The 57,671-nt window shown below is 67.7% G+C and carries 49 protein-coding genes and 1 tRNA gene (1 of these 50 running past the window's edge); 35 read left to right on the top strand and 15 right to left on the bottom strand.

Going from position 1 to position 57,671, the window contains the following annotated elements:
- Positions 1-4,494, bottom strand: partial view of a DEAD/DEAH box helicase gene (locus tag ACTXPP_RS09265; RefSeq protein WP_443341888.1) — the 5' portion only. 804 nt of this gene lie to the left of the window's left edge; the window shows 4,494 of its 5,298 coding nt (coding positions 1-4,494); it begins with the start codon at positions 4,492-4,494; the stop codon falls past the left edge of the window.
- 166 nt (positions 4,495-4,660) lie between these two features.
- Here ACTXPP_RS09265 and ACTXPP_RS09260 point away from each other — a divergent pair, with 166 nt between their 5' ends.
- The 12 genes from ACTXPP_RS09260 (at position 4,661) to ACTXPP_RS09205 (ending at position 15,915) form a co-directional block, all read left to right on the top strand.
- The gene (locus ACTXPP_RS09260; protein WP_301497963.1) at positions 4,661-5,425 is read left to right on the top strand and encodes a 3'(2'),5'-bisphosphate nucleotidase CysQ; all 765 of its coding nucleotides are present in this window, start codon (positions 4,661-4,663) and stop codon (positions 5,423-5,425) included.
- A 649-nt stretch (positions 5,426-6,074) separates the two neighbouring features.
- The gene (locus tag ACTXPP_RS09255; RefSeq protein ID WP_301497961.1) at positions 6,075-6,923 is read left to right on the top strand and encodes a thymidylate synthase; all 849 of its coding nucleotides are present in this window, start codon (positions 6,075-6,077) and stop codon (positions 6,921-6,923) included.
- Positions 6,923-7,555, top strand: coding sequence for a dihydrofolate reductase (locus tag ACTXPP_RS09250; protein ID WP_301497959.1), 633 nt, complete (start codon positions 6,923-6,925; stop codon positions 7,553-7,555). The genes ACTXPP_RS09255 and ACTXPP_RS09250 overlap by 1 nt, the downstream gene beginning before the upstream one ends.
- A gap of 44 nt (positions 7,556-7,599) precedes the next feature.
- Positions 7,600-7,860, top strand: coding sequence for a mycoredoxin (locus ACTXPP_RS09245; RefSeq protein ID WP_301497957.1), 261 nt, complete (start codon positions 7,600-7,602; stop codon positions 7,858-7,860).
- Between the two features lie 439 nt (positions 7,861-8,299).
- Positions 8,300-8,668: a DUF485 domain-containing protein gene (locus ACTXPP_RS09240; RefSeq protein WP_301498528.1), complete on the top strand. Its 369-nt coding sequence runs from the start codon at positions 8,300-8,302 to the stop codon at positions 8,666-8,668.
- A gap of 28 nt (positions 8,669-8,696) precedes the next feature.
- Positions 8,697-10,328 carry a monocarboxylic acid transporter gene (locus ACTXPP_RS09235; RefSeq protein WP_443341886.1) on the top strand — a complete coding sequence of 544 codons (1,632 nt, stop codon included), beginning with the start codon at positions 8,697-8,699 and terminating at the stop codon, positions 10,326-10,328.
- A gap of 112 nt (positions 10,329-10,440) precedes the next feature.
- Entirely contained in the window at positions 10,441-11,691 is a 1,251-nt protein-coding gene (locus ACTXPP_RS09230; RefSeq protein WP_301498524.1) for a cation:proton antiporter, read from the top strand.
- 54 nt (positions 11,692-11,745) lie between these two features.
- Positions 11,746-11,818 (top strand) — tRNA-Arg (locus ACTXPP_RS09225).
- 230 nt (positions 11,819-12,048) lie between these two features.
- Positions 12,049-12,666 carry a TetR/AcrR family transcriptional regulator gene (locus ACTXPP_RS09220; protein ID WP_443341905.1) on the top strand — a complete coding sequence of 206 codons (618 nt, stop codon included), beginning with the start codon at positions 12,049-12,051 and terminating at the stop codon, positions 12,664-12,666.
- On the top strand, positions 12,663-13,025 hold the full coding sequence (locus ACTXPP_RS09215) for a PH domain-containing protein (RefSeq protein ID WP_443341884.1): 363 nt from the start codon (positions 12,663-12,665) through the stop codon (positions 13,023-13,025). Before ACTXPP_RS09220 ends, ACTXPP_RS09215 begins: the two co-directional genes overlap by 4 nt.
- Complete coding sequence (locus ACTXPP_RS09210; RefSeq protein ID WP_443341882.1) at positions 13,007-13,147, top strand: PH domain-containing protein; 141 nt, start codon at positions 13,007-13,009, stop codon at positions 13,145-13,147. Before ACTXPP_RS09215 ends, ACTXPP_RS09210 begins: the two co-directional genes overlap by 19 nt.
- On the top strand, positions 13,144-15,915 hold the full coding sequence (locus tag ACTXPP_RS09205; protein WP_443341880.1) for a PH domain-containing protein: 2,772 nt from the start codon (positions 13,144-13,146) through the stop codon (positions 15,913-15,915). Before ACTXPP_RS09210 ends, ACTXPP_RS09205 begins: the two co-directional genes overlap by 4 nt.
- 54 nt (positions 15,916-15,969) lie before the next feature.
- On the opposite strand, the gene ACTXPP_RS09200 is transcribed toward ACTXPP_RS09205, so the two are convergent.
- From ACTXPP_RS09200 to ACTXPP_RS09180, 5 genes are all read right to left on the bottom strand, one after another.
- The gene (locus ACTXPP_RS09200) at positions 15,970-16,653 is read right to left on the bottom strand and encodes a CE1759 family FMN reductase (protein ID WP_301496270.1); all 684 of its coding nucleotides are present in this window, start codon (positions 16,651-16,653) and stop codon (positions 15,970-15,972) included.
- Positions 16,653-17,762, bottom strand: coding sequence for a CE1758 family FMN-dependent luciferase-like monooxygenase (locus ACTXPP_RS09195; RefSeq protein ID WP_301496272.1), 1,110 nt, complete (start codon positions 17,760-17,762; stop codon positions 16,653-16,655). The genes ACTXPP_RS09200 and ACTXPP_RS09195 overlap by 1 nt, the downstream gene beginning before the upstream one ends.
- 151 nt (positions 17,763-17,913) lie before the next feature.
- Positions 17,914-20,376 carry an HAD-IC family P-type ATPase gene (locus ACTXPP_RS09190; RefSeq protein ID WP_443341878.1) on the bottom strand — a complete coding sequence of 821 codons (2,463 nt, stop codon included), beginning with the start codon at positions 20,374-20,376 and terminating at the stop codon, positions 17,914-17,916.
- A gap of 13 nt (positions 20,377-20,389) precedes the next feature.
- Positions 20,390-21,217, bottom strand: a complete 828-nt coding sequence (locus ACTXPP_RS09185; protein WP_443341876.1) for an enoyl-CoA hydratase — start codon at positions 21,215-21,217, stop codon at positions 20,390-20,392.
- 104 nt (positions 21,218-21,321) lie between these two features.
- Positions 21,322-22,197, bottom strand: a complete 876-nt coding sequence (locus ACTXPP_RS09180; RefSeq protein WP_301496277.1) for an aldo/keto reductase — start codon at positions 22,195-22,197, stop codon at positions 21,322-21,324.
- Positions 22,198-22,328: 131 nt separating this feature from the next.
- On the opposite strand from ACTXPP_RS09180, the gene ACTXPP_RS09175 reads away from it, so the two are divergent.
- The 4 genes from ACTXPP_RS09175 to ACTXPP_RS09160 are packed head-to-tail and all read left to right on the top strand — an operon-like array spanning position 22,329 to position 25,426.
- The gene (locus ACTXPP_RS09175) at positions 22,329-22,607 is read left to right on the top strand and encodes a helix-turn-helix transcriptional regulator (protein WP_301496279.1); all 279 of its coding nucleotides are present in this window, start codon (positions 22,329-22,331) and stop codon (positions 22,605-22,607) included.
- Complete coding sequence (locus tag ACTXPP_RS09170; protein WP_443341874.1) at positions 22,604-23,293, top strand: hypothetical protein; 690 nt, start codon at positions 22,604-22,606, stop codon at positions 23,291-23,293. The genes ACTXPP_RS09175 and ACTXPP_RS09170 overlap by 4 nt, the downstream gene beginning before the upstream one ends.
- Entirely contained in the window at positions 23,274-24,173 is a 900-nt protein-coding gene (locus ACTXPP_RS09165; RefSeq protein WP_443341872.1) for an ABC transporter ATP-binding protein, read from the top strand. The genes ACTXPP_RS09170 and ACTXPP_RS09165 overlap by 20 nt, the downstream gene beginning before the upstream one ends.
- Positions 24,170-25,426: an ABC transporter permease gene (locus ACTXPP_RS09160; RefSeq protein ID WP_301524652.1), complete on the top strand. Its 1,257-nt coding sequence runs from the start codon at positions 24,170-24,172 to the stop codon at positions 25,424-25,426. The genes ACTXPP_RS09165 and ACTXPP_RS09160 overlap by 4 nt, the downstream gene beginning before the upstream one ends.
- Before the next feature lie 63 nt (positions 25,427-25,489).
- Here ACTXPP_RS09160 and ACTXPP_RS09155 read toward each other — a convergent pair whose 3' ends face one another.
- Together ACTXPP_RS09155 and ACTXPP_RS09150 are read right to left on the bottom strand one after the other, a co-directional pair.
- Positions 25,490-25,849 (bottom strand): FKBP-type peptidyl-prolyl cis-trans isomerase, encoded by a 360-nt coding sequence (locus ACTXPP_RS09155; protein ID WP_119005582.1) that lies wholly within the window; start codon positions 25,847-25,849, stop codon positions 25,490-25,492.
- 174 nt (positions 25,850-26,023) lie between these two features.
- Positions 26,024-27,319, bottom strand: a complete 1,296-nt coding sequence (locus ACTXPP_RS09150) for a citrate synthase (protein WP_301497427.1) — start codon at positions 27,317-27,319, stop codon at positions 26,024-26,026.
- A gap of 390 nt (positions 27,320-27,709) precedes the next feature.
- On the opposite strand from ACTXPP_RS09150, the gene serC reads away from it, so the two are divergent.
- The 3 genes from serC (at position 27,710) to ACTXPP_RS09135 (ending at position 31,282) form a co-directional block, all read left to right on the top strand.
- Positions 27,710-28,843 carry a phosphoserine transaminase gene (serC, locus tag ACTXPP_RS09145; RefSeq protein WP_301497425.1) on the top strand — a complete coding sequence of 378 codons (1,134 nt, stop codon included), beginning with the start codon at positions 27,710-27,712 and terminating at the stop codon, positions 28,841-28,843.
- A gap of 276 nt (positions 28,844-29,119) precedes the next feature.
- On the top strand, positions 29,120-30,349 hold the full coding sequence (gene sepH / locus ACTXPP_RS09140) for a septation protein SepH (protein ID WP_443341870.1): 1,230 nt from the start codon (positions 29,120-29,122) through the stop codon (positions 30,347-30,349).
- A 3-nt stretch (positions 30,350-30,352) separates the two neighbouring features.
- Positions 30,353-31,282, top strand: coding sequence for a DUF6928 family protein (locus tag ACTXPP_RS09135; RefSeq protein ID WP_443341869.1), 930 nt, complete (start codon positions 30,353-30,355; stop codon positions 31,280-31,282).
- A 9-nt stretch (positions 31,283-31,291) separates the two neighbouring features.
- On the opposite strand, the gene ACTXPP_RS09130 is transcribed toward ACTXPP_RS09135, so the two are convergent.
- Together ACTXPP_RS09130 and ACTXPP_RS09125 are read right to left on the bottom strand one after the other, a co-directional pair.
- A complete protein-coding gene (locus ACTXPP_RS09130) occupies positions 31,292-32,143 on the bottom strand; it encodes a TrmH family RNA methyltransferase (RefSeq protein ID WP_443341867.1) in 852 nt (283 codons plus the stop codon).
- 23 nt (positions 32,144-32,166) lie between these two features.
- A complete protein-coding gene (locus ACTXPP_RS09125) occupies positions 32,167-33,654 on the bottom strand; it encodes an NCS2 family permease (RefSeq protein ID WP_443341865.1) in 1,488 nt (495 codons plus the stop codon).
- Between the two features lie 68 nt (positions 33,655-33,722).
- Between ACTXPP_RS09125 and ACTXPP_RS09120 the strand changes: the two genes are divergently transcribed.
- Genes ACTXPP_RS09120 through ACTXPP_RS09110 form a run of 3 tightly spaced genes read left to right on the top strand, consistent with a single transcriptional unit; the run spans position 33,723 to position 36,723 of the window.
- Positions 33,723-34,535: a glutaminyl-peptide cyclotransferase gene (locus ACTXPP_RS09120; RefSeq protein ID WP_301497713.1), complete on the top strand. Its 813-nt coding sequence runs from the start codon at positions 33,723-33,725 to the stop codon at positions 34,533-34,535.
- Complete coding sequence (locus tag ACTXPP_RS09115; protein ID WP_443341863.1) at positions 34,522-36,030, top strand: MFS transporter; 1,509 nt, start codon at positions 34,522-34,524, stop codon at positions 36,028-36,030. The genes ACTXPP_RS09120 and ACTXPP_RS09115 overlap by 14 nt, the downstream gene beginning before the upstream one ends.
- Positions 36,031-36,087: 57 nt before the next feature.
- Entirely contained in the window at positions 36,088-36,723 is a 636-nt protein-coding gene (locus ACTXPP_RS09110; protein ID WP_301524910.1) for a DUF2771 domain-containing protein, read from the top strand.
- A gap of 69 nt (positions 36,724-36,792) precedes the next feature.
- On the opposite strand, the gene ACTXPP_RS09105 is transcribed toward ACTXPP_RS09110, so the two are convergent.
- A complete protein-coding gene (locus ACTXPP_RS09105; protein ID WP_301497717.1) occupies positions 36,793-37,257 on the bottom strand; it encodes a cold-shock protein in 465 nt (154 codons plus the stop codon).
- Between the two features lie 495 nt (positions 37,258-37,752).
- Between ACTXPP_RS09105 and ACTXPP_RS09100 the strand changes: the two genes are divergently transcribed.
- The gene (locus ACTXPP_RS09100) at positions 37,753-38,406 is read left to right on the top strand and encodes a resuscitation-promoting factor Rpf1 domain-containing protein (protein WP_301520823.1); all 654 of its coding nucleotides are present in this window, start codon (positions 37,753-37,755) and stop codon (positions 38,404-38,406) included.
- A gap of 412 nt (positions 38,407-38,818) precedes the next feature.
- Here ACTXPP_RS09100 and ACTXPP_RS09095 read toward each other — a convergent pair whose 3' ends face one another.
- Positions 38,819-39,004, bottom strand: a complete 186-nt coding sequence (locus ACTXPP_RS09095) for a hypothetical protein (RefSeq protein WP_301520822.1) — start codon at positions 39,002-39,004, stop codon at positions 38,819-38,821.
- A 97-nt stretch (positions 39,005-39,101) separates the two neighbouring features.
- Between ACTXPP_RS09095 and ACTXPP_RS09090 the strand changes: the two genes are divergently transcribed.
- From ACTXPP_RS09090 to ACTXPP_RS09080, 3 genes are all read left to right on the top strand, one after another.
- Positions 39,102-41,618 (top strand): helicase-associated domain-containing protein, encoded by a 2,517-nt coding sequence (locus tag ACTXPP_RS09090; RefSeq protein WP_443341860.1) that lies wholly within the window; start codon positions 39,102-39,104, stop codon positions 41,616-41,618.
- Positions 41,619-41,683: 65 nt separating this feature from the next.
- Complete coding sequence (locus tag ACTXPP_RS09085; protein WP_301498326.1) at positions 41,684-43,330, top strand: DNA repair helicase XPB; 1,647 nt, start codon at positions 41,684-41,686, stop codon at positions 43,328-43,330.
- 87 nt (positions 43,331-43,417) lie between these two features.
- Positions 43,418-44,065, top strand: coding sequence for a DUF3239 domain-containing protein (locus ACTXPP_RS09080; protein WP_301498327.1), 648 nt, complete (start codon positions 43,418-43,420; stop codon positions 44,063-44,065).
- A gap of 118 nt (positions 44,066-44,183) precedes the next feature.
- On the opposite strand, the gene ACTXPP_RS09075 is transcribed toward ACTXPP_RS09080, so the two are convergent.
- The gene (locus tag ACTXPP_RS09075; protein WP_443341859.1) at positions 44,184-44,387 is read right to left on the bottom strand and encodes a mycothiol transferase; all 204 of its coding nucleotides are present in this window, start codon (positions 44,385-44,387) and stop codon (positions 44,184-44,186) included.
- A gap of 99 nt (positions 44,388-44,486) precedes the next feature.
- Here ACTXPP_RS09075 and ACTXPP_RS09070 point away from each other — a divergent pair, with 99 nt between their 5' ends.
- Genes ACTXPP_RS09070 through ACTXPP_RS09055 form a run of 4 tightly spaced genes read left to right on the top strand, consistent with a single transcriptional unit; the run spans position 44,487 to position 49,538 of the window.
- Positions 44,487-45,245, top strand: a complete 759-nt coding sequence (locus ACTXPP_RS09070) for a LamB/YcsF family protein (protein ID WP_301525368.1) — start codon at positions 44,487-44,489, stop codon at positions 45,243-45,245.
- The gene (locus ACTXPP_RS09065) at positions 45,242-46,921 is read left to right on the top strand and encodes a 5-oxoprolinase subunit B/C family protein (RefSeq protein ID WP_443341857.1); all 1,680 of its coding nucleotides are present in this window, start codon (positions 45,242-45,244) and stop codon (positions 46,919-46,921) included. The genes ACTXPP_RS09070 and ACTXPP_RS09065 overlap by 4 nt, the downstream gene beginning before the upstream one ends.
- A complete protein-coding gene (locus ACTXPP_RS09060) occupies positions 46,918-48,873 on the top strand; it encodes an acetyl/propionyl/methylcrotonyl-CoA carboxylase subunit alpha (RefSeq protein ID WP_301497754.1) in 1,956 nt (651 codons plus the stop codon). The genes ACTXPP_RS09065 and ACTXPP_RS09060 overlap by 4 nt, the downstream gene beginning before the upstream one ends.
- Before the next feature lie 23 nt (positions 48,874-48,896).
- Positions 48,897-49,538, top strand: a complete 642-nt coding sequence (locus ACTXPP_RS09055) for a GntR family transcriptional regulator (protein WP_443341856.1) — start codon at positions 48,897-48,899, stop codon at positions 49,536-49,538.
- Between the two features lie 142 nt (positions 49,539-49,680).
- Here the strand turns inward: ACTXPP_RS09055 and ACTXPP_RS09050 are convergent, their stop codons facing one another.
- A complete protein-coding gene (locus ACTXPP_RS09050) occupies positions 49,681-50,811 on the bottom strand; it encodes a PLP-dependent cysteine synthase family protein (RefSeq protein ID WP_443341854.1) in 1,131 nt (376 codons plus the stop codon).
- A gap of 151 nt (positions 50,812-50,962) precedes the next feature.
- On the opposite strand from ACTXPP_RS09050, the gene ACTXPP_RS09045 reads away from it, so the two are divergent.
- Entirely contained in the window at positions 50,963-52,303 is a 1,341-nt protein-coding gene (locus tag ACTXPP_RS09045) for a hypothetical protein (protein WP_443341852.1), read from the top strand.
- A gap of 11 nt (positions 52,304-52,314) precedes the next feature.
- Here the strand turns inward: ACTXPP_RS09045 and ACTXPP_RS09040 are convergent, their stop codons facing one another.
- Positions 52,315-53,328 carry an alpha/beta hydrolase family protein gene (locus tag ACTXPP_RS09040; RefSeq protein ID WP_443341851.1) on the bottom strand — a complete coding sequence of 338 codons (1,014 nt, stop codon included), beginning with the start codon at positions 53,326-53,328 and terminating at the stop codon, positions 52,315-52,317.
- A gap of 19 nt (positions 53,329-53,347) precedes the next feature.
- On the opposite strand from ACTXPP_RS09040, the gene ACTXPP_RS09035 reads away from it, so the two are divergent.
- The 4 genes from ACTXPP_RS09035 (at position 53,348) to ACTXPP_RS09020 (ending at position 57,614) form a co-directional block, all read left to right on the top strand.
- Positions 53,348-54,616, top strand: coding sequence for an aminotransferase class I/II-fold pyridoxal phosphate-dependent enzyme (locus tag ACTXPP_RS09035; protein ID WP_301498482.1), 1,269 nt, complete (start codon positions 53,348-53,350; stop codon positions 54,614-54,616).
- Positions 54,617-54,718: 102 nt separating this feature from the next.
- Positions 54,719-55,930, top strand: coding sequence for a cobalamin-independent methionine synthase II family protein (locus ACTXPP_RS09030; protein WP_301498481.1), 1,212 nt, complete (start codon positions 54,719-54,721; stop codon positions 55,928-55,930).
- A gap of 50 nt (positions 55,931-55,980) precedes the next feature.
- Positions 55,981-57,192 (top strand): cobalamin-independent methionine synthase II family protein, encoded by a 1,212-nt coding sequence (locus ACTXPP_RS09025; protein ID WP_301498480.1) that lies wholly within the window; start codon positions 55,981-55,983, stop codon positions 57,190-57,192.
- A gap of 53 nt (positions 57,193-57,245) precedes the next feature.
- Positions 57,246-57,614 carry a sensor histidine kinase gene (locus tag ACTXPP_RS09020; protein ID WP_443341849.1) on the top strand — a complete coding sequence of 123 codons (369 nt, stop codon included), beginning with the start codon at positions 57,246-57,248 and terminating at the stop codon, positions 57,612-57,614.
- Positions 57,615-57,671 lie beyond the last annotated feature (57 nt).

The raw sequence follows: 57,671 nt of genomic DNA, 5'->3' as shown, positions 1-57,671 counted from the left end.
TCGTCGGGTGGAGCCGCGACCGGCGTTGCGTCGCGGTGCCTTGTGCGCGCCCCGGTTACCCGCCGCGCTTCCGGACGCACCGCTTCCGGACGCACCGCCGGCACCCGTAGTTCCTCGCCCGTCACCGCGGCCGGCGCCAGCAGGACGGTCAGTGAAGCCGGTACCGGCGAGCCGGGCACGGATCGGGGCGAAGGAGTCCGGCATGAGTTGACCGGCGTCGAAGAGTTCCCAGATTGCGGAATCCACCGCATCGTGGGAGGGCCTGGTTGCCGCACCCGAAGTCGAGTCACCAGCTGCACCGGCGGCTGTACCCGCAGCTGTGCCGGAAGGATCGGCCTCACCCAGGGTCCGTTCGATCTCGGCGGCGAGGAAGGCTCCTCCCCCGCTCACCTTGTCGCGGATGACCTGGGCGACGGGACCGAGTGCCACCGGCGCGGTCAGGTTTCCTGCTGCCCCGTCCTCTGCCTCGAGATCCTCCACCAGCAGCGGCGCAAGGTCCGCGGGCAGCAGCATGATCCGTGGGTCGGTGGCCCCACCGGCACCACCGCCGACTCCGGCTCCGACAACCACGATCTCCCCACTGGCCATCAGGTCATCCAGGTCAGTGGACTGGTAGCCGGGGATGCGGGAGGGCAGCACCACGGTCTCCCAGGCACTCGCCGGCAGCGCGACCCCGGCGAGCTGTTCGATGACAGCCGGCAGGTCCTCCCGTTCGCCGATGCCGAGGGCATGCCATTCCTGCAGGAAGGACGCATAGGTCTGCGGGCTCACCGGTTCCAGTGATCCGCGGGCCTTCGCCAACGTCGCCGCCCGCAACCGTCGCAGGACACCGGCATCGACGTAGTAGTCCGCGCTGCCACTGGTTGCGCCGGCAGTGTCGGCAGTGTCGGCAGTGTCGGCAGTGTCGGCAGTGTCGGCAGCGATGGTGCCGGATGTATGTGCCTCCAGCCGCCGCGCCGACACCCACCGCTTCGCCAGAGCATCCGCCGTCGCCACGCCGAGGCCGAACTCGGTGGCGATGTCGGATGCCTCGAACGGCCCGTGGGTCCGGGCCCACCGTAGGACGAGCTGGTCGACGGCATCGACCACCCGGTCCTGCGAGGCGGCGACCCCGGGCGGTACCGGGATGCCGAGGCCGTCGCGCAGCAGGGCCGCGTCCTCCACGACCGCCCAGCGCAGCGTCCCACCGACCTTGACCTCACAGACCCGGCGCGGAATCACCGCGCGTACCTCGGCAAGGATCGCGTCCGGACCACTGCCGCGAATTCCATGCGAGGCCGCTGTTGCTATCGAGGACCCCGAAGCTGCCGGGGTCGCCGGGGTCGCCGGCGGATCGATCCGTCGTGCCACCTCCTCGGGCGTCAACGGGCCCAGGGCGCGCAGCATGTCCACGACCTGTTCCGCCGAGCGAGCCTGTCGCCCGGAGGCCAGCCACTGCAGGGAGGCGACGATCTCCTCGACCACGGCCGGGTCCAGCTCCAGACCCTCACCTCGTTGGCCTAGTACGGCGGCCAGCAGGGCGGGGTCCACAGACAAAGCAGCGGCCCGCTCTGCGGAGTCACCCTCGTAGAGGAAGGCTCCGGTGTAGCTGAACAGCAGGGACTCGGCGAACGCGGAGGGTGCGTCGGTGGTGATCTCGGCGACGCGCATCCGCCGGGACCCCACCGCACCGACGACCTTCTCCAAGGCAGGCAGGTCGTAGACGTCGCGCAGGCATTCGCGCATGGTCTCCACCATCACCGGGAACTCCGGGTGCGGCCGGGCGATGTCCAGCAGTTGGGAGGCACGCTGTCGCTGCTGCCACAGGGGTTGGCGTTTGCCGGGGTTACGCCGCGGCAGCAGCAGGGACCGGGCGGCACACTCGCGGAACCGTCCGGCGAACAGTGCGGAGGAGCCCACCGCATCGGTGACCTCGTTGACCACCGGGGCGGTGTCCACGGAGCCGCCGCTGCCTGTGTCCTGAACACCGCCGGCACCACCGGTGAGCAGTTCCACACCCGGCGGGTCCTCGGTGTACGGCAGGCGCAGGACGATACCGTCGTCCCCGGCCACCGCCATCGCGTCGATACCGGAGTGCCGCGACAGGGTCGCCCCGATCGCCAACGCCCACGGTGCATTGACCGAGCGTCCCCACGGGGTGTGCACGACCACCCGCCAGTCGCCGACCTCGTCGTGGAAACGTTCGATGAGGATGGTGCGCTCATCGGGCACGACCTGGGTGGCCTCCCGTTGTTCGGCGTAGAAGGTGTCGAGGTTGGTTCGCGTGTTGTCGTCGAGGAAGGACGCGGTCCGTACGTCGTCCTCACCGCCCTTGCCCCAGCCGCGACGGGCCGCGCCGATGACGGGGGCTAGTTCTGTGGGGCGTCCTTCGGCATCGCCGACCCAGAACGGCAGACGTCCGGTATGGCCGGCCGCCGGGGTGACGATCACCTGGTCGCGGGTGATCTCGGTGATGCGCCAGGACGATGCCCCGAGGGTGAAGACATCACCGACGCGGGACTCGTAGACCATCTCCTCGTCAAGCTCCCCGACCCTCCTTCCGCCAGCGCCCGCGCCGCTCTCCGCGCCGTCGGCGGGCAGGAACACCCCGAACAGACCCCGGTCGGGGATCGTCCCGCCGCTGGTCACCGCGGTTCGTTGGGCACCGGGACGTGCTTCGAGGGTTCCGGCGACCGGATCATAGATGACCTTGGGGCGCAGATCGGAGAAGTCGGTGGAGGGATAACGCCCACTGACCAGCTCAATCACCCCGTCGAAGGCTTCCCGCGGCAGGGCGGCATACGGGTGGGCCCGCCGGACGGTGCGGAACCACTCCTCGACCTCGACCATCCCAGGGTGCGGAGTATTCCGGCTGTCACCGGAGTCCGCAGCGTCCCCAGAGCCTGCAGCCTCCCCAGTACCACCGGAGCCCTGGCCAACCCGGTGGGTGGCCTGCGCCGTCATCGCCACGGTCTGCTGCGCCAGCACGTCCAACGCATTGGTCACCACCTGCAACGGCTCCAGGTCCCCGGCCAACATCCGGTCGACGATCACCGCCGCCACCTCGGCATCCGCCCGGTGCAGCGGGTACACCGTGCCGCGGGAGACCGCGCCGACGGTGTGGCCGGCGCGTCCGAAACGCTGCACCGCCGAGGACACGCTCGGCGGTGCACCGACCTGCACCACATGGTCCACCAGGCCCATGTCGATGCCGAGTTCCAGGGAGGACGTGGCCACCACGCAGCGCAGCGAGCCATCCTTCAGTGCGGTCTCGATGTCTGCGCGTTCGTCCTTCGACACCGACCCATGGTGGGCCCGGGCGATGACCTGCGGGGCGGCGGCGACCGATCCGGACTGCGCCATGAGCTGTGCCGGATCCCGCCGGGTCGGGGCGGCCAGCGACCCCGGGTCGTGTTCTTCGGCCCACATCTCGTTGAGCGCCCCGGTGAGTCGCTCGGCGGTGCGTCGGGAGTTGACGAACACCAGGGTGGAGCGGTTGTCCATGATCTGTTCGTAGATCGCCCGCTGCACATGCGGCCACACCGACTTCTGCTGCGGCAGGGCGGATTCCTTGTCCACCCCGGAGGCCACACGACGCCCGGAGCCGACGTCGGTGATGCCGCCGACACCCTCGCCGATGAGGGAGGGACCGAGCAACGCCTCGTCGATGGGATCGGCACCGCCGGCACCGTCCGTATCGTCCGGCAGCGCATCGTCCAGCACCGGCGGGTCGCGGAAGTCCTCGACCACGCTGCGCACCTTCACGTCCCACAGCTTCTGCGTGGGTGGGTTGACCACGGTGACCGGACGGTCGCCACCGAGGAAGGACGCCACGGTGTCCACCGGGTTCACCGTCGCCGACAAACCGATACGCTGCACATTCTGCTCGGTGAGCTGGTCAAGGCGTTCCAGGCTCAACGCCAGGTGTGTGCCCCGCTTCGTGCCGGCGACGGCGTGGACCTCGTCGACGATGACGGTGTCGACGTTGCGCAACGTCCCGCACGCCTTCGAGGTCAGCATGAGGTACAGCGATTCCGGGGTGGTGATGAGGATGTCCGGCGGGGTTCGCAACAACTTAGCCCGCTCGGCCTGCGGGGTGTCACCGGAACGCACACCGATGCTCACCGGAGCGATGTCGGCGTGGGTGGGGTCGTCGGACGCCGCGGCGGTGCGGGCGATACCCGCCAGCGGCACCTGCAGGTTGCGCTCGACATCCACACCGAGGGCCTTCAGTGGGGAGATGTAGAGGACCCGGGTGCCGGAGGTGCGGTTGGCGTCCTGCCCCGTCCCCCGCATCAACCCCTGCGAGGTCAACCGTGACAGCGCCCAGAGAAAGGCAGCGAGCGTCTTACCCGAACCGGTGGGAGCGACGACCAGGGCGTGGTCGCCGCGGCTGATCGCGTCCCACGCCTGCGACTGCACGACCGTGGGTTCGATGAACACGTCACGGAACCAGGACGCCACCGGCGCGAAGAAGCGGTCCAGCGGGTCGGTGGTGTCCGGCGTTCGGTTCATGCTCCCCAGTCAACCACGCGCCCCGGACACGAACTGTCACACCGGACTGCATGACGGATCAGGGCAGGCCCGATGCAGGGCGTTTACACCTGATGTCTGCCCCATCTCTCGTGATCTGCCCGTCCGGTGGGCCGAACTGTGGTCCAGGCGACTAGACTAGGCTGCCATGACGTCCTACATCGACGACGAGACCCTCGCCCGCCGCCTCGCCCTGGGGACCGGCGAGATCCTCAAGGGGGTCCGCAACGTGGGCCTGCTGAGCGGTGGGGAGCTCGGTGCGGCTGGCGACACCATCGCCCAGGACTGGATATCGCGCGCCCTGGCACGGCACCGGCCGGACGATGCCGTGCTCTCCGAGGAGGCCACCGACGACCTGGTGCGACTGGACTGCGAGCGCGTCTGGGTCATCGACCCGTTGGACGGCACCCGCGAGTACGCCGGCGTGCGTCAGGACTGGGCCGTGCACATCGCACTGGTGGTCAACGGCACGGTCGACACCGCCGCCGTCGGCATGCCCGACCTCGGCCAGGTGTTCACCTCCGGGGAGTCCCGTGCGGTCCCGGGGCGTCCGACGAACCGTCTGGTGATCTCCCGAAACTCCACCCCGGCCGTCGCCACCCACGTCGCCGAGGCGACCGGGATGGAAATGACCACCATGGGGTCCTGCGGCGCCAAGGGCATCAGCGTGCTGCTCGGCGACAACGACGCCTACGTGCACGCCGGTGGCCAGTACGAGTGGGACAATGCCGCGCCGGTGGGCGTGTGCCTCGCCGCCGGGCTGCACTGCAGCCGACTGGACGGCTCCCCGCTGGTCTACAACAACGAGGACACCTACCTTCCGGACCTGCTGATCTGCCGCCCCGAGGTGGCCGAGCCGATCCTCGCCGCCGCCGCGGCATTTCACGCCGAGCAAGGCAGCTACACCCTGTAGGGACAGTCTTCTGAGCGGTCATGCATGGCTGCCGCATGCCACACACATGTTCCGTGCCCCAGGAACTCCAACCATCACCTGCTGCACTTATGCTGCATTATGATGCTGTTGTAGTTATTATAATTTTCTCTCGCTTCCGCGGCCGCGCGAGCAACTTCTCACACACAGGGATGCTCAGGAGAGAAATTTTTCCTCTCTCAAAACTACTCGCGCTGACCTGTCAGATTACCGCGACCTGCAGCCCCCTGAGACCAAAAAGTAGCGGCAGAGACAAACCAAGAATCCTTTACCCACACCTTGCCAACTCATAAAATCTTAGACAGCCTCCGGAGACCCCTCCGGGTACACATAACCTGCAAGGATTCATCATGCTCGGTGGACTTCTCTTTGGCCTCGGTGCCACCCTCGGCAGCCTCGTCTTCGGCCTGCTCGCCCTGGTCGGCGGCACCGTCGGCACCGTCGGCACCGTCGGCTCCATCCTCTAGGACAATTCTCCAATAGTCTCCCCTTCCGAAACGCGGGGGAGTTCCGGACGCCACAGGTGCCCGACACTTGCCGACCGACCAGTCAGCTCCGACCGGTCGGTTTCTTGATGCCACTGTCGCCCCACTGATGCACGGCAGGGTCCTGCGGAACTATCCTGGGATCCATGCACGATGCCCCCTCCTCCCCAGACAACGCCTCCGAACGTCCCGCTGGCAGCGTCCCCACCCCGTACGAGGACCTCCTCCGCGAGATCCTGGCCGACGGCGTCCACAAGGACGACCGCACCGGCACCGGTACCCGGAGCCTGTTCGCACGCCAGATCCGCTTCGACCTGGCCGACGGCTTCCCGCTGATCACCACCAAGAAGGTGCACCTGCGGTCCATCGTCGGTGAGTTGCTGTGGTTCCTGAAGGGCGACTCCAACATCGGTTGGCTGCACGAGAACAAGGTCACCATCTGGGACGAGTGGGCCGACGAGAACGGCGACCTCGGCCCGGTGTACGGCGTCCAGTGGCGCAGCTGGCCCACCCCGGACGGCCGCCACGTCGACCAGATCTCCGCCGCACTGGAGACGCTGACGTCCAACCCGGACTCCCGGCGCAACATCGTCTCCGCCTGGAACGTCTCCGAGCTGGAGAACATGGCTCTCCCGCCGTGCCACCTGCTGTTCCAGCTCTACGTCGCCGACGGCAAGCTGTCCTGCCAGCTGTACCAGCGCAGCGCGGACATGTTCCTCGGCGTGCCCTTCAACATCGCGTCCTACGCCATCCTCACGCACATGTTCGCCCAGCAGGCGGGCCTGGAGGTCGGCGAGTTCATCTGGACCGGCGGCGACTGCCACATCTACGACAACCACGTCGACCAGGTGAACCTGCAGCTCTCCCGCGAGGCGCGCCCCTACCCGACCCTCGAGCTCAACAAGGCGGCCGACATGTTCAGCTACACCTTCGACGACATCGTCGTCACCGGCTACGACCCGCACCCCGGCATCAAGGCTCCGGTGGCGGTCTGATGGGCGCTGCAGAGAACGGCGCCGCCTTCACCGAACAACCGACGATCACCCGGGCCGACCTCCCCGGTTTCCCCGAGGGCATCGAGATCGGCATGATCTGGGCGCAGACCGTCGACGGGATCATCGGCGACGGCACCGACATGCCCTGGCACCTGCCGGAGGACCTGAAGCACTTCCAGGAGTCCACCGTGGGCACCCCGGTGGTCATGGGCCGGGTGTCCTGGGAGGCACTGCACCCGAAGTACCGGCCGCTGCCCGGCCGCGACAACCACGTGATCACCCGCGACGGCTCGTACGACGCCCCGGGTGGCACCGTCCACACCTCGTTGCCGGACGCCATCCTCGCCGCAGGACGCTCCGCCGTGGCATCCGGCGCGCCGACGGTGTGGATCCTGGGCGGCGGCCACGTGTACCGCCAGTGCGTGCCGGTCTCCGACCGGGTGGTGGTCACCGACATCGCCTGCGGCGCCCCGGAACGCTTCCAGGTCACCGCGCCCGACATGCGCGCCGACCCGGACTTCACCGCCGAGGACGGCCTCTGGCTGGACTCCGCGCGCGGGACCGCGCTCACCGGGGAGGACCCGCTGCACTACCGGATCTGCGAGTTCCACCGGAATTCCGCCCCGCACTGACACGTTGCAGTACACAGCCCCACTATTAAACAAGGAGAGAAAAATTGTCCACTGACGCCCCCGTCACCCTCTACACCACCACCTGGTGCCCCTTCTGCCAGCGTCTGACCGCCGACCTGGACGCGACCTCGACCCCCTACGAGCGTATCGACGTCGAGGAGCACCCCGAGGCCGGCGAGTGGGTGAAGTCGGTCAACGACGGCAACCGGGTCGTCCCCACCGTGAAGTACTCCGACGGCAGCCACGCCACCAACCCGCCGGCCGACGACGTGCGCGCCAAGCTCGCCGAGCTCGCCGAACAGTAGAGCTGAATCACCCTGACCAGTGGAGACCCCGGCACGTGCCGGGGTCTTCACTCATGTACGGGGCAAGGATGGGGGTAATGACGGGGGTATCAATGCGGCGGGCAGGCGTGGGAAGTTCGGACACTCCCGCCCCTCAGCGTCAGCGGCGGGGGCACTGAGGCGGGGACTACGGAGGAACTAACCCGCACGAGACAACCATTTAGACATGTTTTCGCACACACTTTCAGAACCCCCCTCACACGCCGCCTGAACACTGTGACGCGCACCACCCCCATAGGGCTCCACTGTACCTGCATGTCAACGCAGAGTGTGGGGGTGGAGTTTCCACCATCGGCACTGGTGACAATCTTTCACCTTGAAATGGTTTCCACGCTGTCTGTAATTTATCCCCCATCCACAGTTCTGCTGTGACCATGATCACTGACAAGAAAGGGAGCCGATGTCGACACCCGACGCCAGGCACACACCCACGCCGGAGGAGTTCCTCGCGGCACAGGCAAGCCCCGAATTCCAGGAACTCAAGAAGAAGCACCGCGGCTTCGCATTTCCCGTGACCATCGTGTCACTGGTGTGGTTCGCCGTCTACGTTATCCTCGCCCTCTTTGCACCGGACATGTACGCCACCAAGGTCTGGGGGAACATCAACGTCGGCATCATCATGGGTCTGCTCCAGTTCGTCACCACGTTCGCCATCACCTACGTGTACGTGAAGTTCGCCAACAAGCAGATCGAGCCCCGTACCCAGGCTATCCGCGACAAGTTGGAGCGCACCGGCGAGTTCGCCGGTACCGGCCCGGCCACGGCGTAACCCGTCGACCACGAACTGAGAGAGATTCATGCAGACACATTTCCTCGCCCAGTCTGACACGGGCAATCCCCTACTGAACATCGCGATCTTCGTCGGCTTCATCGTCGTGACGATGTGGATCGTGACCAAGGCCAGCAAGTCCCAGCAGAAGGACTCCGCCAAGGACTTCTACACCGGTGGCGCCAGCTTCTCCGGTACCCAGAACGGTCTCGCCATCGCCGGTGACTACCTGTCGGCGGCGTCCTTCCTCGGTATCGTCGGCGCCATCGCGCTGAACGGTTACGACGGATTCCTCTACTCCATCGGCTTCCTCGTCGCATGGATCATCGCCATGCTGCTCGTCGCCGAGCCGCTGCGTAACACCGGTAAGTTCACCATGGCGGACGTGCTGTCGTTCCGCCTGAAGCAGCGCCCCGTGCGACTGGCCGCATCCATCGCGACCCTGTTCGTCTCGCTGTTCTACCTGATCGCCCAGATGGCCGGTGCCGGCTCCCTGGTCTCGGTGCTGCTGGACATCCACGAAACCTGGCAGCAGGCCCTCGTCGTCGCCATCGTCGGTGCCGTCATGATCGCCTACGTGCTGATCGGCGGCATGAAGGGCACCACCTACGTCCAGATGATCAAGGCCGTGCTGCTGTGCACCGGTGTGTTCGTCATGGCCGCCATCATCCTGGTCGCCTACAACGGCAACTTCTCCGAGCTGCTCGACGAAGCAGTCAAGGCCCACGAGGTCGCTGGTACCGAGAACCCTGAGGGTATCCTCGAGCCCGGTATGCGGTACGGCGGTTCCCTGATGGGCAACCTCGACTTCATCTCCCTGGCCATGGCACTGTGCCTCGGTGTCGCCGGTCTGCCCCACGTGCTCATGCGCTTCTACACGGTTCCGACCGCCAAGGAGGCCCGTAAGTCCGTGACCTGGGCCATCGTCCTGATCGGTGGCTTCTACCTGCTGTCCCTGATCCTGGGCTACGCCGCTGCCGCCTACGTCGGTGTCGACACCATCCGCGAAGCACCGGGTGGCGCCAACGCCGCCGCACCGCTGCTGGCACTCGAGCTCGGCGGATCGATCTTCATGGCGGTCATCGCCGCGGTCGCCTTCGCCACCGTGCTCGCCGTGGTCGCCGGCCTGGCCATCACCGCCTCCGCATCCTTCGCCCACGACTTCTACGACTCAGTCATCCGTGGCGGCAAGTCCACCGAGGCCGAGCAGGTCCGGGTCTCGAAGATCACCGTGGTTGTCATCGGTATCGCCTCGATCATCCTGGGTATCCTCGCAATGGACCAGAACGTGGCCTTCCTGGTCTCCCTGGCATTCTGCATCGCAGCATCCGCCAACCTGCCGACCATCCTGTACTCCCTGTACTGGAAGAAGTTCAACACCACCGGTGCCGTCTGGTCCATCTACGCCGGCCTGGGCACCGCGCTGATCATCCTGATCTTCTCCAACGCAGTCTCCGGTACCCCGTCCGCGATGTTCCCGAACTCCGACTGGTCCCTCATCGACCTGACCAACCCGGCTCTGTTCTCCATCCCGATCGGCTTCCTGGCCGGCATCATCGGCACCTACGTCGGCAAGCCCGACAACAAGGACGCCCTGCAGGCCGAGATGGAGGTCCGCTCCCTCACCGGTGTCGGTGTCGAGGCTCCGGTCGACCACTAGCCACCATCCCACCACGCCCGGTGGCTCACCACCCATCACGGGCCACACCACGAACCCCCTCCCCCGCACCAGGGCAGGGGGTTCGCCCGTTGCTGCACTAGGCTAGGTCACCATGACCGACGTCCTCGTCTCCTTCGCCTGGATCGTCGCCGCCGGCCTCCTGGCCCCCATCCTGGCGTTCCTCACCGGCAAACGGGTTCCCGCCGTGGTATTCCTGCTCGTCCTGGGCGTCCTCATCGGCCCCTACGGGTTGGAACTGGCACAGGACGGCGATGCCATCGAACTACTCAGTGAGCTCGGCCTCGGTATGCTGTTCCTGCTGGCTGGTCTGGAGATCAGTCCCGCCCTGCTGAAGAGCAGGGAAGGTGGACATGCCCTAGCCACCTGGGCGCTGTGCATCGTGCTGTGCTTCGGCGGCGCAGTGGCACTGACCGGCGGCGACATAAGCATCGCGGTCGTCCTCGCCATCGCCCTGACCTCCACCGCGCTGGGCACCCTGCTACCGATCCTGAAACAGGCCGACCTGACCGACACCCCGGTCGGCAACAGTGTGCTGATCCACGGGGCGATCGGTGAGCTCGGTCCGGTGCTGGCGATGGCGATCCTGCTCTCCACCCGCTCCACCTGGGCCACCGCCGTCCTGTTGGTCGCGTTCTTCGCCATCGCCCTACTCATCGCGCTACTCCCCCGCACCGTGCGTGCCGTCGTCCCCGCCGTGGGGTGGGCCATCCGGGATGGGGCGGGGTCCACCAACCAGACGGTGATCCGCAGTATCGTCCTGGTCCTTGCAGTCCTGATGGCCGTCGCCGCCGTCTTCGAACTCGACGTGGTCCTCGGCGCTTTCGCCGCAGGCATCATCCTGCGACAACTCGTCCCGGCCGAGAACCGCCACGGGCTGGAGTCCCAGCTGGAGGTGATCGGCTATGGCCTGCTGATCCCGGCATTCTTCGTGGTCTCGGGCATGGGGATCGACACCGGGGTGATCACCGACCGACCGTGGTTCCTGCTCGCCATCCCGGCGCTGATCCTGGTGACCCGCGGACTGCCGGTGTTCCTCCGCGAAATGTGGACGGCCACCGGCTCCGAGTTGTCGGGCTGGCGTGAGAAGTTGCAGGTCTCGCTGTACGCCGCCACCGGCCTGCCGATCATCGTGGCGGTGACCGGGGTGGCCACGTCCTCCGGGCTCCTCGGTAGCGAAGAGGCCTCGCTGCTGGTCGCCGGTGGCGCGCTGACCGTCCTGGTCTTCCCCTTGTTGGCTGCAATGGTCGGCCCGTCGCGGAAGAAGGCCGGTTCTGACGGTGCCGCTCCCGCCGCTGACACCGACGACACCGCTAATGATGCTGATGACGTCGCCGCGCGGTGACCGGGGAGGCCGTGTCACATTCTGCGGCGGTGACACGCTAGACTGTCCGCGTGCGCCCCAGTAGCTCAGGGGATAGAGCACCGCTCTCCTAAAGCGGGTGTCGCAGGTTCGAATCCTGCCTGGGGCACAACAGATGACAGATCGGCCGGCTGCTCCTTCAGCCCCCCGGTCCCCTCACTCCCGCTCCCTGGTGGTTCTGCCCCCCTCAGACCACCCGGGAGTGGGAGTTTCCGTATCCCGGGAGTGGGAGTGTCAGTATCAGGGGACTTTCCCAACTCCTGCCCACCACCTCCCCAGGGACCTCCCCCGTTGCAAAAATTAGACCAAACGGTTTAATCCTGGACCACGAGGTCCAATATTGAGCCACGCAGTCTGACATTCATCGAACAGGCCCGGCGCGCCCAGATCCTCAGGGCCACCGCCGAGGTCGTGGCCCACGAGGGCTTCGGGAAGGCCTCGCTCTCCCGGATCGCGCAACAGGCCGGCGTCAGTAAAGGCGTGGTCACGTACCATTTCTCCACGAAGCGCGAGATCCTCGACGAGATGGTCCGCGACTACTACCAACGGGGCTGGGACTTCATGGCGCCCCGTATCTATGCCGAGGACACCGCCGTCGGGCAGGTCAAGGCCTGGATCAGTACCCAGATCGAGTTCTTCACCAGTAACCCCACCGAGTTCTTCGCCGCTGCGTCCATCACCACCTCCCTGCGCGACGACGCCGCACGCGCCCAATCCACCCAGGACAACAAGGAATCCGTCGACGGCATGGCCGAGATCCTCGCAGCCGGCCAAGAGGAGGGCCAGCTCAGGGACTTCAACCCCCACAGTGTCGCCAACATCATCCTGCGCAGTATCGACGGCGTCCTGTCGTCCTGGGCCAACGCCGCCATGAACGACGACACCCTCAACGTGGACGAAGAAATCGCCGCACTGAAGGACTTCATCGGCCACGCCATCAGGAAGGCCTCCCCATGAAAGAGATGAACGACCCCGCCCATCCGATCCACCGCAAAGCCATCGCATGGTGGATGCTGCAGTCGAGCGTCCTGATGGTCGCTGTCTTCGTCGGCATCGCCGCGCTCGGCTGGCTCATCGAGGACACCCGCCCGTTCCTGCCCGTCGTGATCGTCATCGCGGCCGCGTTCTGGCTGGTGGGACTGTTCGTGGAACCGTTCTGGCGCTTCCGCGTACACCGGTGGGAAACCACCGACACCGCGGTCTACGCCCGGACCGGGTGGCTGGTGCGGCAGTGGCGCGCCGCCCCGCTGCCCCGGATCCAGGCCGTGGATGCCACCCAGGGCCCCTCGAGCAGATCATGGGACTGTCCACGCTGAAGGTGACCACGGCATCGTCCTCCGGTGCCATCGAGATCAGCGGCCTGGACAAGGCGACCGCCGACCGGGTCGCCCGCGAGCTCACCGAGGTCGCCGAGCTGATCCCGGGAGATGCGACATGACCGGCGACACCACCGACACCACCGACCCCGCCGATGCCGCAGCCGTCACCCCGTCCACCTGGAGCCGCCTGAGCCCCCGGGTGATCTGGGTGGACCTGGTCCTGACACTGCTCTCCCTGATCCCCGGCCTCATCGCCCTGGCCATCACCCGCAGTTCCGCCTCCGGCGACGTCATCTGGCCGCTGGTCGGGCTGGCCGCCTTCGGTGTCCTCAGCGCCGTCGGCGACGCCGTACGCTGGCTGTTCACCCACTACCGTGTCTCCGGCTCCCACATCGAACTGCGCACCGGCGTGATCCTCCGCCAGCACCGCTCACTGCGCCTGGAACGCATCCGCAGCGTGGACATCGAGGCGAAACTGCGTCACCGCGTCTCCGGCCTACGGATGGTCAAGGTCGGCGCCGGCCAGCAGGCCAGCGCCGGTGAGTCGGCGTTCACACTGGACGCACTGTCGCAGCAGGACGCACTGAACCTGCAGGACGCTCTGCTCGCCTCGCGGTCCACGCGGTCGCAGCGTCCGACGCAGGCGACGGACACGCGCCCGGACGCCGACACCGACGCCGACGCCGACACAGAAAACAACGCCGACACCCCCACCGAACCGCTGAAGGTCTTCGCGACCTTCAACCCCCGCTGGGTCGTCTACAACATGTTCAACATCTGGGGCTACCTCCTCGCGCTCGGTGTGATCGGCGGCGCCTGGGGCATCCTGTCGATGGTCGGGATCGACCTGTTCGGGCTGATCGAGGGCCTGTACGACTGGGGCTCACTCGGCTGGCTCGGCATGACCGTCGCGATCGTCGTCGGGGTGACGCTGCTCGCCTGGATCGGTCTGACGCTGAACTACTTCGCCGAATACTGGCAGTTCGAACTTGCCCGTGTCCCCGGCCCCGACGGCACCCAGCTGCGCACCCGCCAGGGCCTGTTCACCACCCGTGAGGTCAACCGGGACGAGAACCGGATCCGCGGGGTACAGATCGCCGAACCGGTGTGGTGGCGGTGGCTGGGCATCACCGACACCCACGTGATCACCACCGGCCTGGACATCAACGCGATGACCGACCCGGCGGCGATCCTGCCGCGGGTGCACCGCGACGTCGCCAAGCGCACCGCGGCCGGCGTCCTGAACCAGGACGTCTCCCTGTACGACGTACCGCTGCGTCCGCACCCGAAGGTCGCACTGGTCCGTCGCCTGTGGTGGGCGATACTGGTGTCGCTGGCGGTCACCGTCGTCCTCGGCGGGGTTGTACTGTCTGACCTGCTGCCGGTGTGGACACTCTGGGCGCTCCCGGTGGTGTGGGCACTGTGCCTCACCGGCGCGGTCATCGCCTACCGGGCACTCGGCCACGCCGAGTACGGTCCCTACCTCATTCTGCGGTCGGGCCTGTTCTACCGGGCGACGGTCGTGCTGCGTCGGGACGCGGTGAGCACCGTGGGTGTGCGCGAGTCGGTGCTGCAACGATGGCTGGGACTGCGCACGGTCTCGGTGATGACCGCTGCGGGCTACGGTGGCTACGACCTGCCGGACGTCGGGGTCCGCGATGCCACCGCCCTGGCCGAGAAGTACTCACCCGGCATCCTCGACGGGTTCACCCATGAACTTCCGATGCCGCAGGGGCGTCCTACGGGTGCCGGGGAGGCGGGAGCTGCAACAACGGTACGCATCCCCGCCCCTGACCTGGCGCGCGGCGTGATGCTGCTGCTGATCGCCATGGCCTATGCGGTGGTGCACGCCGGGTTCGGATTCGGGGAATCCACCGCGGGCCTGTCGTGGTGGGACCAGGTGGCGGCCGGGGTGTCCGCCCTGGTCCTGGACAACCGGGCGTTCCCGATGTTCGCCATCCTCTTCGGCTATGGACTGGCCTGGAGCGTGCGGCGACAACGCGAACGCCAGGTGTACCGGGTGGACACCCAGCTGCGGCTGCGACGCCGGGCCTGGATGCTGCTGGCCATCGGTGCGGTGCATGCGGCACCGGTCTTCCCTGGCGAGATCCTCACGTCCTATGGTCTGGCGATCCTACTCATCGGATGGCTGCTGTTCCGTTCACAGCGCACCCTGCGCCGGGCTGCGGTGGTCACCGGCGTGTTCTACCTGGTGACCGTCACCGTCGGCATGATCATGCAGGCGTACTCGCGGGACGAGGCCGGGAGTGCGATTGCCGCGATCCCCGGCTATACGACGGCGGAGGATTGGGTGGAGCGGATCATCGGTGTGCCGATCGGCCCGGTGTTCCTCGCGGTGACTTATCCGCTGCTCCTGCTGGTGATCCTGGGGTTCATGGCAGGCAAGGCCCGGCTTCTGGAGGAGCCGGCGCAGCACCGTGTCCTGCTGGTCCGCACCGCCGTGTGGGGCATCGGTGCGTCTGTTCTCGGTGCCGTGCCGTCGGTGCTGGTGATGTCGGGTGTTCTGGAGACCGGCTGGGTCAACGAGGGCCTGATGATGTCCCTGCAGGTGTTGACCGGTGTTGCCGGCGGTGCCGGCTATGTCGCCCTGTTCGCCTTGTTCAGCGACCGGCTCGTGGCCGCGATGGGCAGGGTGATGACGGCGGTCATGGCGATGGGCAAGAGGTCGTTGACCTTCTACCTGCTCAACTCGGTCCTGGTCGCGGTGGTCCTGCACCCGGACCTGGTCGGGCTGTCGACCGGTCCGTTGGGGGCACTGGGGGTGGCGGCCGGTGCCTGGCTGGTGTCGCTGTCGCTGGCCACGGTACTGGAGCGGGCAGGATGCCCTGGCCCGATGGATCAGCTCATGGCCCGGGTCGTGAGGTGAGCGGCGCTGCGGGGCGGGAAGTGGGGCCGAACCCGCATGGCTCGGGGCAGGCGGTCAGTTCCCGGTGTGACCGGCGAGCAACGTGGCGAAGCCGCCGTCCGGGATGCGGAAGTCCTCGCTGGCCGCCTCGCTGGCGGCGTCACTGCTGGCGGTACCGGCAGTGTCAGCAGTGCCGGCAGTGTCGGCGGCCAGCCCGGCCACCCCGTCGACCCGGGTAAGCTGCGAAGCCAGTTCCCCGGCCGCCTGCCCAATGCGCCGGTCCAGGCCGGTGTCGGCACCGAAGTCCCCGGTCGCGGCGAAGACACCGGTCGGCAGGACCACGGCGTGCAGGAAGCCCAACAGCGGACGCACCGCATAATCCAGCACCATGGAGTGCCGTTCGGTGCCGGCGGTGGCGACCATCGTCACCGGGATCCCGTCGAGACTGCGCTTCTCCAAGGTGTCGAAGAACATCTTGAACAGCCCGGAGTAGCTGCCCTGGAACACCGGGGTCGCGACGATCAGGGCGTCCGCCCCGGTCACGGCACGCTGGGCATCCACCAGCGCCTCGGTGGGCATGTAGGTGGTCATGAAGGACGCCAGGTCGGACGCCAACACCCGCAGATCAACGGTGTGCACCTGCAGCCCCTCCCCCGCGGCGGTGACCTGACGGGTCGTGGCGGCGGCGATGGACTCGGCGACCTGTTTGGTCGTCGACGGGTTCGACAGGCCGGCGTTGACGATGACGAGTGTGCGCATCAGTTCTCCTCCTTTTCCTGCTCGCTGTTCTTCGCGGGTTCAACCTCGGCCAGTCCGGCCCGGGGCGGGTCGGACGGTACGTGTGCCGGACGCCGCGCCTCGAACTCGCGGCGCAGCACCGGCACGACCTGGGTGCCCAGGATCTCGATCTGTTCCAGGACCACGTCCTTCGGCAGTCCGGCATGGTCGACGAGGAACATCTGTCGTTGGTAGTCACCCACGGCATCGGCGTAGCCGAGGTAGCGCTCGATGACCTGGTCGACGGTGCCGACGGTCAGCGGGGTCATCTTCGTGAAGTCCTCCATCGACGGCCCGCCGCCGTAGACCGGTGCCTCGTCGAAGTAGGGGCGGAAGAGCTTCTTCGCCTCCGCCTCGGTGTCACCGATGAACACCTGCCCGCCGAGTCCGACGATCGCCTGGTCGGCCGACCCGTGACCGTAGTGCTCGAAACGCTGGCGGTAGAGCTGCACCATCTGCTGAGTGTGCTCGATGTTCCAGAAGATGTGGTTGTGGAAGAAGCCGTCGCCGTAGTAGGCGGCCTGCTCGGCGATCTCCGGGGAGCGGATCGAGCCGTGCCAGACGAACGGCGGGGCGCCGTCCAACGGTCGGGGTGTAGCGGTGAAGCCCTGCAGCGGGGTGCGGAACTTCCCCTTCCAGGTGACGTTCTCCTCCCGCCACAGCCGCCGCAGCAGGTGGTAGTTCTCCACGGCCAGCGGGATGCCCTGCCGTATGTCCTGTCCGAACCACGGGTAGACCGGGCCTGTGTTGCCGCGTCCCATCATCAGGTCGAGGCGCCCTTCGGTGAGGTGCTGGGCGTAGGCGTAGTCCTCGGCCAGCCGGACCGGGTCATTGGTGGTGATCAGTGTGGTGGCGGTGGAGAACCGGAGCGTCGAGGTCTGCGCGGCGAGGTTGGCCAGCAGGATCGGCGGGTTCGCCGGGGCGGCGAAGGGCGGGTTGTGGTGCTCGCCGGTGGCGAAGACGTCGAGACCGACCTCCTCGGCCTTCTTCGCGTAGTCGACGGTGGCGGTGATGCGCTCGTGTTCGGACGGGGTGCGTCCGGTGACAGGGTCGGTGGTGACGTCGCCGATGGTGAAGATTCCGAAGTCCATGCCCCCATCATGCACCCACATAGGTGACATGTCAACTATATGACGGGTTACCGCGCGGCCGCGCTCACGCCCCCGCGCAGCTTGACCTCGCGCAGGATCGTCAACCGGTGGAGATCCAACATGGGTCCAGCGTAACCGGCAGGCCCGGGTCCTACCCGCCGCGCGAGAGCTGCCCGTCGCGGGATGCCCGCCAGCGGCTCAGCACCCGGTGCATGATCTCGATGATCACCGCGCCACCGGCACCGACCAGCAGGCCGGTCACGATCAGCTCGGTGTCCCCGATCTCCAGCAGCACCAGCTCACGGATGAACGGCACCGTGAAGATCAGCAGGTAGGCGGCCACACAACTGCACAGCAGCACCACCTTCCACCAGTTCAGCGGACGCGCCACAATCCCCAACACCCACAGGCCCATCACGATCAGCGCAACCAGCACCGCCGTCCCGGCCTGATCCCGTTCGATCGTCGGGGCGTCCCCACCGGGGTAGACCAGGATCCACATCAGCACCGAGATACCGCCGACGAGCACACCGGCCGGTATCGCCAGGGACAGCACCCGGGAGACGAAGCCGTCCCGAGGACGTTCATTGTTCGGCGCCAGCGAAAGGACGAACGCCGGGATGCCGATGGTGAACCAGCCGGTGATGGTCACATGGATCGGCTGGAAGGGGAAGGAGATCCCCAGCACCGCCACCACGATCGCCAGCACCACCGAGTAGACCGTCTTGGTGAGGAACAGGTTCGCGACGCGCTCGATGTTGCCGATGACCCGGCGTCCCTCCCCGACGACCTTCGGCAACGCGGAGAACTTGTTGTTCAGCAGGACGAGCTGCGCCACGCTGCGGGTCGCCGGTGCGCCGGACCCCATCGCCACACCGATGTCGGCCTTCTTCAACGCCAGGACATCGTTCACCCCGTCACCGGTCATCGCCACGGTGCGGCCCTCCCGGTGCAGTGACTCCACCATCTGCCGCTTCTGCTCCGGGCCGACGCGTCCGAAGACATTGGCGCGGGCGACCTCGGCATCGAACTCCTCCTCGCCCAGGTCGCCGAGTTCCCGGGCGTCAACCGCCACGAGCTCCCGGTCGGTCGCGCCCCGGGCGACCGCGGCCACGGAATCCTGGTTGTCGCCGGAGATGATCTTCACGTCGACGTCCTGCGTCTCGAAGAAGTCGACGGTCTCGCGGGCGTCGGGACGCAGCTCCTGGCTCAGGGTCACCAGCACCGGGTCCTCGAGCACCGGGGCGCCCTCCATCCCGGAGTCCTCGCCGGGGGCGTCCAGGGTGCCGTCGACGCGTCCGAACGCTAGGACGCGCAGGCCCTCATCGCCGAGTGCTGCGGCGGTGTCCGCCGCGGTGGTACCGGACGTCAGCAGGACGTCCGGAGCACCCATGATCCATGCCGCATCCTCGGTCTGGACGCCGGAGTACTTCCACTTCGAGTTGAACGGGATCTCGGTCCCGTCCAGTGGCTGCGCGGCCTCGTGATCTGCGGCCTCGTGATCTGCGGCCTCGTGATCGGTGGGATCTGTGAAATCGCCGAGTCCGTCGAGGATCGCCTCGGAGGTGCCGTTGTGCTCCTCCTGGGCGGCCAGCATCGCGACCAGCTCCGCCCGGCGCGATGCCTCGACCGGGGAACCGTCGGCCAGCGACACCTCGTCCAGGACCATCTTGTTGGTGGTCAGTGTGCCGGTCTTGTCGGTGCACACCGTATTCACCCGGGCCAGGCCCTCGATGGCGACCAGCTCATTGACCAGCGCCTTGTACTGGCCGAGCCGGATCACACCGGCGGCGAAGGCGATGGAGGTCATCAGCACCAGGCCCTCGGGGATCATCGGCACGATCGCCGCCGCCATCGACAGGATCGACTCGCGCAGACCGGTGCCGGAGCGCACCAGCTGCGTCCAGATCGTGAGGATGCCGGTCGGGATCAGCAGCCAGGTGATCACCTTGAGGATGCTGTTGATGCCGCTCATCAGGATCGAGTCGGTCAGCGAGAACTCGCTGGCCTCACTGGCGAGCTTGGCGGCGTAGGCCTCGTCGCCGACCTTCTCGGCGATGAACACCCCGGAGCCGCCGGTGACGAAGGACCCGGAGAGGATCTCGTCGCCTTCATACTTGTGCACCGCATCGGCCTCACCGGTGAGCTGGGATTCGTCGACGGTGAGTTCGCCGCGGACGACTGAGCCGTCCACCACAATCTCGTCGCCGGAGCGCAACAGGATGAGGTCGTCGGCGACGACCTCGGACTGGTGCACGGTGATCTTCTCCCCGTCACGCAGCACCGTCGGCTGGGTCTCCCCCACGATCCGCAGGTTCGCCAGGGTGCGTTTCGCCCGGAGTTCCTGGATCATGCCGACCGCGGAGTTGGCGATGATCAGCAGACCGAAGGCCGCGTTGATCCAGGAGCCGGTGGCCAGCACGATCGCGGCGAGCACGCCGAGGATCGCGTTGACCCGGGTGAAGACATTCGCCCGGGTGATCTGCCAGACGCTGCGTCCGGTACTGCGCCGCACCTGGTTCGTCCGGCCGTCGTGCTTGCGCTGGGCGACATCCTTGCTGCTCAGCCCCCGGTGGAGGTCCGGGGTGCCGGAATCTGCCGCTGTGTCTGTCATTTCCCCTGCACCTCTAGCGGCCCAGGAACTCCGGCGGACGCTTCGCTGCACGGGCGGCGCGAGCTTCGGCGGCGTCCTCGCTGACCCAGCAGGCACTGCCGAGCATGTCCATCTCGGCGAGCAGTGCCTTGCTCGGCTCAGTGTGGGAGGGGTTGTTCAGCACCAGCTTGAAATGGTGCATCGACATCGGCGCCAGCCCGGCGATGTGGTGGGCGAAGGCGAGGGCCTCGGCGGAGTCGCCGGCGCGGGTGGCGAACCCGCTGGTGACCGCGGCCTGCTGGTCGACCTTCTCACCGGCGATCAGGACGTTGCGCGCGCCCGAGCCGCCGAGCAGTTCGACCGCGCGGCTGATCGTCCAGCGGTCCAGCGCGAAGCCGTGGTTCACCGCCGGCACCCACGCCTTGGCACCGGGCCCCATGACCCGCAGGTCACAGGACAGCACCAACTGGCAGCCCGCGCCGACGGCCGGGCCCTGGACATCGGCGATGACCGGGAAAGGCACCGAGGAGATGGCGGCGATCATCTTCTCGACGGTGGCGAAGAATCCGGCGGCGTAGGCCCCGCCCTTCAGGTTCGCCCCGGCGCAGAACGCGGGTCCCTCGCCGCGGATCAGGACGGCGCGCACAGGAACCTCGGCCTCGCCGGACGCAACGGACGTGCTCGGCGCACCCGGCGCGTCCGACCCGTCGCCGGCGAGCTCCTCCAACGCTGCGGCGATCGCCGTGCACAGCTCGGCGTCCAGGGCGTTACGACGCTCCGGGCGGCACAGGGTCAGGATCGCGACCTTTCCGTCCCGCTCGACCCGAAGTCCATCACTGACGGTGGTGTCTGTTGCTGCCACGACTGCTCTCTCCGACTCTCGTGCCGGGCACTGACGCCAGTGCCCCTTCTGAGGTTCCATTGTTGCCGAATGCATCTCCGGCTGCAGCGACAGGGGGTGGGGTACTAGTTCTCCGGGGTGTCGCGCGGGTCCGCGCCGACGCGACCGGCAGCTGTCTCGTCGTCGTCGAGGGCGGTGATCGCGTCGATGTCGGCGGTGGTGAGCTCGAAACCGTCGACGTCCAGGTTCTCGCGCACCCGCTCGGGCTTGCTGGAGCGGGGGAATACGACAATGCCCTGCTGCAGATGCCAGCGGATGATGACCTGGGCGGGAGTGACCCCGTGGGTCTCGGCGATGCCGGCGATGACCGGGTGGTCGAGCAGACCGCGCCCCAGCGGGGTCCAGGACTGGGTGACGATACCGCGCTTGGAATCGTCGGCACGCTGTGCCCGCTGCGAGAGCCCCGGGTGCAACTCGATCTGGTTGATGGCCGGGACGACGCCGGTCGCCTCGGTGATCGCGTCGAGGACCTCAGGGTAGAAGTTCGCCACACCGATACTGCGGGTCTTGCCTGCGGCACGTAGGTCGATCAGCGCCTTCCAGGAGTCGACGTAGCGCTCCTCGTGCGCCGACGGCCAGTGGATGAGGTAGAGGTCGACGTAGTCCAGCCCGAGGTTGCCCAGGGAGGCCTCGATGGCCTTCTTCGCCGAGTCGAAGCCCTGGTCGGAGTTCCACAGCTTGGTGGTGATGTAGAGGTCCTCGCGGGTGACCTCGCCGTCGGCGATGGCGTCGGCGACGGCGCGTCCGACGTCCTTCTCGTTGCCGTAGATTGCGGCGGTGTCGATGTGTCGGGCGCCGGCGGTGATGGCGGCGCGGACCGAGGAGTAGGCGTCCTCCGGGGAGAGTTCCCAGACACCGAGGCCGAGCTGGGGGATATCGTGTCCGTCGTTGAGGGTGATGGGGTTGGTCTTGAAGTCTGTCGTGCCTGTCGTGTCAGTCATGCTGGCCAGCGTAGGATGCTTTGCCGGTTCACGCACGGATCGATTCATCGCGACCGGTTGAGCAGCCGACTGCGCGGGACTGTGGTCGACAAACCTTGACAAAGCGTTGGGTTTATACAACACTTTGTCTTATGTCCCCGAAGAAGAAGCCTGCCGAGCCGATCCACAACCGGATCCGTGTGCTGCGTGCGGAACGGGACATGTCACGGGCGCAACTCGCTGAACTTCTCGACGTCAACCCGCAGACAGTGGGCGCTCTGGAACGCGGCGACCACTCCCCCAGTCTCGACCTCGCCTTCCGCGTCTGTGAGACCTTCGGGCTTCCCGTCGAGGCCGTGTTCAGCCGCACCGAGTTCTCCCCCATGTCCAGCGCGATCTACTCACGAGGCGAAAGGAAGGAACTGTCATGAAGGACCAGACACTCATGTCCAGACTGTCCTCCCGGGCGACCGGACGCTCCCGTCGCCAGGCGGACAACTGGCGACAACGGGAGGCGACCCTGGCGACCTCACTGCCGAGGTGGCGCACCGAAGCTCGTACCCACCTGCTGATCCGAGTCTTCCTCGGGTGCCTGGCCTTCGGCGTCGTCACCGCGATCGTCCAGATCTTCTGGTTCCCGTTCCTCTTCGCCTGGCTGCCATTCACCCTTGCCACGTGCATCAGTTGGACGATGCTGCGCATCGTGGTCAACACCCGCGACGTCGCACCGGCCGAGGAACTCGACGAGTACGAGAACGAGGTCGTGCGCACCTGGCAGGTCGCCGCCTACGGAATGTTCAGCACGTTCACCCTGGCGGTGGCCTTCTACATGGTCTTCCTGCCGGTCATCAACCCGGACGGCCTCGACCACTGGATCTACAGTGGAGGCCTGTTCACCATCCTGGGCCTCATGGCCATCATCGCGATGCCCACCATCGCCTACGCCACCACCTTCGGCCCGGTCCCGGCCCCCGGGACCACCCCGCCGGAGGACGCTGATGCCGAGCAGGATGACACCAACAGCGGCCCCGACCCTGGCACGACCGCCGATACCGACACCAGTACCGACACCACCACCCCGACCAGAGGAGCACCGCATGCCCACCCTGGAGCTTGATCAACTCAACAAGACCTTCGGTGCCGGAGACACCGCCGTCCGAGCACTGACCGACATGAGCTTCACCGTGAACACCGGCGAGGTCTACGGCTTCGTCGGATCCAACGGCGCAGGCAAATCCACCGCCATGCGCATCGCACTGGGTGTGCTCGCCGCCGACTTCGGCGAAGCCCGGGTGGACGGTGTCCCCGTCAACGACGACATCCGCCGACGCATCGGCTACATGCCCGAGGAACGCGGACTCTACGACAAGGAAGGCATCCTCGACCAACTGGTCTTCTTCGGACGCCTCCACGGCATGACCAAACAGGCCGCCACGGCGTCAGCCACAGCCCTGCTCGAACAGCTCGGACTCGGCGAACGCATGGTGTCCAAGCTGCAGGAGCTGTCACTGGGTAACCAACAGCGCGTCCAGCTGGCCGCCTCGCTGGTCCACACCCCGAACATCCTCATCCTCGACGAGCCCTTCAGCGGCCTCGACCCCGTCGCCGTCAACGTGATGAGCGACCTGCTGCTGCAGAAGGCGAAGGAAGGCGTGCCCGTGTTGTTCTCCTCCCACCAGCTCGACCTGGTGCAGCGACTCTGCGACCGGGTGGGCATCATCACCCACGGCCAGATGCGCGCCGAAGGCACCGTGGACGAACTGCGCAACCGCGGCCCCGTCCAGTACGAAGTCACCACCGCTGCCCGGGGCTGGTACCCGGCCGGCACCACCCTGATCGAAGACGCCGGAGCGTCCGTCATCCTCGACGCGTCCGACGCCGGTGAAGGTGCCGACCAGGAGATCCTCCACGCCGCCCTCGAGTGCGGCCCGGTCCACGGCTTCATCCGTCGCGTCCCCGATCTCAACGATCTGTTCAAGGAGGTCGTCGCAGCATGAGTACCCACACCAGCCCGTCCCCGTCCCCCACTCCCACCGGCTCCGCCACCTCGGACGCCTCGGACACACTGCCGTCCTACTCCCGACTCAGCGCGATCACGACCGTCACCGGTCGCGAGGTACAGGTCGCGGTGAAGAACAAAGGCCTGATCGCCACCTTCATCATCATGCTGGTTGTCGTCATCGCCGGCGTGGCCGCGCTGGCCTACTTCACCGGCCGCGACAGTGACGACCCCTCCCTGGTCGTCGCCGGCACCGACTCCACCTCCGTCACCGCCGTGGTCGGAGACAGCCTGGACATCTCCGAGGCCGCCGACCGGGACGCTGCGGTGTCCGCCGTCGAGGACGGCAAAGATGCCGCTCTGGTCTACGCCGACGGACAGTTCGAGCTGATCAGCGACGGAGAGCCCGACACCACCATCGCCGCGGCAGCCCAGGCCGCCGCGTCCAACCTCGCCCAGAATGAGGCCCTCGATGCCGTCGGGGTGGATCCGCAGGACTTCACAGAGGCCCTGCCGGACGACACGCTGGTCACCACCGACCTGGCCGACGAGGCCACCGACGAAGACTTCGGTGCCGTGGTGCTCATCATGCTGGGCATCATGGTGCTGATGACCTTCATCATCACCTTCGCCGGCAATGTCGGCGGTCGAGTCACCGAGGAGAAGGCGTCGCGGGTCGTCGAGATCATCCTGGCGACCATCCGGCCGATCGACCTGCTGGTCGGCAAGGTGCTGGCAATGCTCATCGTCGGTTTCGTGAGTACCGCCATCATCCTCGGCGTCGCCTTCGCCGGCCTGGCGATGACGGACATGTTGGACGAGGTCTCCCTCGACCCGCTGGCCCTGGTCCTCCTCCTGGTGGCGTTCATCCTGGGCATGCTGTTCTTCAGCTCACTGTATGCCGCCGCCGGTGCCCTGGTCAGCAAGGCCGAGGACCTCAACAGCACCCAGACCCCGGTGATGCTGCTGTGGTTCGCCACCCTGTTCCCGCCGATCTACGGCCTCAACTTCCTGGATTCCGCCGTGATGCAGGTGCTGTCCTGGATCCCGCCGGTGTCGATGGGTACCGCGCCTATGCAGTACGTGGCCGGCAACTGGAGCCTGTGGATGTTCCTGGCGTCCTATGCCGTGTTCATCGTGGCCACCGCACTGCTGTTGCTGTTGGTGGCCCGGATCTACCGCGGGTCGATCCTCTACAACGGCAAGAAGATGTCCTGGCGCGCGGCGTTCTCCTCCGGAGGCGCGAAGTAACGCAGTAACGCCAGAGACCCCGTCACCCGTGGAAGGTGACGGGGTCTCTTGCGTGGGGTAAGACTAACGCGCGTCGATCAGGTCGATGATGAAGACCAGGGTGCGCCCGGCGAGCGGGTTGCCGGCGCCGGCGGGGCCGTAGGCCAGCTCCGGGGGGATGGTCAGCTTGCGGCGGCCGCCGACCTTCATGCCGGGGATGCCTTCCTGCCAGCCCTGGATCAGGCCGGACAGCGGGAACTCGATGGTCTGGCCACGGTCCCACGAGGAGTCGAACTCCTGGCCGGACTCGTAGTCCACGCCCACGTAGTGAACCTCGACCATGCCGCCAGCCGCAGCCTCTGCACCGTCACCGAGCGTGATGTCCTCGATGATCAGCTCGGACGGCGCGGGGCCGGACTGCGGGTCGATGGTGGGCTTGCTCATGCGGTAGCTCCTAGTTGTCGCGAAGAGTTGTCTCGGAGAGTAGTCGTGAAAAAAGACTGCAGAGTGTCGTTTCTAACCAGTTCAGTTTAGCAGGGGCCCACGGAAAAACCCGGCCCTCCACACAACATTCGTGTGGTGGACCGGGTTGTCAGCGACCGACGCCGGCGGAGCGTCCTATCGCTTGTCGCGGGGGACGAACTCGCGGTAGTTCTCGCCGGTGTAGATCTGACGCGGGCGGTTGATCTTCGCCGTCGGGTCGTTGATCTGCTCCAGGTAGTGGGCGATCCAGCCGGGGATGCGGCCCATGGCGAACAGGACGGTGAAGAAGTCCGCCGGGAAGCCCATGGCACGGTAGATCAGGCCGGTGTAGAAGTCGACGTTCGGGTAGAGCTTGCGGGAGATGAAGTAGTCGTCGTTGAGGGCGATCTCCTCCAGCTTCATCGCGAGGTCGAGCAGGTGGTCGCCACCGAGGTGCTCGAGGATCTCGTGGGTGGACTCCTTGACGATCGCGGCACGCGGGTCGTAGCTCTTGTAGACGCGGTGACCGAAGCCCATGAGCTTGACGCCCGGCTCCTTGTTCTTCACGCGGGTCATGAAGTCGGTTGCGTCGCCACCGTTGGCGTCGATCTCCTCGAGCATCTCGAGGACGGCCTGGTTGGCGCCACCGTGCAGCGGGCCGGACAGGGCGTTCACGCCAGCGGCGATGGAGGAGTAGATGTTGGCCTGAGCCGAACCGACCATACGGACGGTGGAGGTGGAGCAGTTCTGCTCGTGGTCGGCGTGCAGGATCAGCAGCTTGTCCAGGGCCTTCGCCAGCACCGGGTCGACCTCGTAGTCCTCGGTCGGGTAGCCGAACATGTTGCGCAGGAAGTTCTCACGCGCGTTCAGCTTGTTGTCCGGGTACATGTAGGGCTTACCCTTGGACGCACGGTAGGCGTAGGCGGCCAGCATCGGAACCTTCGCCATGAGGCGGTAGGTGTTCTTCAGCTGGAAGTCCTTGTTCAGCGGGTCGAGCTCGTTCTCGTAGTAGGTGGCGAGAATGTTGACCGAGGATGCCAGGACGTTCATCGGGTGCGCATCGCGCGGGAAGATCTTGAACTGGCTCTTGAAGTCCTCATCCAGCAGGGTGTGCTTGCGGATGTTGTCGTTGAACTCGTTGAGCTGGGTCTCGTTCGGGAGCTCACCGTTGATCAGCAGGTAGCTCACCTCGTTGAAGGTGGCGTTGTTGGCCAGATCGGCGATGTCGTAGCCGCGGTAACGCAGGATTCCAGCGTCGCCGTCGATGTAGGTGATCTCGGAGAAGGTGGACCCGGTGTTCACGTAGCCCGGGTCGATCGTGGTCATACCGGTCTCGGCGAGCAGCTTGCCCAGCGCGAATCCGGAGTTACCCTCCTTCGCCTCAACGATCGGCATCTCGTACTCACCACCGGGGTAGTGGAGAACGGCCTTGTCCTGGTTGTCGGAAGCCATTGACATCCCTTTCGTAATTCAGGTGCTTCGGTGCTTTCGGTTGTGTCCACAGGCGGGGGTGAGCCTGCCTGAAGCCCGCATCGACTCGTCCGGCCTGCGCCGACATGTAGGCTCAGTAAACCGTGAGATCGTGGGATAGGACACACTCTACCGAATGGGCGGGCCGGGCAACACAGTAGGGTCATACGGTATCCCCTTTTTTCACCCCCAATGTCCCACTGACAACCCCTTCGGACCCCCAACTTCCCGCGGGTAGGGACAAGGTGTTCCACTGACAGCGGGCGAGGGACTAGGCTGTCCGACGTACCAGTTCCACCCCGACGGCGGCATGCTCCCGACTCGGCTCACTAGGAACCCCTACGAACAAGGACTAGAAGAGTACCCACGATCATGAGCGACCAGTTCCCCACCCTGCCTGAGAACCTCCTCCCCTCCGACGGCCGTTTCGGCTGCGGCCCCTCGAAGGTACGTCCCGCACAGCTGGAGGCGATCGTCGCCGGCGGCAGCGACGTCATCGGCACCTCCCACCGCCAGCCGGCGGTGAAGAACCTCGTCGGCTCGGTCCGTGAGGGCCTGGCCGACCTGTTCAACCTGCCCGAGGGCTACGAGATCATCACCTCCCTCGGTGGGGCGACGGCGTTCTGGGACTCCGCGTCCTTCGGCCTGATCCGCAACAAGTCCGCGCACCTGACCTACGGCGAGTTCTCCGGCAAGTTCGCCACCGTCTCCAAGAAGGCCCCGTGGCTGGACGCCCCGGAGGTCATCGCCAACGAGCCGGGCACCGCCCCGTCCCCCAGCGCCCTCGACGGTTCGGACGCCGACCTTGTCGGCTGGGCCCACAACGAGACCTCCACCGGCGCAATGGTCCAGGTCGCCCGCCCGAAGACCGACGCCCTGGTCGCCATCGACGCCACCTCCGGCGCTGGCGGCCTGCCCGTCGACATCGCCGAGACCGACGTCTACTACTTCTCCCCGCAGAAGTGCTTCGCCTCGGACGGTGGCCTGTGGTTCGCCGCCTTCTCCCCGGCCGCCCTGGAGCGTGTCGAGGAGATCGCCGCCACCGACCGCTACATCCCGGCCTTCCTGGACCTGAAGACCGCCGTGGACAACTCGCGCAAGAACCAGACCTACAACACCCCGGCCGTCGCCACGCTGCTGATGCTGGACAACCAGGTCAAGTGGATGAACGACAACGGTGGTCTGGACGGCATGGTCGCCCGCACCTCGGAGTCCTCCTCGACCCTCTACAACTGGGCCGAGTCCCGCGCCGAGACCTCCCCGTTCGTTACCGACGCCGCCAGCCGTTCGCTGGTCGTCGGCACGATCGACTTCGACGACTCCATCGACGCCGACGTCATCGCCAAGACTCTGCGCGCCAACGGTGTCCTGGACACCGAGCCCTACCGCAAGCTGGGCCGCAACCAGCTGCGCATCGGCATGTTCCCGGCCATCGAGCCGGACGACGTGCACACCCTGACCAAGGCGATCGACCACATCCTCGACTCCGGCATCGCCACCAAGTAGGAGCCGCCGGGCGGGGTGGAGTCGGCGCATCCGCCCGAGTGGCCGCCGGTCGCTCCACCGACTGCAGGATAACCATGCCCCCAGGCACGTTTTCCGCGCGAAACCGTACCTGGGGGCATGGTCATTTGGGTCGTGGCTGTGTGGGAGCATCGTGTTTCGGGTGCGTGGCTACATGCGACCGGGAGCTACCGGCGCCCCACGTCGCTACAGCGCGACCACCTGTTTCTGCGCTACAGTTGCCGTAATCACCACAGCATGAAGTCACGGAGGTCACCGATGCAGGAACTGCAGTTCGTCCAGGACGACAGCGACCCCTCATCCCTGGTGCTCCGCGCCGTCGACGGCGACCAGGAGTTCTTCCTGCCCGTCACCGACGAGCTGACCGAGTTCCTGGACATCGCCGTGGAACTCTCCGCCCAGGATGCCCCGTCCGACACCGGGACCACTACCAGAGTCTCAGCGGCCACCGACCAGGCAGCACAGGATGCCGCAGCCGTTGTCAGCACAGACAGCGCAGGCAGCGCAGACAACACAGGCAGCGCAGGCAGCGCAGGCGTTGTCGAGGACGGCAATGACAGTGATGGCGAGGACGCCGCAGTCGAGGCACACGGGGACAGGCCTGCCGGGGACGCGTTGAGCGCAACCAACACCCCGGCCGAGAACGTGCCGCACAAGGAGCGGATCCACCTGCGCCCCCGCGAGATCCAGGACCGGATCCGCCACGGCGAGACGGTCGAGCAGATCATCGCCGCCACCGGCATGGAGGAGCGCCGTGTCCGCCCCTACGCCGCGCCGATCGACATGGAGCGTGCCCGCATCGCCGAGCTCGCCCGGGACGCCTACCCGGTGCGTTCGGACGGCCCGGCCGACCAGCCCCTGCGCGAGGTCCTGGCCACCGCCTTCGGCGCCCGCGGCGAAAGCCTGCGCGCCTCGACGTGGACTGCGGCGATGGACAACTCCGACCACTGGGTCGTCTCGGTGTCCTGGGCGAAGGGCAACCGGCCGGGGGGGACCCGGTTCATCGCGGACTTCCGCTACATCCCGGCCGACCAGGACCCTGCGACGGCGGTGCCGGTGAACTCGGTGGCCTCCGACCTCATCGACCCCCGGTTCGAGCGTCCGGTGCGCACCGTCTCCCCCCTGATCCCCGCCAGTCGCCAGGACTCCGGTGAGGAGCCCTACGGTGACGATGATCCCGGTGCCGCCGCAGCAGAGGCCGCAGCCGCCGCGGGCTGGGGCGAACCTGCCCCCTCCCAGGACGACCCGGGCAACAACGCAGACGCCGATACGAACACCGGCGCCGGCGGAGACGCTGCGGCCGACCCGGCCGCTGATGATCAGGCCAACGCCCCCGTCGACCTCTTCGGCGACCGCACAGACCGGGCCGATCATGCCGAGGACGGTCGTCCCCGCCGCAAGAAGCAGGCGGTCACCCCGCATTGGGAGGACGTCCTGCTCGGCGTGCGCACCAACCCGCGCGCCAACGGCCGGAACCGGAAGAAGTAGCCGGTGGGAGCCTCCGCCGGGTCGTCGTCGACGACCATCACCACCATGTGGTTCGTCACCGCCGCCGTCCCCCGGGACGTGCTGACCGCCGAGCCCGCCGCCGACCGTGGTTTCGCTCGAAAGTACCTCGCCCAGCTGGCCGTGGAACTACCGGACGCCGGTTTCTCCGCCCCGGTGCACATCGGCGACTTCGACATGAACCGCTCCACCCCTCCGAGCCCGGACGAGTTCTACATCGGCGGCTACGCAGGCCTGTCGGTCGTGCAGACCGTGATCCCCGGGCTGACCAAACTCTCGGAGATTCCGGCACCCTACCTGGGGCTCGTCGCCGCCGCGGACATCTACGCCACCTGCCGCACGCCGGACGACCCGTCCGGCCTCGGCGGTTTCGCGCACTGGTCCGGCGGCACGCTGAAGCGGGCGTTCACGGCGACCCGGGAGACCGTCCACGAGGACACCGGCCTACCGGAGTCCTTCGAGGCACCGTTCTGGGAGGGCAACGAGGAGACCACCGGCATCCAGCTGCCGTTCATCCCCGGCAAGATGGGGGACGCCGCCATCGGCCACTGGCTGGGTTTCCGGGTGGCGCGGGACGGCCTGGACATCCCGGTGTCCGCCTTCGCGGTGGACGGACGCCCGGCCCAGCGCTCCCGCCCGGCGGGCCGTCCCACCGCCACCACATCAGCGGCGGGGTGGGGATCTGCGTCGGCATCTGGGGCGGCCGGCGACGGGGCCGACTACGACGTCTACGACGACTACGCCGAGGCGAAGGCCCCCTCCAGCCGCGACACCGGTGAACTGCTGCGCAGTGCGGCGGGGTCGGTGTTCACCGGGGTCGGCAACGGTGTCCGTGCCAGCGCGAAGTTCCTGCGCACCGGGGCGAACCGGATCGGCGATGAAGTCCGGCGCCGCGCCCGCAACACCGGACGCTAGTACTGGCCCCTAATACTGGGCGGCGTAGAAACCGATCGCCGCAGAGGTCGCCACATTGAGCGAATCCGTGCCCGGCGACATCGGGATCTTCGCCCGGACGTCGGCGGCACGCATCGCATGCTCGGTCAGCCCGGGCCCCTCGGCCCCGACCATCACCGCGACCTTGTCCGCCCCGGCGACGGCCTCGGCCAGGGTGGTGTCGGTGTTCGGGGTCATCGCCACCACCCGGTAGCCACGCTCCTGCAGATCAGCCAGGCCGCGCTGCCAGGTCGTCGGCCGGTCCCCCAGATGCGCGAACGGGACGCGCAGTACATGCCCCATCGACACCCGCACCACCCGGCGGTACAGCGGGTCGGCACATCCCGCCCCCAGCAGGACGGCCCCCACCCCGAGACCCGCGGCGTTGCGGAACAGCGCCCCGATGTTCTCGTGGTCGCCGACCCCCTCCAGCACCGCGATCACCCGGGAGTTCTCGTCCGACGCCAGAGCGTCCAACACCTCCGTGGCCTCAAGTTCCGCAACCCGGTCGGCGGCGGCGACCAGGCCACGGTGCATGTCGAACCCGGCGACCACGGCGAGCACCTCCCTGCTCACCTCGTAGAACGGCACGCCGTCCAACCCGGCGGCGAGTGCGGCGTCATCAGCCGCGGCATCCTGCAACTGCTCCAACCGGTGGGCGAAGCCCACCACACACCGCACCGGGTAGCGCGAGGTCGCCAGCCGGGGCACCACCAGGTTTCCCTCAGCGATGACCAAGCCCTTGCCCCCGGGAAGGTCGGGACGTCGGTCGGAGGAGTTCAGGTCACGGACGTCGTCCAGGCGGGGGTCGGCGGCGTCGTCGATGCGGATCACAGGATTCACGGGAGGCACAGGAGTCACCGGGATCAGCCGATCGCGTCCATGATCGGGTCAATGCCGAAGTACACCACGAACAGTGCCGCCACCAGGTACATCAGCCAGTGCAGCTGCTTGCCCTTGCCGGTGACCAGGTACATCACCGCACAGGCGATGAAGCCCATGCCGATGCCGTTGGCGATGGAGTAGGTGTACGGCATGATCACGATGGTCAGGAACGCCGGCAGCGCGATCTCGAGCTTGGTGAAGTCGATGTCGGTGATCTGCGCCATCATCATCGCACCGACGACGACCAGCACCGGGCCGGCGGCCTCGATCGGCACCACGGAGTACAGCGGGGTGAGGAACATGGCGGCCAGGAAGATCAGGCCGGTGACCACGTTCGCCAGGCCGGTGCGGGCACCGTCGCCGATACCGGCGGCGGAGTCGACGAAGACCGTGTTGGACGAAGCGGACACCGAGCCTCCGACGACCGCGCCGGCACCCTCGACGATCAGGGCGGTGCGCAGGTTCGGCAGGTTTCCCTGCTTGTCGACCAGCTGGGCCTGCTTACCCAGTGCGGTCATCGTGCCCATGGCGTCGAAGAAGTTCGCCAGCACCAGGGTGAAGATCAGCAGGCAGGCGGACAGGGCGCCGACCTGTGCGAATCCGCCGAAGATGTCCACGGCTCCGACCAGACTCAGGTCCGGCACGCTGCCGAGGGAGTCGGGGATCTCCGGGGTGGCCATCGCCCAGCCCTTGCCGGCTTCGCTGTCGAAGGGCCCGGCGACAGCCTGCAGGATCATGGCGATGACGGTGGTGGCGATGATGCCGATGAACAGCCCGCCGCGCACCTTCTTGGCGACCAGGATGCTGCAGATCAGCAGGCCGGCGACGAAGATCACCGTCGGCCAGGACGCCAGCGACCCGCCGTCGCCGAGGGTGACGGGCACGGTTGTGTTCGCAGCGTCCGGAACTCGGGTGACGAAACCGGAGTCGACGACACCGACCATGGCGATGAACATGCCGATACCGACACTGATCGCCGCTTTCATGTAGTTCGGGATGGCGTTGAACACGGCTTCACGGAAACCGGTGACCGCGAGCAGCACGATGATGATGCCGTCGATCACGACCAGGCCCATCGCCTGCGGCCAGGTCAGCCCCTCGGTGGCGACGAAGGTGACCGCCACCAGTGTGTTGATACCCAGACCTGCGGCGATGCCGAAGGGGTAGCGGGCGAAGATACCGAATGCGATGGTCATCACACCGGCGGCCAGGGCCGTCACCGCAGCCACCCGGGAGGTGCCGAGGACATCACCGTTGACGTCCTCGACGGTGCCGAGGATCAACGGGTTGAGGATGATGATGTAGGCCATCGCGAAGAACGTGACCACACCGGCGCGCACTTCGGTACCCACGGTGGAGCGTCGCTCGGTGATGTGGAAGAACCGGTCGATGGCGCTGAGCTGACTCGTCGCGTCCCCGGAGGTTTTCTGCTGGTGATCGGCGCTCGTCCCGCCGGCGGTTTCAGGCATGGATACAGACATTTCCACCCCGGGGGATACTGCGCAACTGAAACCGTCGCTTGTGGCAGCATAGGGGCATGCAGTCTTCTCCTTTCCGGGTGCGCACCCTGTCCGCCGTTGTCGTCGGTGGACTGCTGGTGTCCACCCTCCCCGCCTGCGGGGACAGTGGAGGTGACGCCGCCGTCACCGGGGACACGACGGTGCTCAGCGCCGAGATCCTCGACGAGCATGACTTCGACAGCACAGCCTTCACCCAGGGTCTGGAGGTCATGCCGGAGGGTGACCTGTTGGTCGGCACCGGGCTCAACGGGGAGTCCCGGATCTACCGTGCCCCGGTGCAGGACGCCACGAACCCGCCGGTCAGCGACGACCTTGCGGAGAAGTACTTCGGTGAGGGGGTCACCCTGCACGAGGACACCGTGTGGCAGTTGACGTGGAAGGAAGGCATCGCCTTCCAGCGCGACGCCGAGACCCTGGAGGTCACCGGCGAGGCGTCCTATGACGGCGAGGGGTGGGGGATCTGCTCCGACGGTGAGCGTCTGGTGATGTCGGACGGTTCGGACGCCCTGACCTTCCGCGATGCGGACACCTTCGAGCCGACCGGCGAGGTGCCGGTCACCCTCGACGGTGAGTCGGTCGACGAGATCAACGAGCTGGAGTGTGCGGGCGGCTCGGTGTGGGCCAATGTCTGGCACGAGGACCGGATCCTGCGCATCGACCCGGACTCCGGGGAGGTCACCGGGGTGTTGGACGTCGATCTGCCGGCCGGGCAGGCGGACGGGGCTGACGTGCTCAACGGCATCGCCGCCGTCCCGGAGCAGGACGACACCTTCTATCTCACCGGCAAGCTGTGGGACACGATCTACGAGGTGCGCGTTGGCGAAGAGTGACCGCGGTGACCGGCCCGGGGTAGCGGCGAAGATCGCCAACCGGGTCTACGGGTTGATGGGTGCCGGCGGTGCCCGCGAGTCGGGGCTGACCGCCCTGATGTGGACCTCGATCGCCAATTTCGCGGTGGATGCCGTGCTCGCCGTCTCCCTGGCCGGTACCTTGTTCTTCTCTGCGGCCGAGGCGGAGTCCCGGACCTCGGTGGCGGCGTATCTGTTGGTCACCATTGCCCCGTTTGCGCTGCTGGCACCGTTCATCGGCCCGGCGTTGGACCGGATCCGGACCGGACGCCGACTGGCGTTGTCATTGACCTTCGCTGGCCGTGTCGTTCTGGCTGCAGTACTGCTGCAGAATTTTGACTCGCTGGTGCTCTACCCCGCCGCGCTCGGCATGCTGGTGCTCAGTAAGTCCTACGGGGTGCTGAAATCCTCGGTCACCCCACGTGTGGCCCCTGAGGGGCTCGACCTGGTGCGTGCGAATGCCCGGCTGACGATCGCCGGGCACATAGGCGGTTCGATCGTGGCCGGTGCATTGGCGGCGGCGATCTCCTTCGTGGCAGATCCCCAGGCGGCACTGTGGCTGCTCATGGTGGTCGCGCTGGCCGGGATCTACGGCTGTGCGCTGATCCCTGCCACCGCTGAGCGTGGTGAGGACGAGGTGTCGGTGAGCCCCTTCCTGCCGGAGAACGGAGGCGTCGCCGCGTCCGACGCCCCCGACTCCCACGACGCCCCCGAGGCCCACGGCGCGCCTAGCGCCCCCGAGGCTCCCGACGCAGCGGCGGCGGCCGACTCCCCCGACACGGCTAGTGCGCCGACGGCACCGACGGTGGCGTTGGGGAAGGCGTCCAGCCGTGGTGCGTCCCGCCGGAACCAGATGCTGGACTCCTGGAAGCAGTCGATCCGGGTGCGTTTCCCGGACGCCGCCCGGACCTGCATGTGGGGTACCGCCCTTCAGCGCTGCGGCACCGGATTCATGACGATCTACATCGCTTTCGTGGCAAAGTCGTCCAGCGAGCTCTCCGGGCTCGAGCAGTTGACGATCCTCGCCGCCGTGGGAGCCGCCGGAGGTGTGGGAACGTTCCTGGGCAATGCCCTGGGTTCGCGGATCCACTTCAGCCGACCACAGGTGACCGTCCTGTTCCTGGGCGCCTTGTCGATCCTCACGGTCGTGGGTGCCGCTATCTGGGACGGTGTGCCGACTGCCGCGCTGGCCACCGCGGTGCTGTCGGTGGGCTCGGCGATGTCGAAGGTCTGTCTCGACGCGGCGATCCAGTCGGAACTGCCCGCCTCCGCGCATGCCTCGGCGTTCGGCATTTCCGAGACGTCACTGCAGCTGGCATGGGTGTTCGGCGGGACGATGGGCATCCTGCTTCCCCCGGAGCTGACGATCGGTATGGCCGCACTGGCCGTCGCCGGTACAGTGATGTACGTCAATGTCATTGCCGCTGCACGTGGCGTGGGCGTGGGCGCGCTGATCGGGTGGGTCCGCCGACGCTAGACCGGCGTGCGCCGACCACTGCCAGTCACTGCCGACCACTGAGGAGCGAATCTCCGCATGAGCACCGTCCCGTCCGGGCAGCCCGGAGCGAACAAGCCCACGGGGAGTACGAAGAAACAGCGTCGCAAGGCCGCGCAACGGCGCCAGTTGCTGACCTTCGGTGCCATCGTGGTGCTGGTGCTGGTCGTCGCCGCCGCGGTGTGGGGGGTGCAGCGGTGGATGGACAGCCGTCCCGGTCCTGCGCCGGAGGATCTGCGGGTGACCGTGGAGATCAACGGCGAGGAGCAGGAGCATGCCCCGTACCAGGTGTGCCAGCGTTTCTCGGGCGAATGCGACGAGGGCGAGGCGGTGGACATCGCATTGGATCCGGACGATGAGGTCACGCTGAAGGTGCCCGACGAGATCTCCAGCCGGGACTGGTCGGTGCTGCAGGTCTTCGATGACGAGGACGCCATCACGGAGAACACCTGGGCTGCCGGCGAGACCTCGGAGGTCTCCATCCCCGGCTCGGTGGAGGTCACCGGGAAGGGCACCGCGCAGTTGGCGGTGGTCGAGGTCCATGGCCTGATCGTCGGCGAGGAGGACGGTGAAGAAGTGCCCTACGGGGTGGTGTGGGCCTTCAGCACCGGTGTCGAGCCGGCGGAGCCGACGGAGTCACCTGAGGCCGACGGGGACGCCGACTCTGACTGGTAGGCCCCGTCCGACCCCTTTCGCCCCGGGGAGCTTGCCGCCCTCCTCTTTCCCAGCGCCCCCAGGATCCTGCTACTCGAGTTCGCGGGCGATGGTCCGCAGGATCTCGGCGACCTGGCGTCCTTCCTTACGGTCGGGACGGCGTCCTGACTCCAGCGACGGCTGAACCCGCCCCTCCAGCAAGGTGATGGTGTCCTGGACCAGTTCATGGAGCTGGTCGGCGGTGTAGCGGTGGCCGCCACCGTGCCCTCCCTGACCGCCCGCTCCCTCGGAGCGACGGGCACCGCCACGTCGTCCACCCCGGTCACCACGGCCATCGCCGCGAGGGGCCGGCCCATCGTCCAGCACCGTGACACGCAGTGCCTGCGGACCCTTCTTGGCCTCGGCGAAGTCGTACTCCAGACGCTGTCCCCTCACCAGGTCGGTGACCCCCTGGGGCAGGACGGAGGCACCGACGTACACGTCCTCTCCGTCGGGGTTGGAGACGAAACCGAAACCTCGGTCTGCGTCGTACCACTTCACATTTCCGGTGGGCATTGTGTCCGCCCGTCCTTTCTTGCAGCTGTTGACTATCACCCTTGATCGGGCACCCTTGGTCGGGGAACATGCCATCATAGCCGTTTCCCGTACGGGTGGTCAGCCGCGCCAACGGCCCGTAGGAACGGTCTGCAGCCACGACCCACAGCAGCCACAGCTGTCACATCAACCACATATTCGGCGAGTGTGACGAAGGTCACATTCCTAATGTAACGGAACGGTAACGGTCGAGGCACGGAACTATAACATGCAGGACAGCGCGATTTTCCGTCAGATCGTGGCCAGCCCCACAAAAGAGCAGATCGGGCCGTAACCGAGCAATCTCGGCGAATCAGCGTGACTCAATCGTGACAAACCGATAGTGTCGTTCCCAGCAACAGTGAGACCTGCGGCGGACGGCCAGATGTCCGCCACACTTTTGAGAACAGTCAGAACACGTCAGATCCACAGTCTCACAACGACGCGAGAATCGACCCCGGAAGGACACCGCCCAACATGGGACGACACAGCAACCGCAGCAGCAAGTTCACCACCAAGCGCCTCGCCGTCTCCGGCATGGCCGCACTCGCCCTCGGCGCCGCAGTCGCCCCGGCCGCGAACGCCGCCCCGGACTCCGACTGGGACCGCCTGGCAGAGTGCGAGTCCGGCGGAGACTGGTCCATCAACACCGGCAACGGCTACCACGGTGGCCTCCAGTTCTCCCCGAGCACCTGGAACGGCCACGGCGGCCAGGACTTCGCCCCCTACGCCTACCAGGCTTCCCGCGGAGAGCAGATCGTCGTCGCCGAGCGCGTCCTCGCCGGCCAGGGCTGGGGCGCATGGCCCTCCTGCTCCGCCCAGCTGGGCCTGAACTCCCCGGCCGAGCAGCGCTCCGCCCCCGCCGCCTCCCCGGCACCGGCTGCACAGCAGGCCTCCACCCCGGCTTTGCAGGACAACGCCCTGGCCATCGACGCTGTCTGGGACGGCATCGTCAAGGACCTCAAGGGCGCCGGAATCACCGTGCCGAAGGAGCTCCACGACCTCTACGAGAGCAACCGCCACGAGCTGAACACCCACTACAGTGCAGCCACCACCCAGCTCGACGCCGCCACCAAGCAGCTCGAGAACGCTGCCGACGACTACAAGGCCGTCGCCGGCGCCCTGCGCTAAGCAGAGCCTCCCTGCACAACGCAGGACATGAGACAGGTCCCTCTGTCAGCCCCGCGGCTGACAGTGGGACCTTTTCTTCGCGCGATGCCCCTCGACGTGCCCGGCCCGGTCCTCCCCTTCTCCCCTCACTGTGCCTGTTCCTCCCCCATCGCCCCTCGCCGCGGCATGAGCGGAGGAGTGCCACCGCGCCATCACCGACGACCCAGTGAAGACCGCCTGGGCCCAGAAAGTAGGAGCAGGCCGCGAGCACACCCCCAGGAACGCTCTCGGTCTGAAAGCGTTCCTGGGGGTGTGTCAATGTGCCTGACCGACCCAACCACCATGACCGCGCTGTGAAAGCCAGCATGCCGTGAAGGTGGCCATGCCACGTATGGCAGTACGTAGGGCGGCAGGCAGGGTGGGGCGGCCCGTCCTACCTGTTGATCACCGTGTAGGGGTGGACGTAGTTGAGCTCCTCGGCGGGGATCGGGAACTCCGCGTCACCGTAGGGGCTCAGCGCGCCGGCGTCCTCGGCGACCAGCTCGGTGACCGCGTGCTTACCCTCGGGCAGGTTCTGCGGCCAGCCCGGATCAACGTAGTGCTTCTTCTTGTCAGCCATACCCCATATCATTCCACACCGAAGCCGCCGACAGCGACATCAGCAAGGACATTGCATACCCCTACTGCCCCATGTGCGGGTAAAATCCCAGTCTGTTATGCCTGCCGAACCGACACCCAGCGCCCCGACCGCGCCCGACGCCTTCCCGACCTACTCCCAATGGCTCGCCCGCCACAATGACGGAGACCTGGTCGACCTGCTCTGGCGTCTCCGCGCATTCCATCCCGGCGGACTGTCGGTCGGCGGCTCCCGGGGGTCCTCGGCCGCCGTCCTCGGCGCAGTCACCGACATCACCGCCCTGCGACGACTCACCGCACTGGACCTGGCCGTCCTGCAGGCACTGGTCATCGCCGGCGCCGCCGTCGACCCAGTGACCAGCGAGGATCTGGTCGGCGAACTCGACGAACTGTTCGACCTCGCCGGCACGCCTGCCACCCACCGTCCGGACGCTTCGGCAATCGACGCCACCGTCCACTCGCTGGCCGGGTGGGGGCTGGTGTTCGGTCCGGAGCTCTCGCTCACCGGTCCTGCGCCGACCTCCGTGGCGACCCCTGCAGCGACCCCTGCCGCGCCCCCTGCGGCGCCCCCTGCGGCGCCCGGCCAGATAATGGTCCCCTCCCACATGCCCCCGCTGTTCGCCGGGGTCACCGACATCCCGTGGGTCCTCGTCGACGGTTACCGCTGCCCGGTGCCCACCGCGGATCTGGCGGGGACCCTGGCCGAACTCCCGGCGCGGCAACGTCGCCTGTTGCAGACCCTGGAGGCCTCCGGCGGTATCGGCCATTCCGCCACGTTGAACGACCCGGAGCGTCCGCTGGCGAAGATGATTGCCGCAGGACTGCTCGACCAGGTCGACGACCAGACCGCCCGACTGTCGCCGCGGGTGGCCGCATCCATCGCCGACCGGGTCGTCCCCTCCCCCGGCGGTGACTTCCGACCAACCGGCCAGACAGCAGCCGACGATGCCCCGAGCGCCCAGCACAACCAGGACGCCCGGGACCGTACCGACGGTGCGGCGGTGTCCCTGGTCGTCGACACCACCCGCCAGGTCGCCGAGGTGCTGGAAGAGATGGGACGTACCCCGTTGCGTCCGTTGAACGCCGGCGGTGTCGGCGTCCGGGAGATCACCCGGCTGGCGAAGGCGCTGGACCAGTCACCGGAGACGGTGCGGGAGACGCTGGTGCTGTGCCAGCACGCCGACGTCATCGGACGCGGCGTCCCACTGCCGACCCCGCGGGACGCCGCCGGCCCGGACGAGCAGTGGGCCGTCACCGACCGGGGTGCCCGGTTCATCGCCGCGCCGTTGTCCCGACGCTGGGCGATGCTCGTCGGCGGGTGGTCGCGCAGTGAGCACGCACCGTGCGATGGTGCCGGGACGCAGGACGCCCACCTGCTCGAGGGGTCCCTCGACCGCGCCAGGCTCGCCTCATTGCGCGGGGTCCTCGCCGAGGCCCTGACCATTGCCGCCGACACCGATTACGCCAGCGCTCTGTGGCGGATCCGTCCGGCGGTGGCGGCGGTGACCGAGCAGGAGGACCTCGACCAGTCAGTGGCCGAAGCCGTCTCCCTCGGCCTGGTCGCCGAGGGGTCGGCGTCCTCCGCCGCTCTGGCCCTCGTCGACGTAGACGGTGCAGACAGCTGTTCCGCCACCACCGCCACCAGCTCCACCAGCGAGGACGTCCTGACCGACCACCTCGCCCGGATCCTGCCCGCGCCGGTGTCGATGCTCATCATCCAGGGCGACATGACCATCCTCGCCCCCGGCCTGCTCGACACCGAGACCGAACTGATGCTGCGGCAGTTCGCCGAGGTGGAGTCCACCGGCATGGCGAGCGTGTGGCGGGTGACCCGGCAGAGCATGGAGCGTGCCGTGGACGCCGGGCTGACCTCCAGTGACATCCTCGGATTCCTGTCCGGCATGGCCCCGGAGATCCCCCAGACCCTGATCTACCTGGTCGAAGACACCGTCCGCACCCACCGGCGTGTGGAACCGGTCGTGGGCAGCACCGCCGCGTGTGTGCTCACCGCCCCGGACGCCGAGACGATGACCACCCTGATGGCCAGTCCCGCTGCCGAGGACGTCGGCCTGCACCTGGTCGCGCCGACGGTCGCGGTCAGTTCCACGCAGCTCTCGGTGGTGCTCGATGCACTCGAGGAAGACGGCCAGGTCGTGCAGGTCGCCGGGGTCGGCGGAGATACCGGCGCTGCAGGCGCGGTGTCGGTCGGACGCGGCGCCTCCCCCACCGCGGGCATGTCCCTGGTGCCGGACCCGGAGCGTCCGGACACCTCCCGCAAGGTCGTCGACAACCAGCTCGCTGGTGCCGTGGAAGCGTTCCGGCGTGCCCTGCAGCATGACGACGACGCCTACGGCGGACCCGGCACCACCGGTGACGGGGTGACCGTCCACGAGCCGCACGAGATCATGGCCGCCCTACGCCAGGCCTACAACCAGGGCACGCAGGTGCAGATCAACTACGTCAACGCCTCCGGCTCTGCGGTCCGCGAGTGGATTTCTGTGGTGACGATGAGCCCGGTGGCGATCGTGGGCGTCACCGAGTCCGGCGGCGAGTCGCTGCGCATCCAGCCGCACCGCGTCGCCTCGGTCACCACCTGAACCATCCGCCGCAACTCCGCGTAGAATGGCCAGGTTGCAATCAGCACACCGAGAGGAGACTGACCGTGGCCCTGGGAGACGGACCGTTGATCGTCCAGTCGGACAAGACCGTCCTGCTGGAGATCGGACACCGACAAGCGCAGGAGGCGCGCAATGCGCTCGCCCCCTTCGCCGAACTGGAACGCGCCCCGGAACACGTCCACACCTACCGGATCACCCCGCTGGCCCTGTGGAATGCACGCGCTGCCGGGCACGACGCCGAGCAGGTCGTCCACGTCCTGGAGACCTACTCCCGCTTCCCGGTCCCCCAGCCGCTGCTGGTGGACGTCGCCGAGACCATGGACCGCTACGGTCGGCTGGTGCTGGCCAGCCACCCGGCACACGGGCTGGTGCTGGAGTCCAAGGACCCGGCGGTGCTCGCCGAGATCCAGCGGCACAAGAAGATCAAGCCGATGCTCGGCGCACCCATCGACGATGACACCGTGCTCGTGCACCCCTCCGAGCGCGGCCGGATCAAGCAGGAACTGATCAAGGTCGGTTGGCCGGCCGAGGACCTCGCCGGCTACGTCGATGGTGAAGCCCACCCCATCGCACTGTCGACCGAGAACGAGAACTGGGAGCTGCGCGACTACCAGGAGATGGCCGCGGACTCCTTCTGGGCCGGTGGCTCCGGTGTCGTTGTGCTGCCCTGTGGCGCGGGCAAGACGATGGTGGGCGCGGCGTCGATGGCGAAGGCGGAGAGCACCACGCTGATCCTGGTGACCAACACCGTCGCCGGACGCCAGTGGAAGGACGAGCTGGTCCGCCGCACCACCCTCACCGAGGACGAGATCGGCGAGTACTCCGGGGAGAAGAAGGAGATCCGCCCGGTCACCATCGCCACCTACCAGGTGGTGACCCGCAAGACGAAGGGCGAGTTCCGCGCCCTGGAACTGTTCGACTCCCGCGACTGGGGGCTGATCATCTACGACGAGGTTCACCTGCTGCCCGCCCCGGTGTTCCGCATGACCAGTGACCTGCAGTCCCGGCGTCGGCTGGGGTTGACCGCCACGCTGGTGCGGGAGGACGGCCGGGAGGATGACGTCTTCAGCCTCATCGGCCCGAAGCGCTACGACGCCCCGTGGAAGGACATCGAGGCCCAGGGCTGGATCGCCCCGGCGGACTGCACCGAGGTGCGTGTGCAGCTCACCGAGTCCGAGCGGATGGTCTACGCCACCGCCGAGCAGAACGAGAAGTACCGCCTGGCGGCGTGCTCCCCGACGAAGACGAAGGTGGTGCGCACGATCCTGGACCAGCATCCGGACGAGCCGACGCTGGTCATCGGCGCCTACATCGACCAGCTCGAGGAGCTCGGTGAGGAGCTGGACGCCCCGGTCATCGACGGTCGTACCACCACCCACCGGCGCGAGGAACTCTACGGTGCTTTCCGCGCCGGCGAGCTGCGCGTGCTGATCGTGTCGAAGGTGGCGAACTTCTCGATCGACCTGCCGGGGGCCTCGGTGGCGATCCAGGTGTCCGGCACCTTCGGGTCCAGGCAGGAGGAGGCACAGCGCCTGGGGCGGATCCTGCGTCCGAAGCCGGACGGCGGCCCGGCGTTTTTCTACTCGGTGATCGCCCGTGACACACTGGATGCCGACTATGCCGCCCACCGCCAGCGTTTCCTCGCCGAGCAGGGCTACGGCTACCGCATCATCGATTCGATCGACCTGTAGGGTTCGTCGACCGACCTGTAGAGATCGACCTGTAGAGATTGTCGACCGACCCGTGAGAGATTCCCCCAGAAGGACCGGAAGAGACCAGTGACCAGCTTCAACTTCCCCGTGGACGAGGCCTTCGCCCGCAAGCACAATGAGTTCTTCCGCGACGCCCGACGCTTCCAGTGGTCCGCCGGGATCCTCGGCGGCCTGCTGGTCATCGGTGCACTGATCCTGTTCCTGGTCGTCGCAGAGCCGTGGGCGGTGATGCTGAGCATCGCGGTCTGCGTGATGGCAGTGGTGTGCTTCATCATGATCCCGGTGATGCCGCGTCAGCTGGGTTCCCCGCAGCAGTACTACGACAACTACGACCTGGCCCCCACCGTGATCGCGCGGGTCAACTCCCGTGACGTGGTGCTGATGTCCCTGGTGGAGACCACCGTGGCCGGTAGTGGGTCGCCGTCACGTCCGGGCCTGACGCTGCGGACGGTGACCTCGATCCCGGGGATCCAGCGCAAGGTCGGCGAGCGGGTGCCATCGATGGCGGTGGTCGGGCTGCGTACCGCCCGCGACCAGGACCACTGGCAGGAGATCTCCCCAATGCCGGTCGCCTGGGGAACCCAGGACCGCTCGGTGGTCGCCGAGGCTGAGCGGGCGATCCCGGAGGCAGACTGGAAGCGGCTGGACGACCTGCTCCCCCGCTTGGAGGACGTGCAGGCCACCCGCCGCAACCTGCTCGAGCTGGACAAGTAGGCCGCCACATCGACCCCGACACCTCTCTCGTCTCTCCCCACCTCACCCTCGCCTCTCTTTCCCCGCCGTGTCAGATACGTGGGATGAATCGCTGTGATCCGGCCGGAAGACCAGCGATTCATCCCACGTATCTGACATGCGCGGTATGCCAGGCGAGGTTGGTGCCGGCGGGTGTCAGCGGACGCCGGGCGTCGTAATCGCTCAGTCCCTCGAGTTTCCACAGCAGGGCATCGCGGTTGAGCTGGAGGTATTCCTGCAGGAATCCGGACACGTCGATCGGCGCAGCGTCACTCTGTGCGGGGTGGCCCTGTGCGGGATCCATGACACCATAGTGACCCATACCACATATTTCCGAAACCCCCATAGATTGTTCAACAATCTTCCGGTACGATGGCACCCATCCACGAAAGGATGAGGAACCATGCCCGTCATCGACCTCAACGCCGACCTGGGCGAGACCACCAACGGCATCGCCGTCGCCGACGACCACGCCATGGTCCAGTTGGTCACCAGCGCCAACGTCGCCACCGGCTTCCACGCCGGTGAACCCCACACCATCGCCGCCACCGTCCGCGCCGCCGCCGAACGCGGAGTCTCCGTCGGTGCCCACATCGGATACAACGATCCGGCGAACTTCGGCCGCACCGCCATGGACATCGACCCCGGCCAGCTCGCCGACGAGGTGCTGTACCAGATCGGGGCGCTGGACGCCCTGGCCCGCCGCTACGGCACCCAGGTGACCTATGTGAAGCCGCACGGTGCGCTGTACAACACCATCGTCCACCACTCCGACCAGGCCCACGGGGTCATCGACGGCATCCACGCCTTCTCCGCCGACATCCCGGTCATGCTGCTGCCCGGTGGCGTCGCCGTGGACATCGCCGAGACCAAGGGTCTGCGCGTGATCCGGGAGGCCTTCGCCGACCGCAACTACAACCCGGACGGCACCCTGGTCACCCGCACACTGTCGAATGCCGTGGTCACCGACCCGGAGTTCGTCGCCGCCCGGGTCCGCCAGGTCGCCGAGACCGGCTCGATCACCGCCATCGACGGCTCGGTGGTGACGGTGGATGCCGAGTCGGTGTGCGTCCACGGCGACTCCCCGGACTCCGTCGCCCTGACCCAGAGCATCGTCGAGGCGCTGCGCACCGACGGCATCGAGATCAAGAGCTTCCTGTGAGTTCCTCCGTAACCGGCCCCGCCCCTGACCCCACCCCCGCCGTCCTCCCGGTCCACCGGGTCGGCACCCGCAACCTGCTGGTTGACCTGCCCGATCTTCCCACCGCGATGACCTGGCATGCCGCGCTGACCGCCGCCCCCCTGCCCGGCCAGACCGAGGTCGGCGCCGCCGCCCGCACCGTGTTGGTCCGGTTCGCCTCCGCCACTGATGCCGAGGCCGCCCGCGGCGTCCTGCCCCATTTCGTCCCGCCGGACGCCAAGACCACCGCGCCGCGCGACGTCACCGTCGAGGTGCACTACGACGGGGCCGACCTCGAATCACTCGCCACCTCCTTGGCGATGTCGCCCGACGCCCTGGTCGACTGGCACACCTCCACGACCTGGGCGGCGGCCTTCGGCGGGTTCGCCCCCGGCTTCACCTACTGCGTGCCGGCCGATCCCGCCCACGCCCTCGACGTGCCTCGCCATGACTCCCCGCGGGCAGCCGTGCCGGACGGGGCGGTGGCGCTGGCCGGGGACTTCTCCGCAGTCTACCCGCGGACCTCGCCCGGCGGCTGGCAACTGCTCGGCACCACCACCCGAACCTTCTGGGACGCCGACGCCGAGCACCCGGCCCTGCTCTCCCCCGGCGACCGGGTGCACTACCAGCAGGTCAGCGAACGGATCGAGGTCGGCACGCCGGACGCAGAGGTGTCGTCGGACGATGCGGCCGGCAGCGCGTCCAGCGGTGCGTCCGACACCACGCGACACGCAGCCTCCCAGCCGGCGCACCACCCGGTGCTGCGCCTCGACGACCCCGGCCTGCAGGTGCTCATCGAAGATGCCGGACGCCCCGGTGCCGGCGACCTGGGCGTCACGACCTCCGGGGCGGCCGACCGTGCCTCCGCCCAGGCGGCGAATGACGCCCTCGGCAACCGGCGCTCCGCCGCCGTGCTGGAGAACATCGGTGGGCTGGCGCTCACCGCACTGGTCGAGACCGTTGTCGTGGTCACCGGTGCCGTCGCCCCGGTGGACATCAACGGCCGGACAGCCGAACGCGGCGTCCCACTGCTGCTCCGACCCGGCGCGACACTGACCGTCGGAGAAGCGGAACACGGCCTACGCAGCTACGTCGGGGTGCGCGGCGGTGTCATCGCCGACACCGTGCTGGGGTCGTCCTCCACCGACCTGCTCTCCGGGCTCGGACCGTCCCCGCTGGCGAGCGGGGACACCATCCACGCCGGCGAACCGACCGGTAGTGTGCGTCCGGTGTCCCCCGGCATCCGCACCGACGGGGTGCTGCGGGTAGTCCCTGGCCCCCGCGACGACTGGTTCGCCGACGGGGTCGACGCGCTCACCGGCAGGACGTGGACGGTCACCGCGATGTCCAACCGGGTCGGGCTGCGACTCACCGGGGAGGAGGCGATCATCCGCGAGCAGTCCGACGAGCTGGCCAGCGAAGGCATGGTGGCGGGATCCGTGCAGGTCCCGCCCAACGGCGAGCCGGTGGTGTTCCTCCGCGACCATGCCGTGACCGGCGGCTACCCGGTCATCGCCACCGTCATCCCCGAGGACCTGGACGCCGCGGCGCAGCTACCACCCGGCGCGGACGTCACCTTCACCATCCACACCGGCGACGCCACCAGCGCCGCCAGCACCGGCGACGCCACCAGCACCGATACCCAGGAGGCACCATGAACACCGCGACCACTGCGACCACTGCGACCACTGCGAAAACCGTCCTGATCGCCAACCGCGGCGAAATCGCGGTGCGCATCGCCCGCGCCGCCCGTGACCTGGGGATCCGCTCGGTCGCGGTGTACTCCGAGCCCGACAACGGCGCGTTGCACACCAGCGTCGCCGACGAGGCCTACGCCCTGCCCGGTTCCACCGGCTCGCAGACCTACATGAACATTCCCGCGCTGTTGGACATCGCCGCCCGCGTCGGCGCGGACTACGTCCACCCCGGCTACGGCTTCCTGTCGGAGAACGCCGACTTCGCCCGGGCCGTGGCTGATGCGGGGCTGACCTGGATCGGCCCGACCCCCGAGTCCATCGAGACCCTCGGCGACAAGATGGCCGCCCGGCAGCTGGCAGAATCGGTCGGCGCACCGCTGGCCCCGGGCACCTCCGAGCCGCTGACATCGTGGGAACAGGCTCACGCCTTCGCCGCCGAGCACGGCCTGCCGGTGGTCATCAAGGCAGCCTTCGGCGGCGGCGGGCGTGGACTGAAGATCGTCACTAAGGACGACGGGCTGGAGGCGATCGAGGATGCCTTCCACTCCGCCGGTCGTGAGGCCGGTGAGGCGTTCGGACGCACCGAGTGCTTCGTGGAGAAGTTCCTGGAGACCCCGCGCCACGTTGAGGCACAGGTGCTGGCAGACACCCACGGCAACGTGTCCGTGGTGGGCTTGCGCGACTGTTCGACACAGCGTCGGTTCCAGAAGCTGGTCGAGGAGGCGCCTGCCCCGTTCTTGACCGAGTCACAGACCGAGGAGATCACCGAGGGAGCGCGTTCGATCTGTGCCGCGGCCGGATACGTCGGCGCGGGCACGGTGGAGTTCATCGTCGCCGCGGACGGGACGGTGTCCTTCCTGGAGGTCAACACCCGCGTGCAGGTCGAGCACCCGGTCACCGAGGAGACCAGCGGGGTGGACATCGTCGCCGAGCAGTTCCGCATCGCCGCCGGCGAGCCATTGAGCTGGGTGGCACAGGACGCGCAGGACGCGCAGGACGCGCAGGACGCACAGGACGCACCGTTGGATCCGATGCCACGCGGCCACGCCATCGAATTCCGGATCAACGCCGAGGACGTCGCCAATGGTTTCGTCCCCTGCCCGGGCACGGTGACCGAGTTCCGCGTGCCGACGGGCCCGGGCATCCGGGTGGACGCCGGGGTGGTCTCCGGGTCGACGGTGCCAGGCTTCTACGATTCGATGCTGGGCAAGCTCATCGTGTGGGGACCGACCCGCGCGGTGGCCCTGTCGCGCGCCCGGGCGGCATTGGACGAGTTCGTGATCTCCGGGGTGCGGACGGTGCTGCCCTTCCACCGGTCGATCCTCACCGAACCGGCCTTCACCGCTGTCCCGGTCGACGGCGGGCCCGCCTCCTCGGACTCCTTCGGCATGTACACCGACTGGGTGGACACCTGCTGGTCGGCGTCCTCCGCCCTGGGTGCGGCAGTCTGTTCCGGGGGCAGCGGGGACACCAGAGACGGGGGCGGCACCGGCGATGTCGAGGAGGTCTACACCGAGCGCACCGAGATCACGGTGGAGATCGACGGGCAGCTGCACCGAGTCGGGATCCCGACGGGGGCACTGGGCGCGTCTGGCGCCGGACAAGCTGGTGCCGGTGGCCCGGCGACCGGCGATGCCGGCACGTCCGACACAACCGGTGATGCTGGGGCGTCCGACACCGCCGGGACCAGCGCAGACGACTCCGGATCCGCAGTCACTTCCCCCTTCGACGGCACCGTCGTGGAATGGAAAGTTGCCGACGGTGCGCAGGTGAACAAGGGTGACACCGTGGTCACCATCGAGGCGATGAAGATGGAGCGGGCGATCCCCGCCCCGGCCGACGGCGTCCTGCACATCTCTGTCCCCGCTGGCGGGAGCGCCACGCGCGGCGCGATGCTCGGGACCGTCGAATAGCAGCGTCCTCTACACTGACCAACATGCGTGCCCAGTCCGTCGCCGCCGCCCTGCGGCAGGCCGTGTCCGCCGGTGAATACTCCCCCGGCGAGAAGCTCAACGAGGTCATCGTCGCCGAGAAGATGGGAATCTCGCGCAACACCCTGCGTGAGGGCTTCGCCAGCCTCGCCGCCGAGGGCATCATCGACCGGATCCCGCACCGCGGGGTCTTCATCACCTCCCCCACCGCCGCGGACGTCCTCAGCCTGTTCCGGGCACGCGCCGTGGTCGAACCCGGCGCGGTCCTGTGGGGCGCTGAGCTGGACGTCGACGCCCTCGACCGGATCGTGTCCACCGCAGAGGCAGCGGAGACGGCGGACGTGGAGTCGGTGGATTCTGCGGCGGCGATTGCACTCGCGAACCAGGAGTTCCACCGCGCACTCGTCGGCGCCGCCGGGTCCGCCCTACTCGATGAGGAGATGGACCGGCTGCTCGCCCGAATGCGCCTGGTGTTCCTCGCCGTGGAACGGGTCCGGCCGAACCTGCACGGTGACTTCGTGGCGGTGAATCGTCAGATCGTGACCATGTTGCGGGACGGCGACCGGGACGCTGCGGCGGCGATGCTGCGGGCCTCCCTGGTGGAGACCGGAGAGACCCTGGCGGCGATTGTCCACGGCACACGGTGACTGTCCAGCACACCACTCTTGTTTTCTTCTCGCCCCGTCATCGAAGTGTGCAGAGCGTCATCGAAGAATGTCATCCAGGCGCCTGAAGGCGACAAACTGCAATGACACTGGGCACTCTCCGATGACGCACCTGTGCCGATGATCACCCGCCACAGAACGCCCCGGCGTCCCCGGACTGGAGGAACTGCAGGACACCGTCGCGGTACGGAGCGACGTTCATCCCCGCCGATGACAACCACTCGTCCGAGTAGTACTTGTCGAGGTAGCGCTCGCCGGAGTCGCAGATCAGCGAGACCACGCTGCCCTTTTCGCCGGCCTCCACCATCTCTGCGACGATACGCAGCGCCGCCCACAGGCCGGTGCCGGTCGACCCACCGGCGCGGATGCCGGTGACCTGCTCCAAGGCGTGGACCGTGCCGATCGCCGCAGCGTCCGGCACGCTCATCATCCGGTCGACGACACCGCCGCTGAAACTGGGTTCCACACGCTGGCGTCCGATGCCCTCGATCCGCGACGGAGCGTCGGTGACCAGGGAGGTGTCCCCCGCCGACCACCCCGGGAAGAACGCGGAATTCTCCGGGTCCGCGACGCACAGCCCGGTCATCCGCCCGGTGTAGCGCACGTAGCGTCCCAGCGTGGAGGACGTTCCGCCGGTGCCGGCGGTCGCCACTATCCAGCGCGGATCCGGGAACCGTTCCATCTCCATCTGCCGGAAGATCGACTCGGCGATGTTGTTGTTCCCGCGCCAGTCCGTGGCCCGCTCGGCGTAGGTGAACTGGTCCATGTAGTGCCCGCCGGTCTCCTCAGCGATCTGCGCGGCCACCTCGTAGACCGCCGACGGGTCATCGACGAAGCGGACCTCCGCCCCGTAGGACCTGATCAGACGCACCTTCTCCGCACTGGTCGAGGCGGCGACGACGGTGATGAACGGGACGGCGATGAGCCGGGCGAAGTACGCCTCGGAGATCGCCGTGGAGCCGGAGGACGCCTCGACGACCGGTGCGTCCTGCCTGATCCAGCCGTTCGCCAGGCCGTAGAGGAACAGCGAGCGGGCCAGCCGATGCTTCAGCGAACCGGTCGGGTGCGTGGTCTCGTCCTTGAGGTAGAGGTCCACGCCGAGGTGCCGCGGCAGGGGCACGGTGAGCAGGTGCGTGTCCGCCGACCGCTGCTGGTCGGCCTGCACCGTCCGGATCGCCTCGGCCACCCAGCGACGGGCGTCGGCGTCGTAGCGGTCGATGTCCCGGTTGTGCCTGGTTGCTGCAGCGTCTGTCATGGGTCCCGAGTGTAGTTTAGGACGCTGCGAGCGGGTCACCGCGGACGTGTCGTCACGGTGTTCGAAGATTGCCGTTGGATGCTCAGCGGTGTCCGGACGGGGACTAGACTGTCCACATCACTTTTGTTTCACCACACACCAGGGAGAACCCATGACCGACAACGCCGGAGCGTCCGGAGAACTCCAGCTGATCAAGGACGATGAAGGGCTCGCCGTCATCGGCGAAGCCTCATTGGTGGAGGCGTTCTGCGGGTCCCTCGAGTTGACGGACAAGACCCCGGTACGGAATCTCGGCAGCCGGCTCGGGAACATGTCCAGCATGGCAGGCGCAGGTTCCCAGTACATGGAGAACTCCGGCCGCTGGCTGAAGCTGACCGAGGAGTCCGCTGCCGCACTCAAGACCGCCTCGATGACGCAGAGCAAGACCACTGGGAACTACTTCGCGATCCTGCGTTCCTCTGACGGGAAGATCGCCAAGAACCTGCAGTTCGTCAAGTCCTCCACGGGTATCGCCGCGCTGGCCAGCCCAGCGGCACTGGCAGCTGCCGCCGTCATGCTGAACCAGATGGCATCGCAGCAGACGATCGACGAGATCAAGGACTACTTGGCCGAGATCGACCGGAAGGTCGACGATGTCCTGAGGAACCAGACCATCGACGTCGTCTCGAAGATGTACGGGGTGGGTGACATCATCGATGACGCCTTCATCGTCCGGGACTCGGTCGGGCACGTCTCGGGCACCACCTGGTCGAAGGTGCAGAACTCCGCGAGCATTCTCTCCGGCACCCGGCGCTACGCCCTGCAGCAGCTCTCCGACATCACCACCCGGATCGAGTCGGAGAAGGACCTCGGTGACCTGGCGAAACTGCTGGCCACTGCGCACGGCGAGATCAAGGACTGGCTGGTCGTCCTCGCCCGCTGCCTGCAGCTGTGCGAGGAGGTCGACAGTCTGGAGCTCGACCGGGTGGCGCAGACCGAACCCGAGAACGTGGAGATCCACCGGCAGGGTCTGCAGACAGCCCGGGACAAGCGGTGGCGGCAGGTCGCCGAGGTCACGACCGGCCTGCTGGACCGGATCGACGCCGCCGCACAACGCGCAAACAGCAAGGTCCTGCTGCAGCCCCTCCCCGCGGATCGGGTCGTCCGCTCGGGAAATCACCTCACGACCAGCGTCATCGACTTCCAGGAGAGTCTCGGCCTGACCGAGGAGCGGAACCAGGTCACGGCCCGCCGGTGGCTCTCCGCCGCCGGTGACGCCAAGGACGCCGTTGTCGATGGCGCAGGCAATGCGAAGGACGCCGTCGTCGGTGGCGCGGTCAGCGCAGGCAGTCGGCTGGCCCGCGGGTTCAGGGCCTTCAAGGACGCGGTGAAGGAAGACCCCTCTGCCGCGAAGAAGGGGGAGAAGGAGCTGGAGGGCGAAGATCGTCGCCCCGAGCTCGACCCACCGTCAGATGCAGACACCGCCGCAGACGCATCCCAGCCGACCAACTGACCAGCTGACCGTCAGAAGCGCTGCATCCACTCCGCGTCATCGGCCACCCGGCGGCGCCACACGTCAGGCGCACCGATGATGTGCTCCGACAGATAGGAGCGGAACTCGTGGCCCGGGGCACAACCGTCGAAGAAGGCGGCGACGTCCTCCGCCGAGGTACCGCGGGTGTCCTCCGAGGCCACCGACACCAGGGTCGGCACGTCGGCCAGGGACGGGGCGTCCTGATCGAGGGCCGGTGTGATCCGCGGGGTCATCGCCAGCAGGAACGCGGCGTCCTCCACGACGTCGCGCGCCAGGCCGAAGCCGGAGCCGAAGGTCACCAGGCCGACCCGGTCGGACGATGCCCCGTCCGCCAAATCCCCGGCACGTTCCTGCACCTCGCGGAAGGCCCCGGCTATCGCCGCCCGGGTCGCCGTCTCTGAGGGCCCGGCACCCTCACCTGCCGCATACCCTGGCAGCGGGTACACCAGATCCACCACCGTCACCCCGGATTTCTCCGCCAGTGCGGCGAACAGCGGCAGCCACAGCTGGTCGTGGGCCTCGGCATCGCCGAACCAGCCCGGCCCACCGTGCAGGCTCACTGCCACCGCCCCGGTCGGCTCCGAGGGACGCAGCAGCGTGCCCGACAGCCCCGCCACGGTGACCGCCGAAGCGTCCGGCCCGGTCTTCAGGAACGTCGAGGTCGGCATCGCGTGGTCCAGCCCCGCGCCCAACACCAGCAGACTGCAGTGGGTGATCAGGTCGGGGACCCGAGCCCACATCCGCTCGGTGTCGTCCTTCAGCGCGGTCAGGTCCGAACCGGTCACACCGGCGCCCTCGTCGGTGGTCAGCGAGTTCCAGATCTCCGGGTAGTTGTCCTCGAAGTAGTTCAGCAGCTGGGTGAGCTGGGCCCGCGGGCTGATACCCTCCCTCCCTGCCTGGGCGTCCACCGGATGCCCCTTCGGCAGGTCGGCGGGGTCGGTCTGCTGCAGGGCAATGGTCTGGTCGGGATGAATCCCGGTCGCGGTGATCGGCTGCGTGGTCATGGCACCATAGTATGGCGGCATGGCTGACAACGAATACACCGCCCGTCCGGCGACCCGTGTCGCCGGCATCGGTCCCACCATCTTCGCCACGATCACCGCCGAGGCCGTGCGCACCGGTGCGGCGAACCTGGGCCAGGGTTTCCCCGACGAGGACGGCCCCGCCGAGATGCTGGAGCGTGCCGCCGCGGAGATCACCGGCGGAAACAACCAGTACGGCCCCGGCCCTGGCCTGCCCGTCCTGCGCCAGGCGGTCGCCGCCGACCGGGCCCGCCGGCTGAACCACCACGTCACCGCCGACGAGGTCATCGTCACCGTCGGTGCGACCGAGGGCATCGCAGCCTCCATCCTGGGGCTGGTGGACCCGGGGCGTGAGGTCGTCGTCCTGGAACCCACCTACGACGCCTACACCGCCGCGATCAACCTGGCCGGCGCGACCGCCCGGCCCGTCCGTCTGCTGCTGGAGCCGGATGCAGAGGGTGTGCGTCGCTGGCGGCTGGACCGTGAATCCTTCGCCGCGGCGGTGCAGGACTCCCCGGCAGCCGTGCTGCTGAACACCCCACACAACCCGACCGGAACGGTGCTGGGCCGCGAGGACCTGGAGTTCATCGCCGACTGCGTGCGGGGCACGGAGGTCGTGGTGATCACCGACGAGGTCTACGAGCGCCTCGCCTTCGACCGGCCACACATCCCCTTCGCCACCCTGGACGGGATGGCGGCACAGACGGTCACCCTGTCGAGCGCGGCGAAGAGCTTCAACGTCACCGGGTGGAAGACCGGCTGGGCGGTCGGGCCGTCCCACCTGCTGGGGCCGGTGACCGCGGCAAAGCAGTTCCTGTCCTACGTCGGGGTGACCCCGCTGCAGCCGGCGGTGGCCTGGGCGCTGGAGCACGCCGACGACTGGTCGCGTGAGTGGACCGACACCCTGGCCGGACGCCGCGACGTCCTCACCAAGGCACTGCAGGACGCCGGGATGGAGGTCCTCGGCAGCGACGGGACGTACTTTCTGATCACCGACATCGCCCCGCTGGGGCTGACCGGCAGCGACAGCGCTGCCGGCGCCGGGGAACAGCCGATGACCGGGGCGGAGTTCTGCCGCCGCCTGCCTGCCGTGGCGGGGGTGGCGGCGATCCCGGTGAGTGCCTTCGTCACCCCGGACGCCGCCGCAGACCCGAATGATCCCACCCAGACACTGGTGCGCTGGACGTTCTGCAAGAACGACAGCACACTGAAGACAGCCATCCAGCGACTCCAGGGCGATCTCCGCGCCGCATTCCACGGGGGCGGATAAGTCACGAATGAACCGCTCGGTCTAGTATTACCCCTCAGAAACCCGGCCGTAGCTCTCCGCGCCCGACCTCGCCTGAACCAGCCCGACCGCCAAGGAATCACCATGACCCAGAAGATCCGTACCACCCACGTGGGATCCCTGCCCCGCACCCCTGAACTGTTGGAAGCCTACGCCCGAACCACCATCGGGGAGATGGGCGCAGAGGAGTTCAACGAGATCCTCCAGGCCTCCGTCGACGTCGTCGTCCGGCGCCAGCTCGACCTTGGCCTCGACATCATCAACGACGGCGAGTACGGCCACCTCTCCTCCGGCGCCGTCGACTTCGGTGCCTGGTGGAGCTACATTTTCCCGCGCCTGGGCGGACTGCGCGCCCCGCAGCCGGGTGAATGGGTCGAGATGGACGTCGTACGCTCCTCCCCCGGCGACGTCCGGCTGACCAGCATGACCGACCGTCGGGACTGGACCGCCTTCCGCGAGGCCTACACCGACCCGGAGTCCGGCTGCCTGCTCGGCGAACCACTGAGCGTCCCGACCTTCACCGGCCCGGTGTCCTACATCGGGCAGGACGCCGTCGCCGCCGACGTCAACGGCCTCACCGCCGCCCTGGACCGGGCCGGCCACGACCGCAGGGACGCCTTCGTCGCCGCGATCTCCCCCGGCTCCGCCGCCCGGCTGGCCAATGAGCACTTCGACACCGAGGACGAGATCGTCGACGCCTGCGCCCGCGCCCTCAACGAGGAGTACCGGACCATCGCCGATGCCGGCTTCACCGTCCAGATCGACGCACCCGACCTCGCCGAGGCCTGGGACCAGATCAACCCGGAGCCGTCCATCGCCGACTACCAGGCATGGATCGGCAAGCGCATCGACGCGATCAACACCGCGCTCGAGGGCGTACCTCGGGAGCAGGCCCGCCTGCACATCTGCTGGGGTTCCTGGCACGGCCCGCACACCACTGACGTGCCCTTCGGCGCCATCGTCGACGAGTGCCTGCGCGCCGACGTCTCCGGCCTGACCTTCGAGGGTGCCAGCCCCCGCCACGGGCACGAATGGCGGGTCTGGTCCGAGCACCAGCTGCCGGAGAACACACTGATCTACCCTGGTGTGGTCTGCCACTCGACCAATGTCGTGGAGCACCCCCGGCTGATCGCCGACCGCATCCTGCAGTACGCCGACCTCGTCGGGCCGGAGAACGTCATCGCCTCCACCGACTGCGGACTGGGCGGACGCCTGCACCCGCAGATCGCCTGGGCGAAGTTGCAGGCCCTGGTCGAGGGCGCGGAGATCGCCACGCGCGAGATCAACGGCAACTAGCGCCTCAACAACCAGTACATCAACGAGAGAACCGGAGAACCAGAACAACCATGGTCAACAAGATCCGCACCACCCACGTGGGTTCCCTGCCCCGCACCCCGGAGCTGCTGGAGGCCAACAACCGCTTCAGTGCCGGGGACATCACCCGCGAGCAGTTCCTGGAGATCCTCCAGAACAGCGTGGACGAGGTCGTCCGCCGTCAGCACGAGCTCGGCCTCGACATCATCAACGAGGGCGAGTACGGCCACATCACCTCCGGAGCCGTGGACTACGGCGCCTGGTGGAACTACACCTTCACCCGCCTGGGCGGGCTGACCATGACCGACACCGACCGGTGGGCCAATGCCGAGGTCGTCCGCTCCACCCCGGGCAACATCAAGCTGACCAGCTTCCCGGACCGCCGCGACCGCGCCGCTTTCAGCGAAGCCTACGAGGATCCGGAGTCCGGCATCTTCACCGGCCGCGCCAAGGTCGGCAACCCGGAGTTCACCGCCCCGGTGACCTACATCGGCCAGGACGAGGTCGACACTGACGTCGACCTGCTGACCAAGGCCCTGGACAAGGTCGGCCACGACCGTAAGGACGCCTTCGTCGCCGCCATCGCCCCCGGTTCCGCGGCCCGGCTGACCAACAAGTACTACGACACCGACGAGGAACTCGTCCGCGCCTGCGGCGAGGCCCTCTCCCACGAGTACAAGGCCATCACCGACGCCGGTTTCACCGTCCAGTTCGACGCTCCGGACCTCGCCGAGGCCTGGGACCAGATCAACCCGGAGCCGACCGTCGCCGACTACCAGGCCTGGATCCGGCTGCGCATCGACGCCCTCAACGAGGCGATCAAGGACATCCCGCGTGAGCAGACCCGTCTGCACATCTGCTGGGGTTCCTGGCACGGCCCGCACACCACCGACATCCCGATGGAGGACATCGTCGACGAGTGCCTGCGCGCCAACGTCGGTGGCCTGACCTTCGAGGGTTCCAGCCCCCGCCACTCCCACGAGTGGCGTGTGTGGCAGGAGCGTGACCTTCCGGAGAACACCCTGATCTACCCGGGTGTCGTCTGCCACTCCACCAACATCGTGGAGCACCCACGCACCGTCGCCGACCGGATCCTGCAGTTCGCAGAGGCCGCCGGCCCGGAGAACGTCATCGCCTCCACCGACTGTGGTCTGGGTGGTCGCCTGCACCCGCAGATCGCCTGGGCGAAGCTCGACTCGCTGGTCAAGGGCGCGGAGATCGCCTCCCGCGAGCTCTTCGGTTAGGACGCAACGGCGACGACGCGAGCGCCGGCACACACATCAACCAGGCGGCGGCGGTGGCCAAGGAACTGCTGGGGGACGTCCGGAGCACGGTCAGCGCGATGCGCGACAGCGATGCGGGCGACATCACCGAGGCCCTGGAGCGTATGGCCTCGGCGGTGCCCAGTCTCGAGGTGCATGTCCGGGTCGACGACGACGTCCGACCCGATGAAAGTCAGGCGACCGTGTTGATCCGGGCGGCCCAGGAGATCATGACCAACACGGTGAAGCACACCGAAGCGGCCGAGCTGTCGATCGAGATTTCCCGGACCAATGGGGTGCTGCGGTTGCTCGGGAAGAACGACGGCAACATCACCAGTTCCTACACCCCCGGCAATGGTCTACGAGGGCTTGAGGACGGGTCGCGCTGCTTGGTGGGACGATGACGGTCGTACCGCGCGACGGCTTCCGGGTCGAGGTGGAGCTGCCGGAGCAGCCTCGTC

Source organism: Candidatus Corynebacterium faecigallinarum, assembly GCF_052264515.1.
GTDB lineage: Bacteria > Actinomycetota > Actinomycetes > Mycobacteriales > Mycobacteriaceae > Corynebacterium > Corynebacterium faecigallinarum.
Note: the sequence above shows the minus strand (reverse complement) of the source record. Positions and strands in the feature narration are given on the sequence as shown.

Excerpts from the sequence above, each read along its gene's own strand:
- ACTXPP_RS09055 (WP_443341856.1), top strand. The coding sequence starts at position 48,897 with ATGCGTGCCCAGTCCGTCGCCGCCGCCCTGCGGCAGGCCGTGTCCGCC.
- ACTXPP_RS09165 (WP_443341872.1), top strand. The coding sequence starts at position 23,274 with ATGCCCACCCTGGAGCTTGATCAACTCAACAAGACCTTCGGTGCCGGA.
- sepH (WP_443341870.1), top strand. The coding sequence starts at position 29,120 with ATGCAGGAACTGCAGTTCGTCCAGGACGACAGCGACCCCTCATCCCTG.
- ACTXPP_RS09120 (WP_301497713.1), top strand. The coding sequence starts at position 33,723 with ATGCAGTCTTCTCCTTTCCGGGTGCGCACCCTGTCCGCCGTTGTCGTC.
- ACTXPP_RS09150 (WP_301497427.1), bottom strand. The coding sequence starts at position 27,319 with ATGGCTTCCGACAACCAGGACAAGGCCGTTCTCCACTACCCCGGTGGT.
- ACTXPP_RS09190 (WP_443341878.1), bottom strand. The coding sequence starts at position 20,376 with ATGACAGACACAGCGGCAGATTCCGGCACCCCGGACCTCCACCGGGGG.
- ACTXPP_RS09110 (WP_301524910.1), top strand. The coding sequence starts at position 36,088 with ATGAGCACCGTCCCGTCCGGGCAGCCCGGAGCGAACAAGCCCACGGGG.
- ACTXPP_RS09160 (WP_301524652.1), top strand. The coding sequence starts at position 24,170 with ATGAGTACCCACACCAGCCCGTCCCCGTCCCCCACTCCCACCGGCTCC.
- ACTXPP_RS09125 (WP_443341865.1), bottom strand. The coding sequence starts at position 33,654 with ATGCCTGAAACCGCCGGCGGGACGAGCGCCGATCACCAGCAGAAAACC.
- ACTXPP_RS09045 (WP_443341852.1), top strand. The coding sequence starts at position 50,963 with ATGACCGACAACGCCGGAGCGTCCGGAGAACTCCAGCTGATCAAGGAC.
- ACTXPP_RS09155 (WP_119005582.1), bottom strand. The coding sequence starts at position 25,849 with ATGAGCAAGCCCACCATCGACCCGCAGTCCGGCCCCGCGCCGTCCGAG.
- serC (WP_301497425.1), top strand. The coding sequence starts at position 27,710 with ATGAGCGACCAGTTCCCCACCCTGCCTGAGAACCTCCTCCCCTCCGAC.
- ACTXPP_RS09025 (WP_301498480.1), top strand. The coding sequence starts at position 55,981 with ATGGTCAACAAGATCCGCACCACCCACGTGGGTTCCCTGCCCCGCACC.
- ACTXPP_RS09260 (WP_301497963.1), top strand. The coding sequence starts at position 4,661 with ATGACGTCCTACATCGACGACGAGACCCTCGCCCGCCGCCTCGCCCTG.
- ACTXPP_RS09100 (WP_301520823.1), top strand. The coding sequence starts at position 37,753 with ATGGGACGACACAGCAACCGCAGCAGCAAGTTCACCACCAAGCGCCTC.
- ACTXPP_RS09235 (WP_443341886.1), top strand. The coding sequence starts at position 8,697 with ATGCAGACACATTTCCTCGCCCAGTCTGACACGGGCAATCCCCTACTG.
- ACTXPP_RS09050 (WP_443341854.1), bottom strand. The coding sequence starts at position 50,811 with ATGACAGACGCTGCAGCAACCAGGCACAACCGGGACATCGACCGCTAC.
- ACTXPP_RS09095 (WP_301520822.1), bottom strand. The coding sequence starts at position 39,004 with ATGGCTGACAAGAAGAAGCACTACGTTGATCCGGGCTGGCCGCAGAAC.
- ACTXPP_RS09180 (WP_301496277.1), bottom strand. The coding sequence starts at position 22,197 with ATGACTGACACGACAGGCACGACAGACTTCAAGACCAACCCCATCACC.
- ACTXPP_RS09105 (WP_301497717.1), bottom strand. The coding sequence starts at position 37,257 with ATGCCCACCGGAAATGTGAAGTGGTACGACGCAGACCGAGGTTTCGGT.
- ACTXPP_RS09200 (WP_301496270.1), bottom strand. The coding sequence starts at position 16,653 with ATGCGCACACTCGTCATCGTCAACGCCGGCCTGTCGAACCCGTCGACG.
- ACTXPP_RS09040 (WP_443341851.1), bottom strand. The coding sequence starts at position 53,328 with ATGACCACGCAGCCGATCACCGCGACCGGGATTCATCCCGACCAGACC.
- ACTXPP_RS09230 (WP_301498524.1), top strand. The coding sequence starts at position 10,441 with ATGACCGACGTCCTCGTCTCCTTCGCCTGGATCGTCGCCGCCGGCCTC.
- ACTXPP_RS09205 (WP_443341880.1), top strand. The coding sequence starts at position 13,144 with ATGACCGGCGACACCACCGACACCACCGACCCCGCCGATGCCGCAGCC.
- ACTXPP_RS09070 (WP_301525368.1), top strand. The coding sequence starts at position 44,487 with ATGCCCGTCATCGACCTCAACGCCGACCTGGGCGAGACCACCAACGGC.
- ACTXPP_RS09170 (WP_443341874.1), top strand. The coding sequence starts at position 22,604 with ATGAAGGACCAGACACTCATGTCCAGACTGTCCTCCCGGGCGACCGGA.
- ACTXPP_RS09210 (WP_443341882.1), top strand. The coding sequence starts at position 13,007 with ATGGGACTGTCCACGCTGAAGGTGACCACGGCATCGTCCTCCGGTGCC.
- ACTXPP_RS09255 (WP_301497961.1), top strand. The coding sequence starts at position 6,075 with ATGCACGATGCCCCCTCCTCCCCAGACAACGCCTCCGAACGTCCCGCT.
- ACTXPP_RS09075 (WP_443341859.1), bottom strand. The coding sequence starts at position 44,387 with ATGGATCCCGCACAGGGCCACCCCGCACAGAGTGACGCTGCGCCGATC.
- ACTXPP_RS09195 (WP_301496272.1), bottom strand. The coding sequence starts at position 17,762 with ATGGACTTCGGAATCTTCACCATCGGCGACGTCACCACCGACCCTGTC.
- ACTXPP_RS09090 (WP_443341860.1), top strand. The coding sequence starts at position 39,102 with ATGCCTGCCGAACCGACACCCAGCGCCCCGACCGCGCCCGACGCCTTC.
- ACTXPP_RS09175 (WP_301496279.1), top strand. The coding sequence starts at position 22,329 with ATGTCCCCGAAGAAGAAGCCTGCCGAGCCGATCCACAACCGGATCCGT.
- ACTXPP_RS09215 (WP_443341884.1), top strand. The coding sequence starts at position 12,663 with ATGAAAGAGATGAACGACCCCGCCCATCCGATCCACCGCAAAGCCATC.
- ACTXPP_RS09250 (WP_301497959.1), top strand. The coding sequence starts at position 6,923 with ATGGGCGCTGCAGAGAACGGCGCCGCCTTCACCGAACAACCGACGATC.
- ACTXPP_RS09240 (WP_301498528.1), top strand. The coding sequence starts at position 8,300 with ATGTCGACACCCGACGCCAGGCACACACCCACGCCGGAGGAGTTCCTC.
- ACTXPP_RS09060 (WP_301497754.1), top strand. The coding sequence starts at position 46,918 with ATGAACACCGCGACCACTGCGACCACTGCGACCACTGCGAAAACCGTC.
- ACTXPP_RS09030 (WP_301498481.1), top strand. The coding sequence starts at position 54,719 with ATGACCCAGAAGATCCGTACCACCCACGTGGGATCCCTGCCCCGCACC.
- ACTXPP_RS09035 (WP_301498482.1), top strand. The coding sequence starts at position 53,348 with ATGGCTGACAACGAATACACCGCCCGTCCGGCGACCCGTGTCGCCGGC.